At 61.1% G+C, this 45096-nt stretch carries 38 protein-coding genes; 29 read left to right on the top strand and 9 right to left on the bottom strand.

The features are described 5' to 3' along the window. From recA to QM649_RS14840, 3 genes are all read left to right on the top strand, one after another. Positions 1 to 707 (top strand): recombinase RecA (gene recA, locus QM649_RS14850; RefSeq protein WP_415199836.1); only part of this gene is annotated, 707 nt, incomplete at its 5' end. Between the two features lie 107 nt (positions 708 to 814). After that, on the top strand, positions 815 to 1312 hold the full coding sequence (gene coaD / locus QM649_RS14845; RefSeq protein ID WP_415199835.1) for a pantetheine-phosphate adenylyltransferase: 498 nt from the start codon (positions 815 to 817) through the stop codon (positions 1310 to 1312). A 207-nt stretch (positions 1313 to 1519) separates the two neighbouring features. Further along, complete coding sequence (locus QM649_RS14840) at positions 1520 to 2185, top strand: HAD family hydrolase (protein ID WP_415199838.1); 666 nt, start codon at positions 1520 to 1522, stop codon at positions 2183 to 2185. A gap of 67 nt (positions 2186 to 2252) precedes the next feature. Here QM649_RS14840 and QM649_RS14835 read toward each other — a convergent pair whose 3' ends face one another. From QM649_RS14835 to rlmN, 3 genes are all read right to left on the bottom strand, one after another. Next, a complete protein-coding gene (locus tag QM649_RS14835) occupies positions 2253 to 3641 on the bottom strand; it encodes a mannitol dehydrogenase family protein (protein ID WP_415199837.1) in 1389 nt (462 codons plus the stop codon). Positions 3642 to 3922: 281 nt separating this feature from the next. Continuing rightward, positions 3923 to 5320 (bottom strand): sugar porter family MFS transporter, encoded by a 1398-nt coding sequence (locus QM649_RS14830; protein ID WP_415199834.1) that lies wholly within the window; start codon positions 5318 to 5320, stop codon positions 3923 to 3925. A gap of 504 nt (positions 5321 to 5824) precedes the next feature. Then, positions 5825 to 6976, bottom strand: coding sequence for a 23S rRNA (adenine(2503)-C(2))-methyltransferase RlmN (gene rlmN / locus QM649_RS14825; RefSeq protein WP_415199833.1), 1152 nt, complete (start codon positions 6974 to 6976; stop codon positions 5825 to 5827). A gap of 146 nt (positions 6977 to 7122) precedes the next feature. On the opposite strand from rlmN, the gene QM649_RS14820 reads away from it, so the two are divergent. The 17 genes from QM649_RS14820 to dapB all read left to right on the top strand — a co-directional run bounded on the left by QM649_RS14820 (position 7123) and on the right by dapB (position 22923). Continuing rightward, positions 7123 to 8400 carry a M16 family metallopeptidase gene (locus QM649_RS14820; RefSeq protein WP_415199832.1) on the top strand — a complete coding sequence of 426 codons (1278 nt, stop codon included), beginning with the start codon at positions 7123 to 7125 and terminating at the stop codon, positions 8398 to 8400. 298 nt (positions 8401 to 8698) lie between these two features. Then, positions 8699 to 9244, top strand: coding sequence for a type IV pilin protein (locus QM649_RS14815; RefSeq protein ID WP_415199831.1), 546 nt, complete (start codon positions 8699 to 8701; stop codon positions 9242 to 9244). A gap of 168 nt (positions 9245 to 9412) precedes the next feature. Beyond that, positions 9413 to 9994, top strand: a complete 582-nt coding sequence (gene lolA / locus QM649_RS14810; protein WP_415199830.1) for an outer membrane lipoprotein chaperone LolA — start codon at positions 9413 to 9415, stop codon at positions 9992 to 9994. 67 nt (positions 9995 to 10061) lie between these two features. After that, positions 10062 to 10457: an MliC family protein gene (locus QM649_RS14805; protein ID WP_415199829.1), complete on the top strand. Its 396-nt coding sequence runs from the start codon at positions 10062 to 10064 to the stop codon at positions 10455 to 10457. Next, positions 10454 to 11698: a WD40/YVTN/BNR-like repeat-containing protein gene (locus QM649_RS14800; protein ID WP_415199828.1), complete on the top strand. Its 1245-nt coding sequence runs from the start codon at positions 10454 to 10456 to the stop codon at positions 11696 to 11698. The genes QM649_RS14805 and QM649_RS14800 overlap by 4 nt, the downstream gene beginning before the upstream one ends. Before the next feature lie 72 nt (positions 11699 to 11770). Next, entirely contained in the window at positions 11771 to 12064 is a 294-nt protein-coding gene (locus QM649_RS14795) for a hypothetical protein (protein WP_415199827.1), read from the top strand. Beyond that, on the top strand, positions 12061 to 12369 hold the full coding sequence (locus tag QM649_RS14790; RefSeq protein ID WP_415199826.1) for a type II toxin-antitoxin system RelE/ParE family toxin: 309 nt from the start codon (positions 12061 to 12063) through the stop codon (positions 12367 to 12369). Before QM649_RS14795 ends, QM649_RS14790 begins: the two co-directional genes overlap by 4 nt. Before the next feature lie 102 nt (positions 12370 to 12471). Continuing rightward, the gene (locus QM649_RS14785; protein ID WP_415199825.1) at positions 12472 to 13668 is read left to right on the top strand and encodes a type II secretion system F family protein; all 1197 of its coding nucleotides are present in this window, start codon (positions 12472 to 12474) and stop codon (positions 13666 to 13668) included. Positions 13669 to 13794: 126 nt separating this feature from the next. Further along, positions 13795 to 15423: a GspE/PulE family protein gene (locus QM649_RS14780; RefSeq protein WP_415199824.1), complete on the top strand. Its 1629-nt coding sequence runs from the start codon at positions 13795 to 13797 to the stop codon at positions 15421 to 15423. Positions 15424 to 15523: 100 nt separating this feature from the next. Further along, positions 15524 to 16492, top strand: coding sequence for a hypothetical protein (locus QM649_RS14775; RefSeq protein WP_415199823.1), 969 nt, complete (start codon positions 15524 to 15526; stop codon positions 16490 to 16492). Beyond that, positions 16492 to 17235, top strand: a complete 744-nt coding sequence (locus QM649_RS14770; protein ID WP_415199822.1) for a fimbrial assembly protein — start codon at positions 16492 to 16494, stop codon at positions 17233 to 17235. The genes QM649_RS14775 and QM649_RS14770 overlap by 1 nt, the downstream gene beginning before the upstream one ends. Continuing rightward, entirely contained in the window at positions 17232 to 17849 is a 618-nt protein-coding gene (locus QM649_RS14765) for a hypothetical protein (RefSeq protein ID WP_415199821.1), read from the top strand. Before QM649_RS14770 ends, QM649_RS14765 begins: the two co-directional genes overlap by 4 nt. Positions 17850 to 17854: 5 nt before the next feature. Next, on the top strand, positions 17855 to 18475 hold the full coding sequence (locus QM649_RS14760) for a hypothetical protein (protein ID WP_415199820.1): 621 nt from the start codon (positions 17855 to 17857) through the stop codon (positions 18473 to 18475). Between the two features lie 37 nt (positions 18476 to 18512). Further along, complete coding sequence (locus tag QM649_RS14755; protein WP_415199819.1) at positions 18513 to 19511, top strand: hypothetical protein; 999 nt, start codon at positions 18513 to 18515, stop codon at positions 19509 to 19511. A 158-nt stretch (positions 19512 to 19669) separates the two neighbouring features. After that, the gene (gene asd, locus QM649_RS14750) at positions 19670 to 20749 is read left to right on the top strand and encodes an aspartate-semialdehyde dehydrogenase (protein WP_415199818.1); all 1080 of its coding nucleotides are present in this window, start codon (positions 19670 to 19672) and stop codon (positions 20747 to 20749) included. Continuing rightward, entirely contained in the window at positions 20746 to 22236 is a 1491-nt protein-coding gene (lysC, locus tag QM649_RS14745; RefSeq protein WP_415199817.1) for a lysine-sensitive aspartokinase 3, read from the top strand. The genes asd and lysC overlap by 4 nt, the downstream gene beginning before the upstream one ends. 3 nt (positions 22237 to 22239) lie before the next feature. Further along, positions 22240 to 22923 carry a 4-hydroxy-tetrahydrodipicolinate reductase gene (dapB, locus tag QM649_RS14740; protein WP_415199816.1) on the top strand — a complete coding sequence of 228 codons (684 nt, stop codon included), beginning with the start codon at positions 22240 to 22242 and terminating at the stop codon, positions 22921 to 22923. A gap of 68 nt (positions 22924 to 22991) precedes the next feature. On the opposite strand, the gene QM649_RS14735 is transcribed toward dapB, so the two are convergent. The 3 genes from QM649_RS14735 to QM649_RS14725 all read right to left on the bottom strand — a co-directional run bounded on the left by QM649_RS14735 (position 22992) and on the right by QM649_RS14725 (position 27652). Beyond that, the gene (locus QM649_RS14735) at positions 22992 to 25277 is read right to left on the bottom strand and encodes a penicillin acylase family protein (RefSeq protein ID WP_415199815.1); all 2286 of its coding nucleotides are present in this window, start codon (positions 25275 to 25277) and stop codon (positions 22992 to 22994) included. 75 nt (positions 25278 to 25352) lie between these two features. Then, entirely contained in the window at positions 25353 to 26141 is a 789-nt protein-coding gene (otsB, locus tag QM649_RS14730; protein ID WP_415199814.1) for a trehalose-phosphatase, read from the bottom strand. Beyond that, positions 26138 to 27652, bottom strand: a complete 1515-nt coding sequence (locus tag QM649_RS14725; protein WP_415199813.1) for an alpha,alpha-trehalose-phosphate synthase (UDP-forming) — start codon at positions 27650 to 27652, stop codon at positions 26138 to 26140. The genes otsB and QM649_RS14725 overlap by 4 nt, the downstream gene beginning before the upstream one ends. A 295-nt stretch (positions 27653 to 27947) precedes the next feature. Here QM649_RS14725 and QM649_RS14720 point away from each other — a divergent pair, with 295 nt between their 5' ends. The 4 genes from QM649_RS14720 to QM649_RS14705 all read left to right on the top strand — a co-directional run bounded on the left by QM649_RS14720 (position 27948) and on the right by QM649_RS14705 (position 33500). Continuing rightward, complete coding sequence (locus QM649_RS14720; protein WP_415199812.1) at positions 27948 to 28502, top strand: RNA polymerase sigma factor; 555 nt, start codon at positions 27948 to 27950, stop codon at positions 28500 to 28502. After that, positions 28492 to 29145, top strand: a complete 654-nt coding sequence (locus tag QM649_RS14715) for a hypothetical protein (protein ID WP_415199811.1) — start codon at positions 28492 to 28494, stop codon at positions 29143 to 29145. Before QM649_RS14720 ends, QM649_RS14715 begins: the two co-directional genes overlap by 11 nt. Before the next feature lie 12 nt (positions 29146 to 29157). Further along, on the top strand, positions 29158 to 29691 hold the full coding sequence (locus QM649_RS14710) for a hypothetical protein (protein ID WP_415199810.1): 534 nt from the start codon (positions 29158 to 29160) through the stop codon (positions 29689 to 29691). Positions 29692 to 29885: 194 nt separating this feature from the next. Further along, on the top strand, positions 29886 to 33500 hold the full coding sequence (locus tag QM649_RS14705; RefSeq protein ID WP_415199809.1) for a glycosyl hydrolase 2 galactose-binding domain-containing protein: 3615 nt from the start codon (positions 29886 to 29888) through the stop codon (positions 33498 to 33500). Positions 33501 to 33570: 70 nt separating this feature from the next. Here the strand turns inward: QM649_RS14705 and QM649_RS14700 are convergent, their stop codons facing one another. Next, complete coding sequence (locus QM649_RS14700; protein WP_415199808.1) at positions 33571 to 35286, bottom strand: sulfatase-like hydrolase/transferase; 1716 nt, start codon at positions 35284 to 35286, stop codon at positions 33571 to 33573. A 147-nt stretch (positions 35287 to 35433) separates the two neighbouring features. Between QM649_RS14700 and QM649_RS14695 the strand changes: the two genes are divergently transcribed. The 4 genes from QM649_RS14695 (at position 35434) to QM649_RS14680 (ending at position 41483) form a co-directional block, all read left to right on the top strand. After that, the gene (locus tag QM649_RS14695; RefSeq protein ID WP_415199807.1) at positions 35434 to 37716 is read left to right on the top strand and encodes a Tex family protein; all 2283 of its coding nucleotides are present in this window, start codon (positions 35434 to 35436) and stop codon (positions 37714 to 37716) included. Positions 37717 to 37910: 194 nt separating this feature from the next. Next, positions 37911 to 39890: an enterotoxin gene (locus QM649_RS14690; protein ID WP_415199806.1), complete on the top strand. Its 1980-nt coding sequence runs from the start codon at positions 37911 to 37913 to the stop codon at positions 39888 to 39890. A gap of 105 nt (positions 39891 to 39995) precedes the next feature. Next, positions 39996 to 40811, top strand: coding sequence for a transcriptional repressor AgaR (agaR, locus tag QM649_RS14685; RefSeq protein ID WP_415199805.1), 816 nt, complete (start codon positions 39996 to 39998; stop codon positions 40809 to 40811). 63 nt (positions 40812 to 40874) lie between these two features. Next, positions 40875 to 41483, top strand: coding sequence for a DinB family protein (locus QM649_RS14680; RefSeq protein ID WP_415199804.1), 609 nt, complete (start codon positions 40875 to 40877; stop codon positions 41481 to 41483). A 118-nt stretch (positions 41484 to 41601) separates the two neighbouring features. Here QM649_RS14680 and QM649_RS14675 read toward each other — a convergent pair whose 3' ends face one another. Together QM649_RS14675 and QM649_RS14670 are read right to left on the bottom strand one after the other, a co-directional pair. Beyond that, a complete protein-coding gene (locus tag QM649_RS14675; protein WP_415199803.1) occupies positions 41602 to 42735 on the bottom strand; it encodes a citrate synthase in 1134 nt (377 codons plus the stop codon). 245 nt (positions 42736 to 42980) lie between these two features. Continuing rightward, positions 42981 to 44036, bottom strand: a complete 1056-nt coding sequence (locus QM649_RS14670) for an NAD(P)/FAD-dependent oxidoreductase (RefSeq protein ID WP_415199802.1) — start codon at positions 44034 to 44036, stop codon at positions 42981 to 42983. A gap of 162 nt (positions 44037 to 44198) precedes the next feature. Here QM649_RS14670 and QM649_RS14665 point away from each other — a divergent pair, with 162 nt between their 5' ends. Further along, positions 44199 to 45029: a hypothetical protein gene (locus QM649_RS14665; protein ID WP_415199801.1), complete on the top strand. Its 831-nt coding sequence runs from the start codon at positions 44199 to 44201 to the stop codon at positions 45027 to 45029. Positions 45030 to 45096: the final 67 nt, after the last annotated feature.

Genomic DNA, 45096 nt, shown 5'->3' with positions numbered 1-45096 from the left:
TTGAGATCACCGAAGCGCTGGTGCGCTCGGGCGCGATCGACGTGCTGGTCGTCGACTCGGTGGCTGCGCTGGTGCCCAAGGCCGAACTCGACGGCGAGATGGGTGATTCGCACGTCGGCCTGCAGGCCCGCCTTATGTCGCAGGCGCTGCGTAAGCTTACCGGTACGGTGTCGAAGTCGCGCACCTGCCTCATCTTCATCAACCAGATCCGTGAAAAGATCGGCGTCATGTTCGGCAATCCGGAAACCACGACCGGTGGCCGCGCGCTGAAGTTCTACTCCTCGGTCCGCGTCGATATCCGCCGTATTGCAGCGGTGAAGGAAGGCGATACGGTAGTGGGCTCGCGCACCAAGGTCAAGATCGTGAAGAACAAGGTTGCAGCGCCCTTCCGCGAGGCCGAGTTCGACATTCTCTACGGCGAAGGCATCTCGCGCGAAGGCGATGTGCTCGATCTGGCGGTGAACAACAATATCGTCGAGAAGTCGGGCGCCTGGTACAGCTACAGCGGAGAGCGCATCGGCCAGGGTCGCGAAAACGTGCGCAACTTCCTCAAGGAAAACAAGGACACCTTCGGCCGTATCGATGTGCAGCTTCGCCAGAAGCTGGGCATCGTGACGCCGGGCAGCGCACCCGAGGTTCCTGCGGTGCCGGCGAACGGCGCAGCAGCGGCCCAGGAAGCGGTACGGCCCGCGGCGCGGCGCCAGTAGTTCGAGTTTCCATCGCAACCAGCGGCAGGCTTCGGCCTGCCGTTTTCTTTTTCGTCGCGGCCTCCGGTTTGGAGTCCGTTCGGCTTCACGGATACAATCCAACTGGCGTGAATACTGTTAAAGCTATCTATCCGGGCAGCTTCGACCCGGTCACGAACGGGCATGTGGACCTGATTGCGCGGGGATCGAAGATCTTCGATCATCTCGTGGTTGCCATCCTGAGAAATTCGCACAAAAATCCGCTGTTTACCGTGGCGGAGCGCGTGGAAATGCTGACCGAGGCCGTAGCCGGATTCGGCAATGTGTCGATCGCGACCTTCGACGGCCTGCTGGTGGACTTCGCCCGGCAGGAGCAGGCGCATGCGCTGCTGCGCGGCATCCGCGCCATCAGCGACTACGAATACGAGCTGCAGATGGCCCTGATGAACCGGCGTCTCTCGCCGGAACTCGAGACGATCTTCCTGATGCCGGATGCGAAGTACTCCTTTGTGAGTTCGCGGCTGGTAAAAGAGGTCTTCGAACTCGGTGGATCGGTCGAGGGGCTGGTGCCGGAATTCGTCATCGAGCGCCTGAAGCAGCACGGAATCGGCAACGCGGGGAGCTGAGTTTTCGCTCTATCTTTAACAGGTGAAATGGTTTCTTCCTCTTGCGCAGCCCCTGGAAACGCTGTTCTTCCTGCTGTAATCGCGCTGTGCGATAAACTGAAGAGATAGTGCAACCGCGATGTTGAGCATGTAAAACATGCCGCGAGAGCAGACGCGACCGCACATTCCACGTCAGAGGAGAACCCATTGCAAGCGACTAAGAGCGCGGTGCGCCCTGTACATGCTGTCATTTTTGATATGGATGGTCTGCTTTTGGATAGCGAGAGGCTTGCCATCGATGCGCTGGTAAGCGCAGGCAAGACTGTCGGATACGAGATGCCGTATTCCTTCTGCCGGAAGATGGTGGGCGTGGCCGCGGATGGCTGCCGCAAGCTGGTGCGCGAAACGTACGGCCCCGAATTTCCTCTGGAGGAATTCTTTCGTGCGCAGGAAGTGATCCTTCGCGAGCTGGTGGATACCGGCAAGCTCACACTGAAGAAGGGCGTCGAGCCGCTGCTGGATTATCTTGAGCAGAACAGGGTTCCACGCGCCATTGCGACGTCTTCCAGCCGCGTTCGCACGGATCATCACCTGAAAATGATCGGCATCTTCCATCGGTTCGACGCGATCGTGACGCGCGACGATGTCACCAATGGCAAACCGAATCCTGAGCCGTATCTCACGGCTGCGGGCCGTCTGGGTTTCTCTCCGGATGACTGCCTTGCGCTCGAGGATTCGCACAGTGGCGCGCGGGCCGCGCATGCCGCCGGTATTCGCGTCATCGTGATTCCCGACCTGCTGGAGCCGAACGAAGAGATTCGCGAGAAGGCGCTTGAGATTATGGAAGACCTGCACGGTGCGCTCAGCTATATTCAGCGCGCGAACGCCCGCTAAGCGCGAACTTCTGAAAAGAAAAAAGACCGGCACGCCAGCGCATTGGCGTGCCGGTCTTTTTAGTGCCCTAGTGCTGCAGTGCTTCCTGCAGCACCTGCCCCACGGGCTCATGCGAAAGGCGATGCAGCATCTGCGCCACCTCGCGGACGATCCGCTGATGATCGGGCAGAGGTGGCCCGAAGATCTCTGCTTCGCCCAGAAACGCTTCGGCCTGTGCTTCGTAGCTGCCGCGATGGATGCGATAGAGACGATGCAGCATTTCGGCGCGCGGGTCCACAATATGGATGCCGTCGATCTCCTGATCGTGCAGCGCAAACCAGCGAATCCAACTCGCAATCAGCAGTATCGCTCCATGCACATCACGGCCTGCCAGCAGATTCTCGCGCATCGGTTCGAGGATTCGTGCCGACATCTTCGTCGAACCGTTTCGTGCAATGCGGCTTAACATGTGAACGATTCCCGGGTTGCGGAATCGCGCCATAAGCGATGCGGCGTAGCGCTCTTTGAAAGATGCTGAGAGCGGGACCCCGGCGCCCTGCTCGCGCAGCATAAACGCCTCGGCCAGCGAGCCGATGATAGGATCCTCGGCGGCTTCGGAGATCGTCCGCTTGCCGTCCAGGGCGCCTACGTAGGCCAGAAACATATGCACGCCATTCAACATGCGAAGCTTCGAGGCTTCAAATGGACGCACATCGGTTACAAATTCTGCGCCGCCCGCTTCCCATGCCGGGCGATCTCCTTCGAACTCCTCGATGACCCACTGCGTGCTCGGCTCGGTCGGCACGGGAGCACGATCCTCGAAGCCGCCAAGCAGTCTGCAGGCCTCGGCGATATCTTCTGGCTTGGTCATCGGCACAATGCGGTCGACCATTGAATTCGGGAACCGCACATTCCGTGCGATCCATTCACTCAGAGAATGATCCAGCACGGATGCGAAATCGAGAACTGTTTGGCGCAGCGTGTCGCCGTTGTTGGTGAGGTTGTCGCAGCAGAGAATCACCGGCGGCGTGCCGCCGTCCTTTCTCTTCTCTTCGAGTCCCTGTACGAGCAGCCCCACGGCCGTCGTGGGAAGCTGTGGCCGCTTGAGGTCATGCAGGATCGCGGGGTTCTGGAGATCGAGCTGTCCGCTCGCCGGATCGAGATGATAGCCGGTTGCGGTGATCGTTAACGTGACAAGCGATGTCTCAGGATCGGCGATACGGCGATAGACCCCGCGTCCATCTTCTGGCGCGTAGACCGCCTCACGCAGCGCTCCTGCGATCAACGCCGCCGTTCCGTGCGCGCTGCGTTCAAGGACGGTATAGAGGCCGTTCTGGCGATTCAGCGTGTCCGGCAGCTCTCTGCGCCGCATGGAGACCGAAGCAATGCCCCAGCGCAGGCCATCCTTGCCTTGCGTCTCAATCGCGGCCTGCGTGGCGAGAACCTGGTGCGCACGATGAAAGCTGCCGCATCCCAGGTGGAGAATGCCGCTGCGAAGCTGACGTGGATCAAAAGCAGGCTTGCGGACATTCAGCGGCAGCTGAGAGAGTGCGGATAAGCCGAGCTGTCCCTTGCGGGCGGAGTTGCAGTGGTAGGTATTCTTCGCGTGATTCTGGATAAGTCACACTCCTTTCCTGTGGCACGCCACCGGTGACGCGGCGGCATGGCATTCCTGTCGCATGCAGCGCGGAGCGAATCCGCGCGCACTTTTCGTATTGCACGAAGGCTTGACGTCAAGAGATGTCAGCCCATGAAGCTTTATGGTTTGAAGTGGCCGCTGCGGAGCGATTCTTCAATGTCCTCGAGGCTGAGGCCTGCCGTCTCCGGTACGAAGCGCAGCACGAAGAGAAACGCGAGCAGGTTGAGGCCTGCGTAGACCCACATGGTCCCCGAGGTTCCGGCGAGGCTTACGAGCGACAGGCCTGTGGCCGTCACTGCAAGGTCCGCGCCCCAGATCATGCCCGACTGCGCGCTGGCGCCGGCCGCGCGCACGGAGAGCGGATATACTTCCGACCCCATCAGCCATCCGCAAACCTGGATGCCGCCTGCGTTGAAGATCATGTAGACGAGCAGGCATCCGACCAGCACCCATGCGGATGGTCCCGTTGCCATGCCGCGCGCGAACATCGTGCCAAGGATCGCAAGGCTCACGACAGCACCGGGGATCATGACGAGCATGAGTTTGCGGCGTCCCACCTTCTCAACGATCAACAAGCCAAGGCCCGTCATGAGGGCATAGACCACGGCGAGTCCCACGCTGGCGAGCAAGGATGCTGAGGCACCGAAGCCCGCGCCGGAGAGAATTGTCGGCGCGTAGTAAATCATCATCTCGATGCCGCTGAGCTGTGTGAATGCGGCCACGCCGAGCGCAGCGACCGTCGCCGGGCGCACCCACGGTTGCAGCAGGCCTGCCCATCCCCTTGCCTTGTCGTGTTCCTGCTCGGCCGCGCGGCGGATATCGCGCAACTCGCCTTCGATGTCATCGCCTTCGCTGCGCACGCGCTGCAGGCTATGCTTCGCATCGTGCGGACGCCGCATCTCCATCAGCCAGCGTGGGCTCTTGGGGAAGAACGGCATGCTCGCAAGCAAAATCGCAGCTGGGATGACCGCAACGGAGATCATGGAGCGCCACGACCACGCGTTATGGAGAAAGTAGCCGACGAGGCTGGCGACAACGATGCCGAGTCCGATCGCGAGGTTGAAACAGGTGACGAAATTGCCGCGACGCATTGCCGGTGCGATCTCGGAAATATATACGGGCACCGTCTGCGAGGAGCCGCCGACGGCGAAGCCAAGCAGCACACGCGCGGCGATGAGCAGGGCAGGCGTAGGCGCCATGCTGCAGGCGAGTGCGCCCACGATGTAGACGAGCGCAATCAGCGCTACCGTGTTTCTGCGGCCCAGCCGCTCGGAAATCGCACCGCAGCTGAGTCCTCCAATCACAGCGCCAACGAGGATCGCCGAGGCGACCATCTCCTGCATCTGGTGACCGAGATGGAACTCCTTCGCGATGAGCATCAGCGCGCCGGAGATGATGCCGGTGTCATATCCATAGAGAAAACCGGCGATGGAGGTGACCGCGGTGGTGATGAGCAGCGATGTCTGGATACTCGTCCGTGCATGGGCGCGGGGCTTCTCAGCGATAGCTGTATTCATAAATCGAACCTCACAGAAAGTGATCCAGGCCCGCTCGGCAGACAGCGCACGAAGCGGGACAAAAGCAAAATCCAGTCAATACGCAACGGTGCAGCGTATGCCGGAGGGGTCTTCTTGAGTGATTGCTTTCAGGAAAAGAACGGCCGCTTACACCGGCACACAGCATCTCGAAAGAGAAGCGCGCGTTGGATTACACCCTGGAACAGCGATAAGCGGCGTCGATGCGCCCTGAATGGGTCAGGGGCGGAAAAGATGTTTCTCTGAGGCGCCGTGCCATTGCAGAATCCAGGGGTACAAAGTTCCTGACTCGCTGTTGCTCATCCTGAACATGTGTAGTTTCCCCTTTCTCTTGCAATCAGGCTTCTATTTCTTTCGTGCAAAAGCAGCGCCATCTCTAGGGTAAACCCTAAAAGTGCATGTAAGCCTTTCCATCCATTACGCAATTGATTGCAATTTGTGAACACAGCAATCAATTTTCTGAATGGGTGGCAGATCCTGCGCGGATTAGGCTTCGACGGTGCGCTTCAACTGGCCGCACGCGGCGTAGATGTCGCGTCCACGTGGACGGCGCAGGAAGGCTGGGATGCCTGCACCGACGAGTGCCTGCTGGAAGCGTTCCACGTCATTGGGCGAGGGCATCGTGTACGGGATGCCGGGGCCGGGGTTCCACGCGATGAGATTCACCTTTGCCGGAAGACCGCAGCGGCGCACGAGGCGGATGACTTCATTCGCGTGCTCGGGCTGATCGTTCACGTCGCCGAGCAGCACGTATTCGAAGGTCACACGTTCGCGTGTGCGCAGCGGCACCTTGCGGATGGCATCCATCACCGCGGCGATATCCCACTTGCGCGTGATGGGCATGACCTGCTCGCGCACGATGTCATTCGACGCATTGAGTGAGATCGCGAGCTTCGGGCGGACCGGCTCCTCGGCGAAGCGCTCGATGCCCGGAACGATGCCCGAGGTGGAAACGGTCATGCGCGATTCCGCGATGCCGACCTCGTTGACCAGCAGCCGGACGGCATCCATGAAGGCGTCGTAGTTCAGGAAGGGTTCGCCCATGCCCATGAAGACAAGGTTGATGCGATCGCGACCGATGCGCACCTTGTGGCGATCGAGTACGGCGACGACCTGCCCGGCAATCTCGCCCGGCGTGAGGTTGCGGATGATGCCGAGCTTGGCCGTGAGGCAGAACTGGCAGTTCACCGCGCAGCCGATCTGCGAGGAGACGCAGATGGTGGCGTCGTGATGGCCCTGCGCTTCCTCGTCGCCTGCCTGCGAGCCATCGCCCGATTCGCCGTCATCGCCCTCGGGCATCCAGACTGTTTCCACGGTCTGGCCGTCGGCGGTCGCGATCAGGTAGCGTTCGGTGCCGTCCACGGAGCGGAAGGTCTCGGCGATGCGCGGGCGGCCGATATCGTAACCGGCGGCGCGCAGCTGTTCGCGGACAGCCTGGGGCAGCGTGGTGATGGCCTCCAGGGTCCCGGCCCAGTCGCGATAGAGGGCCTGGGTCAGCTGCCGGGCGCGGTAGGGCGGCAGTGAAAACTCTTGCGATAAGAGCGCAAGTTGTTGATTGGAAAAACCAAAAAGCGGACGAATCGCCTGGGGTTCAGGAGCGTCTAAAATGGAGTAGAGATTGTTCCTGCCAGACGTCATCGGTAATTGCGGTTTCGGGGTTTCAGTTCTGCTGTGTCAGCATAGCGCATTCCGCGCGCCCGAGTCGGCGCATTCCCCAGAAAGACACGGCCTCCAATGACAATTCCACATCGATGCTGGCCTCCCAAGAAAGGTCGAAAGACTGAATGAGCAATGAACGCAACATCCGCCGCACCATCCTGCCCAACGGCCTCACGATCCTGACCGAGCAGATGAATCATGTCCGCTCGGTGGCGATGGGCATGTGGATTCGCGCGGGCTCGCGGCACGAGCTGCCCGAGGTGAACGGCATTTCGCACTTTGTGGAACACATGGTCTTCAAGGGGACCAAGTCGCGTTCGGCGCAGCGGATTGCGCGCGAAGTGGACGCGATCGGCGGCAACCTGGATGCTTTTACTGGCAAGGAGACCGTCTGCTTCAACATGAAGGTGCTCGATGAGCACGTGCCCACGGCGCTCGAGGTGCTGAGCGATCTGGTGCTGAATCCGGTCTTCGCGCCCGAGGAGATTAACCGCGAGCGCGGTGTCATCCTCGAAGAGATCAAGATGGACGAGGACAACCCGGATTACCTGGTGCATGAAATCTTCACCCAGAACTTCTGGAAGGACCATCCGCTGGGCAAGCCGATTCTCGGCACCAAGGAGACGGTGAAGAGCTTCGAGCGGGATACGCTCTTCGGCTACTACGATTCACGTTTTCTGGGCGGCAACATGGTGTTCACGGCCGCAGGGAACCTGAACCATGACGAGTTCGTGGAGCGGGTTACACGGAAGTTCGAGGCACTGCCTGCCGGGCAGAGCGTGCATGCGGACGAGCATCCGCCGAAGACGGCGGCGCGCATCAACCTGCGCAACAAGAAGTCGCTCGAACAGGTGCAGCTTTGTCTCGGCGTACCCTCACCGCCGGTAGCCGACGAGCAGCGCTACGTCACGCTGGTGCTGAATACGGTGCTGGGCGGCGGCATGAGCTCACGTCTCTTCCAGACGGTGCGCGAGGAGCGCGGGCTTGCCTACGCGATTTATACGGACCTCAATCCTTATCGCGATACCGGTTCGCTGTGCGTGTACGCGGGCACCTCGTCGTCGAAGGCGATTGAGGTGGTGAAGCTGGTGATGGAGGAGTTCTCCAAGCTGAAGCGCGAGCCCCTGAACGCCGATGAGCTACGCAGGGCAAAGGATCAGCTGAAGGGGAACCTGCTGCTTTCGCTCGAAAGCTCGATGTCGCGGATGTCGAACCTGGCCCGCCAGCAGATGTATTTCAACTACTTCTTCGGCCTGCAGGAGATCCTGGACAAGGTGGAGAATGTCTCCGCCGAGCAGGTGATGGAGATGGCAAATACGCTCTTCCAGCCGGAACGGGTAGCGGCAACGCTGCTGGGACGACTGGACGGACTGAAGCTGACGCGCGACCAGCTGGTCTGCTAAGAGCAGGGTGCAGGGAACGAGGGGGTAGGGTGGAGTTCTTTTGCCTCCCTCTCCGACTGACGGTGGCCCACTCAAGCCCGGTGTTGGCTTGAGTGGGGTACAAAGAGGCCTATCCCTTCCCGCCAGAGCAAAGCTCGGGCATGCCCTGGGTTCGTTGCTGGGCATGGAAGTTATGGAAGGCAGCGGTTTGAGCGGGGAACTGGCCTCAGACGTCTAACATCCAGTAGGATGGCGTTTGGCGGAGCCAGAATTATGCCTGGCGGAGCCCGCTGCGCAGGTTTATCGAAGGATATTGATCATGACACGACTCGTTCTCCTCAGCCTTCTCTCGCGCCGCAAGCGCCGTGATATTTCTCCGGATGCCGAAGCGGGCTTCACCCTGATGGAGCTGCTCATCGTGATCAGCATCATGCTGATCCTGATGCTGATCGCGATTCCGAACTTTGCCGGCATGAAGATGCAGGCCAATGAAACCTCGTGCATCCAGTCGTTGCGCGCGATTTACGAGGCGCAAATCCAGTACCAGACGACCTATCCACAGAACGGCTTTGCCAGCAATTTGCAGGAGCTGGGCGGCGATCCCAAGTCGGGTGCTCCCACGGCCAACGCGGCGCAGCTGCTCCAGGGCGACCTGACCAGCGGCCAGAAGAGTGGCTACACCTTCACCATCGTGAACACCACCAAGACGACGGTGAACAACCAGGATATGTATACCGGCTACGAAGTGACGGCCGTTCCGCAGGCCGTAGGCAAGACCGGCCACTCGGGCTACTGCATCGATCAGCAGGGCGAGGTCCGCAAGGATCCGACCGGTGGCACGAACTGCACCGTCGCTCTCCAGTAATTGCAGCGCGCGGCCAGGGTTTACTCTGGAAGTGTGAGAAATCTTTCCAATCACGGCGGACCGATGCGGTCCGCCGTTTTGCTTTTTGCGCTGGCCGGGCTGGCTGGCGTGCCTGGAATGGCGCAGCCGCCAGCAGCGAAAACTCTTGCCGCACAAGCGGCTGACACGATGACAGCCGAGACCCTTGCCGGGCGGATCGATGCGCATTACAACCGCCTGCACTCGCTCGAGGTGCACTTTCTCCAGACCTACGAGGGCATGGGCATGAACCGGCGCGAAGAGGGAGCACTGCTCCTGAAGAAGCCGGGACGGATGCGCTGGACTTATTCGCAGCCGGATGGAAAGCTCTTCGTGCTCGACGGCAAGGACGGGTATTTCTACTCGCCCGGGCAGAACGAGGCGCAGAAGGTTCCGGCGAAGGACCTGGACGATATGCGTTCGCCGTTGAGCCTGCTGCTCGGCCACACCCAGCTGATGAAACAGCTCTCCGGCATTGCGCTGCGGACGAACGCCGATGGGACCTGGACGCTGACCGGCGTTCCGAAAGGTCTGGAAAAGCGGGTCTCGTCCTTTGCGGTGACGGCGACGGCGGACGGGACGATTCGCGAGTTGCGGGTCGAGGAGACGGACGGCATTGTGAACGGCTTCCGCTTCTCGGGCGAGGCAGCGAATGTGCCGGTCAAGGACTCGGATTTCGCCTTTATCCCTCCGGCAGGGGTGCATATCGTGAGCGGTCTGCCGCCTGTATAGGAGTGGCGATTCCTTCGGATCTCTCGTGACGTATCGTGGTGTCACACGAGGAGTTCGGAGGAAAACCATGCCCGGAAAATGGCTGGTGGCGACAGTGCTGGCATGCGGTGCGCTCTGCGGAAGCACCGCAAAGGCCTCGACCAAGATGCGGATTCGTCTGCAGGGCGATGGTCCGGTAACGCACGAAACAAGGCGCTATGCCTGCGACTCGGCCGGGGCAAAGATGGGACTGCCGGCGGGCGTCTTCACCGTGGAATACCTGAACGGCGCGGGCAACAGCCTGGCGGTGGTCCCGGTGGGTGGCAGGTCGCTGATTTTTGCCAATGTGATCTCCGGATCTGGCGCGCGCTACGCCGCCGGGACATTTATCTGGTGGGAGGCGGGCGACCGCGGATCCTCCTTTTCAACCGATGGGCTTGGGAACAAGGCTACGTCGATGTGCCATGAGGTGAAGAGCAAGTGAAGCTCGGTTGGATTCTGGCAGGCGGTCTGTTGGGGATGTCGGCATTTGGGGCGGCAGCGTGTGCGCAGGATGCGAAATCCGGCCCCTGGGTGATGCAGCAGGGAGGGACGACGGCGAGCCTGCGGGGGATTCACGCGGTAGGTGGCGGCGTGGCCTGGGCCAGCGGTACGGATGGCACCGTGCTCCGGACCGAGGACAGCGGCTACATGTGGCAGACATGCGCCATGCCTCCGGGGGCTGAGAAGCTGGATTTTCGCGGTATCTGGGCCTGGGATGCGAACAACGCCGTAATCATGGCGTCGGGGCCGGGGACGCAGTCGCGGGTCTACAAGACGACCGACGGGTGCTCGCACTGGAAGGTGGTCTTCTCCGATCCGCTGCCGGACGGCTTCTTCGATGCGCTCTATTTTCTCGATGCGGATCACGGCGTGCTGCTGGGCGATCCCGTTAAATTTAATAATAATTCTCACCCGATAGGTTCTATTGAAAGCCTGATTCCACCATTTGAGCGCCGTACTGGAACTTTGCCGATTCGTGTGACAAACGATGGCGGATATAAGTGGATTCCGGTGATGGATGGAGGGCCCCAGCCCCTGACTGCTGGAGGTAAGTCTGGCCCTGTCACCGGCTGGAAGATGAATCCGCCCCCAGGCGAAGGGCTGACACCGCTGCCTGACGAAGCATTCTTTGCCGCCAGTAACTCTTCGATCGCCTCATCCGGGGACACCCTGTGGATCGGGACGAGCAAGGGACGGGTGATCCGGGTAAGCCAGGCGGCATTCGTGCCGGGAGGATTGATTTGCGGGACGCCGGAGCCTATCTCTGGAAGCTGCCCGATCCACTGGCAAATCGTCGACAGCGCGCAGACGCCGATCCGGCATGACAGCCCCGCGGCGGGTATCTTCTCCATTGCCTTTGCGGACTGGCAGCACGGAATAGCCGTGGGTGGTGACTACCAGAAGCCGAACGACCCGACAGGGACGGCGGCGTGGACGGCGGACGGCGGCAAGACCTGGACGGCGGCGGTGAAGCCTCCGCATGGATACCGGTCATCGGTGGCGTGGGATGCGGAGGCGAAGGCGTGGATTGCGGCGGGGACAAACGGCTCCGATATCAGCTATGACGGCGGGAAGACCTGGTCGAAGCTCGATGACGGAAACTGGAATGCGATCAGCCTGCCTTGGATCGTGGGTCCGAAGGGAAGGATTGCCAAGCTGGGGGCTCTACCGGCGAAGCCATAGGCCGGTTACGACAGTGTCTTCCCGGCGGGATTTTCGCCGGAAATGGCGGTAATCCGGGCGTAGACTGGCTGCATGGCGATCCAACTCAGTCCGGAACTGGAAGCTCTCGTGCGCGAGGGGGTAAAGCTGGGCTCATATGCGAGTGTGGAAGAGTATCTCCAGCACGCCATCCTTCGGCAGCAGCAGGAGGATTTGGACACTGAAGGACACGAAGTCCTGTTCGGAGAGAGCCGAGAAGAGTTCCACAGGAAGCTCGAAGAGGCACTGGAGCAGGCCGAGCGCGGTGAGACCTTCACGCCAGAACAGGTGAAGGAAGACTTAAGGTTACGGAAGCAGGCCTGGCTCAAAGCCCGACAGATGGCATGATCCGATATAAGCTTTCTGCCCGGGCCAAGCGAGAAGTGTTTGACATCTGGTTGTACATTGCCCGGGAGAATATCGAAGCTGCAGACCGGGTCGAGGCCGCAATCTACGATGCGTGCGAGTTTGTGGCTGCAAACCCGATGGCCGGCGGTGTCCGCACTGAGCTCACCGGTCTACCCCTCAGGTTTTGGGGTATACCGGGTTTCCCCAGCTACCTGCTTGTCTACTCCCCACACCGCAAGCCGCTCCTGATCCTTCGCGTGCTTCACGGAGCCAGGGACTTACGCCGGGAAGTGAAGCGCCGATAAGTTATTTTGAGGAGATCGACGCGGCTGAACGGGTGGCAGAGGAAGCGCGTCTATTCCGATACCGGGCGACCTACGGGAACTGGTACCCTGAATTAGCTTTCCATGGCAGAATTCGTCATCAAACTGGCCGACGAGCGCGGCCGCGTGCAGGAGCAGGTGCAGTCGGCGGCATCCGCCGAGGAGCTGCGCCAGCGGTTTACGCAGGCCGGCTTTTACGTCTATTCGGTCAAGGCCAAGGGCCTGACGGGCGGACGGAAGAAGGTCAAGCTCGAAACCTTTCTTATCTTTAATCAGCAGTTTCTTACCCTGATCAAGGCTGGCCTGCCCATCCTGGGCTCGCTCGAGATGCTGGCCAAGGGCCAGAAGAACTCGGCTTTTGCCGGGCAGCTGCAGAACGTGACAGCCCGCGTACGTACGGGCGAGTCGATCTCGGCAGCCTTCGAGGCGCAGGGCGGCTTTCCGCTGATGTACACGACGACGCTGCTGGCGGGTGAGCGAAGCGGCAACCTCGAAGAGGTCCTGGGACGCTTTCTGTCCTTCCAGCGGATCTCACTGAGCTTCCGCAAGAAGCTGACGGCCTCTCTGATCTATCCGGCGCTGCTGATCTGCCTGGTTTTCGGACTTTTCGTCTTCCTGATCACCTTCGTCGTGCCCCGTTTTGCAACACTTTACGACCAGCTGGGCACGAACCTGCCATGGCTGACCCTGCTTCTGCTGAAGGTCGGAAACGGCGCGCAGAAGTACGTTCTCTATGCAATCCCGGCGCTGGCGCTGATCGGCTACCTGCTCTTCCGCTGGAGCAAAACGGATAAGGGCGCGGACCGGATCGATGGTTTCCGTATCGGGATGCCGGTCTTTGGAGCGATCTGGATCAAGTACCAGGTGGCGCTGTTTTCGCGAACACTCTCAACGCTGCTGACCGGAGGCCTGCCGCTGATGCCCTCCCTTGAGACAGCGGCGCGCTCGATTGCGAGCAAACGGATCGCCAAGGCCGTCTTTACCTCGGTGGCCAGCATTCGCGAGGGCAAGGGGCTGGCGACCAGTCTCGCGTCGACGAAGGTCTTTCCTGCGCTCTCGATCGAGATGATCGAGGTGGGCGAATCGACCGGCGCGCTGCCGCAGATGCTCAATTCCGTGGCGGAATTCTTCGAGGAAGATGTACAGACGGCGCTGACGGCGGCCATGGCGCTGATTGAGCCGGCGATTCTGATTGTGATGGGAATCGTGGTGGTCGTTATTCTGATTGCGCTGTATCTGCCGATATTCTCCCTGGGGAATGCGGCGAACTTCCAGCACTAGAGTTATTGCAAGCGCGCTGAAAGGCGCAGTACCGCTGGGCGGAAACGCTGTCCTGGCGGGATTTACCAGATGAACGGGCCATCGGCGCAAGCGCCGGTGGCCCGATTGAGAGCAGACGGGGTTTTTATGGCACAGGGACCGGTTTTGACGCTTCCCATCGAGCAGGACGAGACAGCGCGGGCACAGGCGCTGGCGGTGCGCTATCGCTCGGAGTTCGTCGACCTGAAGAACTTCAAGATCCAGCACGAGCTCTTCAAGACCGTGCCGGTGGACATGATGTTCCGCTACAACTTCGTGCCCCTGGAGCAGGAGGGCAACCGGCTGGTGATCGCGGTGAGCGACCCGAGCCGGCTGATGATGCTCGACGAGATCGGCGGCCTGCTGGGACAGCGCATCGTCACCCGCGTGGCCACTCTGACACAGATCACCGACCTGCTGAAGAAGACCGAGCAGTCGCAGCGCGTGCTGGATGAGGCCTCCGAAGGCCTGACGTTCGATGTCGTTTCGACCGAGGAGAACCCGGACGAGAACATCTCGATCGAGAAGCTGACTTCGGAAGAAGACATCAGCCCGATCATCCGTCTGGTGGATACGACGATCTTCACCGCGCTCGAACGGCGAGCCTCCGACATCCATATCGAGACTTACGACGACTCGCTGATCGTGAAGTACCGCATCGACGGCGTGCTGCAGCTGGCCATGGCGCCGATTGCGCGCGAGCACCATGCGACGATCCTCTCGCGTATCAAGGTCATGAGCGAGCTCGACATCGCCGAGCGCCGCGTGCCGCAGGACGGCCGTTTCCGCGTGCGTTACAAGGGCCGCCTGATCGACTTCCGTGTCTCGATCATGCCGACGGTGCATGGCGAAAACGCCGTGCTTCGTGTGCTCGACAAGGAGTCGATGAGCGAGAAGTTCAAAAAGCTGACGCTCGAGGTGGTCGGCTTCCATGAGGACGATCTCCGCCGCTTCCGCCGGTACATCCGCGAGCCCTACGGCATGGTGCTGGTCACCGGACCCACCGGCTCGGGCAAGACGACGACGCTTTACGCAGCGCTGAACGAGATCAAGAGCGACGAAGACAAGATCATCACCATCGAAGACCCGGTCGAGTACCAGATCCGCGGCATCACGCAGATCCCGGTCAACGAAAAGAAGGGCCTTACCTTCGCCCGCGGTCTGCGCTCGATCCTGCGCCATGACCCGGACAAGATCCTCGTCGGTGAGATCCGCGACCAGGAGACGGCGCAGATCGCCATCAACTCAGCGCTGACCGGCCACCTGGTTTTCACCACGGTCCACGCGAACAACGTGATCGACGTGCTGGGACGCTTCCTGAACATGGGCGTCGAGGCTTATAACTTCGTCTCCGCGCTGAACTGCATTCTGGCGCAGCGCCTAGTGCGTACCATCTGCGAATACTGCGTGCACACCGTGCAGTACGACGACGAGATGCTGATCAACAGCGGCCTGAATCCCGAGGAGTGGCGGAACTTCGAATTCCGTGAGGGGGCAGGCTGCATTGAATGCGGCGGCACCGGGTATCGCGGCAGAACGGCGATCCACGAGCTGCTCGACCTGACCGACCCGATCCGCGAGATCATTCTCGAGAAAAAGCCGGCCTCGGAAGTCCGCAGGCTGGCGCAGCAGGAAGGCATGCAGTTCCTGCGCGAGTCGGCGATCGATCGCGTTCGCCGTGGATGGACGACGCTCAAAGAGATCAACAAGGTAACCTTTATCGAGGCGTTTCGTTGATATCGTTTCGGGTGTTGCGCGCAGGGGAAATCAGAACGGCGCCCGGCCGGTCCGGGTGTGTATTTGGGCAGGTGTTTGGCCATACAGGAGCGGCACGTTAGTGGCTTTTTCCTTCAATTTCTTTACGTCCCGGGCGAGTCAGCGACCGCACCTGGCCTGTGAGATTACGCCGGAGGGCGTGATTGCCGGGCGGCATGTGGATGCCGAGCGGGCGGTGACGGCCTTTGTACCGCTGCCGGCCGAGGTGGTGCGTCCGGGCATAGTGGAGGCGAACCTCGCCGACCCGCAGCGTGTGACACAGGCGATTCGCAAGGCCGTGGATGAGGTAGCCGGGCGCGAGAAGCCGCTGACCGTGGTGATCCCCGACGCGGCGGTGCGCGTGCTGCTGATGGATTTCGAGACATTGCCGTCGAAGCCCGCCGATGCGCTGCCGATCGTGCGCTTCCGCTTGAAGAAGCTGGCGCCGTTCGAGGTGGATGACGCAGCGGTGAGCTACCAGGTGCTGCCGAAGGTGCATGGCGGTGGAAAAGGATCGGGCAACGGCCAGCTTCGCGTGCTGGTCACGGTAATGCCGGCAGCGATTCGCGCCGAATACGAGGCCGTGGTGCGTGCCGCGGGCTATACGCCGGGGGCGATTCTGCCGGCGACGTTGGCCGCGGTTGCGAAGGCGCCCGCGCATGGCGCATCGCTGATCTTGACCCGCAACGGGCACACGCTCACAACAGTGATTACGGAGGGCGACGAGCTGCTGCTGCACCGTTCGCTCGAGTTGCCGTTGGGTGAGGATTTTGCGGGAGACAGCGTCGATGCCGGTTCGGAAGAGCTGGCCCGCGCCGTCTCGGTGTCGCTTGCTTACTTTGAAGACACGCTGCAGTACAAGCCGACGGTGCTGCTTTATGCCGGTCCGGGCGGGGCGCAGGCCTTCCGCCGCGCGATCGGGCCCGAGCTGGGCGAGGTTCTGGTGGAGTACGGATTGCAGATCGAAGACCTGGTTGCCGGGCCGCAGGGAGCGCTGACGGCGATTCCTGAGGGCGTGGCCGCTGGAGTGATGGGGGCGCTGGCCAGCTAATGCGCATCACACTCAATCTTGCCAGCCAGCCGTATGTCGACGTCCGGTCGATCCTGAAGCGGCTGCGCGTGGTCATGCTGATCCTGGCGCTGCTGGTGCTGCCGCTATGGTGGCTGCTCCATGCGAAGGAAGGCCAGGCCGCAGCCGCAACGGCGCGGGTGCAGGCCGTCGAAAACAATGTGCAACGTCTGCAGCACGAGCAACAGAGCTACCAGGAGATGATGCAGCAGCCGCAGAATGCCGCTGTGCTCAAGCAAGCGGATTTTCTGAACGGGCTCTTCCGCCGCAAGGCTTTCTCCTGGACAGCGACGATGACCGATCTCGAGACCGTGCTGCCGATGGGCGTGCAGGTGTTGAGCATCGATCCGCAGGTGGCCAAGGACGGCACGGTGACCATCCACATGCGTGTGAGCGGTGGACGCGACCGCGCCATTGAACTGGTTCGCAACCTCGAGAAGTCTCGGCACTTTGTCGGACCGCGCGTGGTGGCCGAGGCGCAGGCGCAGATTCCGGGACAGAACAATCCGAATGCGATGGCGATGCAGCCGGTGAGTGCTTCCACGCTGGTGAACTTCGATGTGCTCGCGGCGTATCGGCCGATCGAAGGTTCGGCGAAGCAGGAGCATGACGCGGAGAAGGATGCGCAGTCCGCGGCGTCTGCTTCGGCGCACACAACGGCGCATGCGGCGGCTCATACCCTGCATGCGACTGCAGCGGCTCATGGAAAGCAGGGTGCGCGATGAAGAACATCCGCCGTTACATTACGCCGCTGAATCTGCATATCGCCGGGGTGATTGTCCTGCTGGGCGTGGTGCTCTTCGTGGGCGCGAAGGCGCTGATCGCGCTGCATGAGTCCGGGGCGACGCAGTCCGAGGAGTTTGCGCAGGAGCAGCTGCACTATGCGCAGCTGAAGGCGCAGATGGGGCATCTTGAAGGACTACCGGCCAAGGTGAAGGAGTCGAACGACGATGCGCGGAAGTTCTATGACAAGCGCATCGCTCCGAATTATTCGACCCTGCTCGAAGAGTTCTTCGCGCCTGCCATCAAGAACCAGGTACACATTTCGCGCACCGGCTACACGCAGACGGCGGCGATCGAAGGCCTGCGCGAGGTGCGCATCGATGCCAGCCTGAGCGGCGAGTATACGGCGCTGGTGCACTTTATCAACGACCTCGAGCGCGACCAGAATCATGTCTTCTTCACCATCACCGGTGTGGCCCTGAGCGGCCAGCAGGGTGGGCTGGTGAACCTGCGCCTGAAGGCGTCGGCCTATCTATCAGCGAACGCGACCGACCAGTTGCCGCAGACCCCGGAAGAGGGCGCGGGCGACAGCGACGCGGGCGGGGAAGGAAACTAGCGCCGATGGCATTGAAGACCGGTTCAGAAGATAAGAAGAAGGTCATATTCGCCGCGTGTCTCGGCCTCGTGGTGCTGGTGCTGGCCGTGCGCATGATCCTCTCGACGTTTGTCGGCGGGTCGCCGGCTCCTGCGCCCGCTCCTGCTCCTGTGCAGAGCGCCAGTACGGCTGGGGCTCGCCCTGTGATTGTGAACAGAGAAAATGCGACGCATGAAGCGACGAAGGTCTCCTCGCCGCTTTCGCAGCTCGATCCCACGCTGCATCCGGAGTGGATGGCTGCCGCGGAGTCGCTCGAGTATGCGGGCAAGGGCCGCAACATCTTCTCGATGAACTCGGTGCCGGCCGTGATCGAAGCGGTGAAGGGGCCGATTCGTCCCACGCAGATTGCGCAGGGGCCGACCGGACCTCCGCCGCCCCCTCCGATCGACCTGAAGTTCTACGGCTTCGAGACAAATAAGGCAGGCAAACGCAAGGCCTTCCTGCTGCATGGCGACGATGTGTTTATCGCATCGGAAGGCGATGTTGTCGACCATCGCTATAAGGTGGTGAGCATTCTGCCTACCTCACTGCGGGTTGAGGACATTCCGTACAACAACACCCAGAGCCTGCCCCTGATGCAGAACTAGCCTTGCATCAGGCGGCGGGACCTACGGCAGAGCAGCGATGAAACACTTCCTCCAACGCGAGCGGCACGAACGCACCGGCGAGACCGGTGAAGACGGGATCGTGCTGCTGTTTGTCATCTTCATGGTGGCAGTGCTGCTGATTGCGCTCGCGATCGCAGCACCGAAGGAGGCCAAGCAGATTCAGCGCGATAAGGAGCTGGAGCTGTGGCATCGCGGCAACCAGTACAAGCGCGCCATCAAGCTCTATTACAAGAAGTACGGCGCGTATCCGACTTCGATCGACCAGCTGGTGAACACCAACGAAATCCGCTATCTGCGCAAGCGCTACAAAGACCCGATGACGGGCAAGGATGACTGGAAGCCGGTCTACTTTGGGCAGGCGCACGTGCAGCCGCTTGGGCTCTTCGGGCAACCGCTCTCGAATGGCGGACTCTCGACGACTTCGGGTTCGAGCGTGATGGGCGGGACGGGCACGGGTGTGATGGGCTCGTCGTCGATCGGGGGCACCTCGACGCTGGGCAGCACGTCGAGCACGGACAGCACGTTCGGCAGTTCGACGGACTCGTCGTCCAGCTTCGGTTCGACAACCTCCGGCTCCAGTACGACTGCAGGCTCGACGACCGGCGCTACCGGATCGACTGGCTCGATGTTTGCTTCTTCTTCGAGTACCGACGGTACCTTCGGTGGCGGCGGCCCGATTGTCGGCGTGGTGATTCAGGACACGCACGCGTCGATCATGATCTACAAGAAGCAGAAGACCTACAACATGTGGGAGTTTGTCTACGATCCGCTGGAAGACCAGCTGACGAATGGCGGCGCAGCCGTCGCCTCGACCTCGGCGTCAGGGCTGACCACCGGCAGCTCGGTGAGCGGAAACTCGGTGTTCGGTTCGTCTTCTTCTTCGAGCTTCGGTTCGTCCTCGTTCGGCAATTCGGGCAGCTCATTCGGTAGCAGCTCCGGCACCGGCTCGACCGGCAGTACCGGAAGCACGGGGAGCACGGGAAGCACCTCGACTACCGATAACCCGCAAATGTAACCCGCATAAGTGCATAAGGAGCCGCTTCGCTGCGGCTGGCGTGCTTCGCCGCGCGGGAAGACGTTACACTAGTTGCTACACGATTCAGCCCCGGCGCTCCAGCTCTCACAGGCCGGGCAGTGTAACTCTTGACGAGTCAGGCAGGCAGATCGAAAGACATGCGGCAGAAGATTGGAATTCTCGGCGCGACCGGAATGGTCGGCCAGCGGTTTATCCAGCTCCTCGAAAATCATCCCTGGTTTGAAGTAGCGTGGCTGGCGGCGAGCGATCGCTCGAGTGGCAAGAAGTACGGCGAAGCAGTGAGATGGAAGCTGGATACGGCGCTGCCCGAGCACATTGCCAACATGACCGTCTCCCCTGCGGTTCCCGATGGCGCGCCGAAGATTATCTTCGCCGCTCTCGATACGGACATTGCACGCGAGATGGAGCCTGCTTTCTCAGCCGCTGGCTGCGCGGTGATTTCGAATTCGAGCGCTTTCCGCATGCACGAAGATGTGCCGCTGGTGATTCCCGAGGTGAATGCCGACCATCTGCCGATCCTCGAGAACCAGGAATGGCGTAAGCAGTCGGGCGGCTACATCGTGACCAATCCGAACTGTTCGGCGATTGGCCTGGTACTGGTGTTGAAGCCGCTGGTGGAGCGCTTCGGCATCGATGCGATCTTTGTGAGCACGATGCAGGCGATCAGCGGTGCGGGCTATCCCGGCGTTGCTTCGATGGACATCCTCGGCAACGTGGTGCCGTACATCAAGAACGAAGAAGAGAAGATGCAGGCCGAGACGCTGCGCCTGCTGGGCTCGCGTGACGGCAAGCTGGTGAAGCCTCTTGACGCCAGGATGACTGCGCATTGCAATCGCGTGGCGGTGGAAGATGGGCACACGGAGTCTGTCAGCGTGAAGTTCTCACGCAAGGCTACGAAGGAAGAGATTCTCGCGGCGTGGCGTGAGTTCCAGCCGCTGGCCGGCCGCGACCTGCCGACTGCGCCTGCGCAGCCAATCGAGTTCGTCGGACTCGAAGATCGTCCGCAGCCTCGCCTGGACAAGATGCGTGGCAATGGCATGGCCGCGACGGTGGGACGGCTGCGCGAGTGCACGCTGCTCGACTGGAAGTTCACCGTGCTCTCGCACAACACCATCCGCGGCGCTGCCGGCGCTGCGCTGCTGAACGCGGAGCTGCTGGTTTCGCTCGGTAAGCTGGATCCGGTGAAGAATTCCGACCAGGCGGCCGTGACAGCATGAACAAACTGGTCGTGATGAAGTTCGGCGGCACGTCCGTCGAGGATGCTGTTGCCATCAACCGCACCGCGGGCATCGTTCGCGGACGCATCGAAAAAGGTCTGACGCCGATCGTCGTTGTTTCGGCGATGGCGAAGGTGACCGACCAGCTTCTGGCTGCAGCTGCAGCGGCAGGCCGTGGCGATCGCAGCGGCGCGCTGGCGATTACGGCGCGGCTGCGCAGCCGCCACAAGGAAACGGCGACGGTTCTGCTGGTCTCGGAAGAAGTGAAGCAGCAGACGCAGACGGTGGTCGATCATACGCAGATCGCTCCGCCGGAACTGGCGACCCTGCTCATCTCGATCGATGCCGAGTTCGATGGTCTCGATGAAGTGCTGCGCGGGCTTGCTGCTGTGGGCGAGCTGACGCCGCGCATCAGCGACATGATCGTCTCGATGGGCGAGCGCCTTTCGAGCCGCATGATCGCCGAGGCCTTCTCGCAGCGCGGTCTCAATGGCGTGCATGTCGACGCGCGCAAGTGCATCATCACGGACAACCAGCACGGCAAGGCGATTCCGGATGACGCGATGATCGAAGCGCGGCTGAAGGAGCACGTCCTGCCTCATGCGAGCGAAGGCCGCACCGTGGTCATGGGTGGCTTTATCGGCTCGTATGTTGCGCCGAATGCGGTTGCCGATGACAAGATCATCACGACAACGCTGGGCCGCGGTGGTTCGGATTTTACGGCTGCTCTCGTCGGCGGCGGTATCGACGCCGGTGCGATCGAAATCTGGACCGACGTGAACGGCATCATGACGACCGATCCGCGCATCGTTCCTGAGGCGCTGCGTGTGAAGACAATCAGCTTCGAAGAAGCGGCTGAGCTCGCGTATTTCGGCGCGAAGGTGCTGCATCCGGCCACGATTCTTCCGGCGGTGAAGAAGAACATCCCGGTGCTGGTGCTGAACTCGCGCAACCCCGAGAACGAAGGCACACGGATCATCTCGCTGGCGCCGCACTGCCAGAGCCCCTTCAAGTCGATTGCGGCGAAGCGCAAGCTGACCATCATCGACGTGGTGGCGAGCCGCATGCTGATGTCGCATGGCTATCTGAAGGCGATCTTCGATGTCTTCGACAAGCACAAGTGCGCGGTGGACATGGTCTCGACCTCGGAGGTTTCGGTGTCGCTGACGGTGGACTCGAACGAGAAGCTGCCGGATATCGCTGCCGACCTGAGCAAGCTGGCCGACGTGAAATACGAAGGCCGCAAGGCGCTGATCTGCCTGGTGGGCGAAAATATTCGCGGACAGAACGGGATCTCTGCCCGCGTGTTCAACGCCATCAAGCATGTGAATGTGCGCATGATTTCGCAGGGCGCTTCCGAGATCAATATGAGCTTCATGATCGAGGAAGACGACGTGGAAGAGGCGATCCGCTCACTGCATGCGGAGTTCTTCGCCAGCCCCGATCCTGAAATCTTTGACGTGGAAGCAGTGAAGGCGGCGAGATAGACAATGCGGTTGCTGGTTTTAGGACGTGGCAAGACGGGCCGCATTGTGGCCGACATCGCGCATGAGCGCGGACATAGTGTGCGCGTGCTGGCATCGGATGAGAATCGCGACGCCAGCGCGCTCACTGCGCCGTTTCTTGCGCAGTTCGACGCGGTGATCGATTTCACCTCGCCGGAGGCGGTGGTCGGCAACATGCGCGCATGCCTGGCGAATGGCGCGCACATGGTGGTGGGCACGACCGGCTGGTACGGTCAGCTCGAAGACATGCGTGCGCTGGCTGCGCGCAAGGGCGCGGGCTTCCTCTATGGAACAAACTACTCGGTGGGTGTGCAGGCGACGCTGAAGCTGGCGAAGGAATTGGCGAAAGCTATTCCACACTACCGCTTTTCCATCAGCGAGACGCATCACGTGAGCAAGAAGGACGCGCCCTCGGGCACGGCTCTTACGCTCAAGCAGGCGCTGCAGACCGCTGTGCCGGGGCTCGAAGTCGAGATCACCTCGCATCGCGAAGGCGATGCTTCCGGGCTGCACGTGATCGAGGCGCGATCGGAGAACGATGTGATCGAGCTGAAGCATGAGGCTTTCTCGCGACGCGGCTTTGCCGAAGGCGCGGTGCGCGCGGCCGAGTGGATTCACGACAAGACCGGAGTATGGGACTTCAGCGAAATCTCCTCGCAACTCAGCTAAACTGTTTGCGATGTGAATCAAAAGAAAAGGCAGCGTCCTGCGACGCTGCCTTTTCTTTTGGGTGAAGACTACTGGCCCGGATGGTACACGCGCTCGGTGTGGCCCTTGAGCTGGTCGGGATAGAAGTAGACCTCGCGCAGGTTGCCGCTGATGTAGCGTTGTGCCTCGTCGTCGAAATGCGGTGAGGAGGGATGGCCGCTCTCACCTCCCGCTGTGACAGCGCGGGCACGTATGCGCGGACCGAATTCGACTATTGCGACGAAGCTGTTGCCCACGGTGCCGTACCACTTCTTGGTGTTGGGATAGGCGTGCGCGCCGAAGGCGGCGAGCGATCCCCACACGGATGAGGTGAAGCCTACGGGAAGGCTCGGAGCTGCGTCATTGAAGGGCTGCTGGATGTCTCCGGTAATTCGCTGGAAGCGGTTGATCTGCCCCCACGGCGTCTTCCATGTGCCGAAGCTCGTGGTGAGCTTTGCCGAGGCTGCAGCGAGTGTCCCGAGCAACTCGTCGGGCGTAGCCTGCTTTGCCGCGTATTCCTGCACCGCGAGACCAGCGATGCGTGCGTCCGGTGCAATCTTTGGGGTGAGCGTGCTGCGCAACTCGGTACCCCAGAAGATGGCAAGCGATGTGGCGACGGAGTCGGCGCTCCAGCGCTGGTCCCAGTCGCGCAGGGTGCTCACCTCTGCGACAAGCTGCGCCTTGCGCGGATCATTCTGCGGCAGGTTGTCCCAGGCCTTCACCAGTGCGGGGATGGGCTTATCGAACCATGGCAGGTAGCTGTCGAAGGCGAGCGTGAGCAGCGAATCGAGGGTGAAATCAGGATGATTCGTGAGCAGCCGGATGGCGTGCTGGCCGCGCGCCGTTTCGCCGCCCATTTCCACATAGGCAGGGAAGTCACTGGCCTTGAGGCTGCTCTCTCCAGAGCCAGCCCACGGCCAGTTGTTCACGTTGAAGATATAGCCGCTTTTCGGGTTGAGCAGATGCGGTGTCTCTTCGACGCTGAGCAGACCGTGCCAGTCCGTCGCGGGATCGCTGCCGTCGACGGGACGTGTGAAGTCGAAGTGCGGATCGCGGCGTGGGATGAAATTGCCGTGGAAGTAGGCGATGTCCCCGTCGGCATCGGCGAAGAGCGTGTTGTTGGAAGAGTTCGCCTGCAGCTCCATGGTCTTCCAGTACTCGCTGTAGGTGCGGGCCTTGGTGCGCAGGTACGACTGTTCGAGCGCCGCGATGGGGATATTCATGAGCCGCATGGTGACCCAGCGGCTGCCGTCCGCGCTGATGACGGGTCCATGCGAGGTGTAATAGACGGTGAAGGTGCGCGTGGCGATGCCCGAGGGCGTGGAGTAGCGTAGCGTGACTTTGCGCTCGGTGACAGGACGCCACTCGCCGCCGTATTTGTAGAGCCAATTTCCGTTGCGTGTGGTTACCGTCTCGACATACTCGTCGACGGCATCGACGCCGCTGGAGGTATGCATCCAGCCTGCACGGTCATTGAAGCCCTGATAGATGAAGAACTGTCCCCATGTGACTGCGCCGTAGGCGTTGAGGCCTTCGTCGCTGGACATTTGTAACTCGGAACGGAAGAAAAACGATGTGTGCGGATTGATGAGCAGCAGTGCGTGATGATCGACGGTGTGCGGGGCGGCGATGACGATGCCGTTCGAGCCCTGTGGCTCAGTATCGAGCGTGTCGGGATCGAAGCGGTCCGGGTTTGCGAGCATGGCCAGTTCGCGCGGCGTGGGCGGAAGCTCTGGTTGAACGGAGGCTGTGCCCGCTTCGTGCGGCTGCGTGTAGAAGGCTGAGAGCGCCTTGAGATTCACGCGCTCGATATCGCCGCCGATGCTGCCTTCGGTGAAGGAAAGCGCCATCCACGGCTCGAAGTGATGGAGGACGGCAGGATGCACATCCGGATGCGTGGCGAGGTAATAGTTGAGGCCATCTGCCCAGGCATGCATCAGCGCCTGCAGCCATGCAGGGCTTTGCGTATAGAGCCGCTGGAGCTCGACCGGATCGATGAAGAGTTGTTGGCGCAGATCCTCCCAGAGAGCGCTCTCGCCTTCGGCTTCTGACAGGCGGCCCAAGGCGACGAGGTAATTGCGCTCGATGCGGGGGTAGTCGTCCTCGGCCTGCGCATAGATCATGCCGAAGACCGCGTCGGCATCGGTCTTGCCGTTGACGTGAGCGATGCCCCAGTCATCGCGCGTAATGGTGACCTGCGCAGCTTCGTGCTGCAGGCGTGCAAGCTCGGTGCTGGATTGCGCGTTGGCGTTGCTGGTAGCGGGGAGCAGGGTTGCGATTGCGGCGAGGAGCAGGGCGCGGGTCGAGATTCGGCCGAGGAATTGGCTGCAGGGCAATCGGGCCTCCATGTGCGGTATCAGAGCGGATGATGGCACATGGAGGGCGTCAACACAATACGGCAATTCCTGCGATCAGGATGCGGGGGAAGGCGTGACGATGCCGCGGATCATTTCGAGGACGGTGCAAACTTCCGCAGGATCCTTGGCGCGGAACCCTGCGGCGGTTGGGCCCTCTCCAACTTTGATGGAGATGGTCACAGGCGGGGTGAGAAAGATGTCTTCGTCGGTGCGGTCATCGCCCATGGCAATGGAAAGCGGACTGGGCGCGGGAAAGCGGGAGAGAATCCATTCCGAGGCCTTGCCCTTGTTCCAATCCACACGCGGGCGAACTTCGATGACCATCTTGCCTTCATGCAGCGCTACCAGGTCGAGAAAGACCCCGGTGACGGACTGTGTGATGTGCAGCACGCGCGAGACAAGCGCCGGATCGACATTGCGATAGTGCACGCTGAGGCTCGATTGCTTGTCTTCCACCTGCGCGCCGGGGACGGCCTGAAGTTTTTCAGAGAGCTGCACGCTGATAGTGCGGATGGCTTCGCCGGCGCGGGTGAGGTCGACACCGTCAAACGCAAGACCGGGACCTTCGATTTCGAGCCCGTGATTTCCGGCGTAGATGGCATCGAGGCCGACGCGGGAGCGAAGATCGTCGAGCGCGCGCCCGCTGATGAAGGCGAGCGTCACGCGCGGCGAGGCGTGGAGTGCAGTCAGCGCAGCGCGTGTGGCTTCAGGGAGCTCGGCGATTTCGGGCCGCTGTACCAGTGGGGCAAGCGTTCCGTCGAAGTCAAGCAGCAGGACGATGTGCGATGCGGAGGTGACAGCCTCACGCAGCAGGGGGAGATGGTCAACGAGCGGAGCCGTCACTGTGCCTCCTCTTCCTCTTCGGCCTGCGCTGAGGAAATCTCGAAGCGAAGCAGCTGCGAGAGGATATTTGCTGCCCAGTCGTAAATATTATTCTCCTCCACGTCCCGCCGCATACGCCGCATGCGCTTGCGCCGCTCCTCCTGCTTCATGCTGACGGCTTGGGCAATGGCTTCGGCGATTTCTCCGATGGCGAAGGGATTTACCAGCAATGCGTCGCCGAGCTCGCGCGCGGCTCCCGTAAAACGGCTGAGGATGAGGACGCCGTCTTCATCGAAGCGGCTGGCGACGTATTCTTTCGCGACGAGATTCATGCCGTCATGCAGGGATGTGACGACGCAGAAATTCGCCAGACGGTGGAGCGCGATGAGCTGGCGCGGGGTAAAGTATTGCCTGAGAAAGATGACCGGCTTCCATGAGCCGCTGGCCCACTTCTGGTTCATGGCGTCGACCATCTTCTCGACTTCTTCGCTGACGGCCTGGTATTGCTGGATTTCCATGCGGCTGGGCACGCCGATCTGCACAAACTGCACGCGGCCGCGGTATTCAGGGTGTTGCTCGAGGAAGTAGTCGAAGCCCTGCAGCCGGTCAGGGATGCCCTTGGTGTAATCGATGCGGTCAATGCCGATGCCGAGAAACTCGATGCCGGAAGTATCCAGCGAAAGACGCTTCCGCCACTCTTCCATATCCGCCTGCACTTCAGAGCTGAAGGCCGTGCGCACATGCGCGTCGAAGTCGATGCTGATGGGAAAGGGCCGCACCAGCGTCTCATGTCCGCCGCGCATCACGTTGGATTGCTCGGTGTTGACGATGGACTCGATGTTGCGGTCGACCGTCTCCAGGAAGTTGGTGCAGTGATAGCGCAGCTGGAAGCCGAGCAGATCGTTGCCGAGTAGCCCGTCGAGGATCTCCTCTTTCCAGGGAAACGCGCGGAAAGCCTCGGCGTTAGGCCACGGGATGTGCCAGAACTGCGCGACGATGAGTTTTGGATTGCGCTGCTTGAGCATGCGCGGCAACAGCGCGAAGTGATAGTCCTGGATGAAGACGAATGCGGCTTCCTCGCCGGCTTCTTCGAGGATGGCGTCGGCGAAGACCTGGTTGGCGCGACGATAGCTCTCCCAGTCTCGCGGACGGAAGGTGGGCCGCACGAAAGAGATGTGGCAGAGCGGCCAGAGGCCTTCGTTGGCCATGCCGTTGTAGAATTCGCGCTGCAGCTGTTCGTCGATCCAGACGCGGCGCAGGGTGTAGCTGGGATTTTCCGGTGGCACCGCGACGTGATCGTGCTCGTCGACCGTTTCACGATCGGCATCGCCGGTGCCCTGCGCGATCCACACGCCATTGGAGGCCTGCATGACCGGATCGAGTGCGAGGGCCAAACCTCCGGCTGGCCGGCTGACCACTATCTCATCGTCCTTCCGGCTATGAACATACGGCTCACGGTTGGAGACGACAAGGAACTTGACTTCCTGCAGCTCTTTGCGGATCAGCTTTTGCAGCGTCTTACGATTCGACATGCTCTCTTTCTTTCCGGGCGCCCGGGAGGAGAATGCTCCTGTGAGCTCGTCCGTGGCAGCTTCCTGTCTAAGGTTTATCTGGATTCATGGGTGCGGCACCGCTGCAGTGCCGTGTGCTTTGCGATGGATAAATCCTAGTTATTAGATGACAAGGGATATGGATTGGCTGTCTGCGGAGGCTGCTGGCCTTGGCCATCATTCCTGGCAAAAGAAAAATGAACACTGCTTCCCTTTGTCTCGTCCTGGAGAGTGAACGGCAGAATGGTTGTGCGGACCGGAAGGGGAGCGGACGGGCTTGAGCGCGGACGAGGCGGAGTTTGAGGCGCTGGTGGAGCGGCATTCCCGCTTCGTCTTTCGCGTCGCCTATGCCTTGTTGCGCCATCGCGAGGATGCTGAGGACGCTGCGCAGGAGACGTTTCTGAAGCTGTATCGCAATGACAGCTGGAAGGGGATGGAGGACGAACGCGCGTTCCTTGCGCGGGCGGCATGGCGCGTGGCTGTGGACAGAATGCGCGGGCAGCGCAATGTGGCGGAGCGCAGACACGCAAGTCTCGACGAAGAGGACTGCGGCATTGCGGAGCCGGTTTCGGACGATCTGTCTCCGGAGCAGCTGGTGATGGATGCGGACTCGTTGAAGGCCGTGCAGGCAATGATCGACGCGCTGCCGGAAGAGCTACGGCAGGTGCTGGCGCTCTCGGCGGTGGAGGAAATGAACTCGCGGGAGATATCGGAAGTGCTATCCGTACCGGAAGGAACCATACGCACGCGGCTGATGCGGGCACGACAGCTATTGAAAGAGAAGATGGCCGCGAAGCTGGAGCGGCGAAAGGAGGGACGCTATGCGCGATGATGCTTTCGATCGGAAGGACGAGGAGCTGGAAGCTTTGCTGGATGCTGCTCTGATGAACTACGCGCAGGCTGAGCGGGAAGATGAGGCTGTCGCAGGTGTGGCATCGCGCACCTTAACTGCGGTGCGCGCGAAGGCCGCATCCGGGATCGCATCCAGGACGAAGCCCAGGCGAGGTTCTGTATGGATGTTCTGCGCACTGCCAATAGCGGCTGCGCTGGTGATGGCCGTGGTGCTGCCGTTGCGCCATCGCGCGAGCCCGACGACTGCTGTCCAGGTTGCGCACGGTGGAGACATGATTTCTCATGGCACGTCGCCTGCGATGGCAGGAGGCAAGTCTCTGCAGGCGCACGAGAATGTTCCTCATGTCTCCCAGTCGATGACTGCGATGCATGCGAGCGTGCATGTGCAGAGAAAGGCCCCGGCCGCGGAATTGTTACCGAAGAGGGAAGTTTTTCCTACGCCAACGCCTTTGTCCCCCGAGGAGCAGACCCTGATGGCCATGGTGCGGCGTGATCCGCGACAGGCGCAGCAGGCGATGTCGATGCCGGAACAGAAGCCGATAGAGCCATTGGAAATTAAGCCGGTGATGATCGCGGCGATTGAGGTTGCACCATTGAATCCGCCTGATAAGGGCAAGAACTAAGAGGAGGATGTGATGAAGAAGTGGGGATGGCTGGGAGCGCTGCTGCTGGCGATGGCCGGGCTCAGCATGTGTGCAAAGGCGTATGCCGAAGATACGCCGAAAGAAACGCACTACTATCGTCTGGACTTTGTGGTGAAGGAGATCGGTCCTGATGGAAAAGTAGTCAATGCCAGAAACTATAAAACCGCAATATCGACCGGTTCGGGATTATCCCCCGTCGCCGTAAGAACAGGGACAAAGCTTCCGGTTCAGACAGCCGATAAAGACAGCGTGATTCAGATTCAATATATCGATGTCGGTGTGAATATCGATTGCCGTGATGCAAAGGAGACGCCGGATGGCCTGGCTCTCAAAGTCAGTGCGGAAATCAGCAGCCTTGCAGGAAGCGGAAGCCCCGGCGTTGGCGGGAGTCCTATCATCCGGCAGAACAAGTGGGAGACAGCGACCGTGGTCGCGCCGGGAAAACCGACGACGATCCTTTCCTCTGACGATCTGGACAGCAAAGGGAAGATGGAAGTTGAGCTGACGGCAACACAGATCCACTGAACGTATTTGCTTTTATCCGAGAAGGCCACGGCCCGCGTAAATGTTACGCGGGCTGTGGCCTTTTGCTTCCGACTTGATGGCGCATGAGGTTCGGCGATAGTGTGTACCCTGTGCCCGGTTATGCGATTTACTCGCGGTGATGAGAGGGCACGGCCATACGAAAGGGTTCGATGTCCACCTCACGACGCGTTTTTTTGAAGAGCACCCTGATTGCGGGCGCAGGCATGGCTATGCCCGCCGCCCATGCCTCTGCTGAAACTTCTGCCACGGCCCTGGACGAACCTGCCGGCGTTGCCGAGAACACAACCGCCGCCGCTGCGGAATTTACGCGCGGGATTGGCCTGTATCCGGGGGCGGCGGAGGAGAACTTTGCGCCGGAGCTGGTGATTGATGCGACGACCTATCGCAATCTGGCGCTCCGGCGGCCCGCCTTCCATTCGAGTGCGTATGACTACAACCTGACGGCGCAGCTGGTGACTGACGGCGTGAAGGATACGCGGATGCCGAGCTGGGTCGCGGTCTCCATGAACCGGCAGGGCGAGCTGCCTAAGCCGGATCGCGAAACGCTCTTGAACCACTACGAGGCAAGCCCGCAGGAGCTCAAGGGTTCCTCGCCCTCGGTGCAGGTGATGATGCTGGGCGGTGACGAGCTGCCGGAGATCGATAAGCTGAAGGTCTTTCTTGTGATGCCGAAGCACATACCGGCATCGGCGATCCGTTTGACGATATCTGTCTCCGATGACGGGCGCACGTGGACAGAGGTCGCGAGCCTTGAAGGCCCGGAGACGACCTCACCCGCGCCGTATCCGCCGGATATTTCGCATGGAGCGAACCTCTTCTATCCCGAGATTTCGCTGAAGCAGGCGTATCGCAGCCGCTACTACGAGGTGAGGTGCTCGCTTCAAGGCGATGAAGAGGGCGCACAGTGGCAGATGGGGCAGATCGAATTCTGGCGTGGCAGCGAGCGTGTGCAGGTGGGCGGTCCGTACAGCTTCACCAGCGCATGGATGAGCGCGGGCAGCGGCGAAGAGTGGGTCTATGTGGACCTGGGTGCACGCTGCGAGTTCGACCGCATCGCTCTTTATTGGATTGCGCGCGCGGCCGAAGGGAAGATCCAGCTTTCGGATGACGCCGAGTCGTGGCGCGATCTTCAGGCGCTTGCAGCAAACAATGGCCAGGTCGATGACCTGCACCTCCCCTCGTCGCAACGTGCGCGCTATGTGCGCGTGTTGATGACGCGGCCCACCTCGGCGCAGGGCTACCTGCTGAGTGAAATTGAGGTGTATGGCCGCGGCGGCCCGGTGGCGAAGCCGAAGGCCGCGCAGCAACCTGCCGCAGACGGCAGTCTGAATATCGCAGGTGGGGACTGGCGCGTGGAGCGCATTACCGCGTTGAGCTCTGCGACGGGCGAGGCGCTCGCGACTGCCGGCTATAAAGACGACAGCTGGGTGGTGGCGACGGTACCGGGCACGGTGCTGACGTCCTACCTGAATGCGGGAGCCATCCCGGATCCGAATTTTGGTCAGAATCAGTTACATATTTCAGATTCATACTTCTATTCGGACTTCTGGTATCGCACGGAGTTCACCGCTCCCGCTGTTGGGCACGGGCAGACGACGTGGTTGAACTTCGACGGCATCAACTGGAAGGCCGATGTTTACCTGAATGGCGAAAAGCTGGGTCGGATCGAAGGTGGATTTATGCGCGGGCGCTTCGATGTCTCCGGCAAGCTCAAGCCGGGGCAGGTGAATGCGCTGGCGGTGAAGGTCGAAAAGAATGTGACGCCGGGAGCCTGCAAACAGAAGACGTGGGAGAATCCGAGCCGCAACGGTGGTGCTCTGGGGCGCGACAATCCGACGTATCATGCGTCGATTGGGTGGGATTGGATTCCTACGATCCGAGGGCGTAACAGCGGCATCTGGGGCGATGTATATCTATCTGTAACCGGAGCGGTAACAGTTGAGAACCCGCTGGTGGTATCGACACTTCCGCTGCCCGATACCTCGCGCGCCGATCTGAAGATCGAAGTCGAGCTTTGGAATCACACCTCGAAGCCGGTGATCGGCACGCTCACGGGCAGGTTCGGATCGGTAAAGTTCGCGCAGCATGTCGATCTGGAAGCTGCGGAGAAGAAGACGATTCGCCTGGATACGGTGACGCATCCTGAATTGCGGATCGACAAGCCCGAGTTGTGGTGGCCGACGGGCTATGGAGAGCCGCATCTCTATGACGTCGAGCTGAGCTTCGAAGGGCGGGACCATAAGATCACCGACACGAAGAAGTTCAAGGCCGGCATCCGGCAGATGACGTTCAGCGAAGAGGGCGGCAAGCTCAAGCTCTTTATCAACGGGCGCAGGTTTGTGGCGCGCGGCGGCAACTGGGGCTTCGGCGAATCGATGCTGCGTTATCGTGCGCGCGAGTATGACGCGGCGCTGCGTTATCACCGCGAGATGAACTTCACGATGGTGCGCAACTGGGTGGGGCAGATCGGCGACGAGGCTTTCTGGGAGGCCTGCGACCGGCACGGCATCGTGGTGTGGCAAGACTTCTGGCTGGCGAATCCGTGGGATGGTCCGATCCCGGATGACAACGCGCTCTTTCTCAAGAATGCGCGCGACTACATTCTGCGCATCCGCCGTCATGCCTCGATCGGACTCTACTGCGGCCGCAATGAAGGCTATCCGCCGCCGGTGCTCGACGCAGGCATTCGCAAGCTGCTTGCGGAACTGCATCCGGATATTCACTACATCGGCAGCTCGGCTGACGACGTGGTGAGCGGCCACGGCCCGTACAACGCGCTGCCCACGGCGGTGTACTTCGATATGGCCGACAGCCGCATGCACAGCGAGATCGGCATGCCGAACATTCCGCCGATCGAGAGCGTGCGTGCGATGATGCCGGAGAAGGCGATCTGGCCGCAGGGGCTCGACTGGGGGCTGCATGACTTCTCGCAGACCGGCGCGCAGGGCGGCAGTTCGTTCCTCGGCATCATCAACGACAGCTACGGTGGCGCACAGTCGGGCGAGCAGTGGGTGGAACTCGCGCAGTTCGTAAACTACGAAGGTCACCGCGCGATGTTCGAGGCGCAGAGTAAGTACCGCATGGGCGTGCTGCTGTGGATGAGTCATCCCTGCTGGCCGTCGTTTGTGTGGCAGACCTACGACTACTACTTTGAGCCGACAGCAGCGTACTTCGGCGCGAAGAAGGGGTCGGAGCCGCTGCACATCCAGTGGAACCGTACGACGGGGAAGATCGAAGTGGTGAACTACAGCGGTGGCATTCAGAGCGGGTTGACGGCTCAGGCTGAGATCGTGAACCTCGATGGCGAAAAGAAGTGGTCGAAGTCTGCTTCGCTTGATAGCAGGGAAGACAGCACGGAGACGCCAATCGAGATCCCGTCGATGGACGGATTGACATCGGTACACTTCCTGAGGCTTTCGCTCACACAGGGTGAGAAGGAGCTTTCGAGCAACTTCTATCTGCGGGCGATCAGGGAAGGCGACTATCGTGCCATCCGGCAATTGGCGAAAGCGCAGGTGCGCGCGACAACGAAGGCAGCACAGCAGGGAGACCAGTGGCTTCTGACGACGGAGCTCGAGAATACGTCACAGACACCGGCACTCATGACACGGTTGAAGGCTGTGCGCGAGCGCAGCGGCGACCGCATTCTGCCGGCGATCTACAGCGATAACTATATTGCGCTGATGCCGGGTGAAAAACGCACCATTGTCATCGAGCTGAAGCATGCGGATACGCGTGGAGAGGCGGCGAAGGTGGTGGTGAGCGGGTTCAACGTGACTGCTTCATAATCTTGTTCTGAATATGCGAAAAGCCCGGATCTTGAGATCCGGGCTTTTTTATCGTTGCAGCAGTTACGAATTACGCCGGTTTGGTGAAAAGCTGCATGTCCCCACCTGCTGTGGGCAGATCCTTGAAGCGGGCGATGCGAAACTCGGCCCAGAATCCGATCCAGCGTGGATCCGCTTCGAGCGCGGCACCCAGGCGCTGAATCATATGGCGGCGTACTTCTGCATATTTCGGGTTGTCGATGAGGTTTACCGCATCGTCGCTTTCGAGGTCGTAGAGTTCATCTTTCGGTGAGCTGGCGTTGTAGGAGTAGAGATAGCGGCGCCCGTCGTCGTAACGATGTTGCGTGCCGCAGGCAAAATTCACGCCGACATGCCATCCTCCGAAGAAGAAGAGCGTGCGGTCCTCGTCTCCGGCGCCGCTACGCAGATGCGGCAGGAGCGAGATGCCGTCGAAGTGGGCCTCAGCTTTGATGCCTCCGGCATCGAGGAAGGTCTGCGAGATATCCATGAGCGAGACCGGTGTCTCAACCCGTTTGTGCTCACGCGGTGCGGTGCGCGGCGGCTTCAGGATCATGGGCACGCGTAGCACATCGGGATAGATGTAGACACCCTTGTCAACCATGGCGCGGCGGCCGTTCATCTCGCCGTGGTCGGAAATGAAGGCGATGAGTGTGTTGTCGTAGAGGCCGAGCTCCTTGTACTTCGCGAGCACCTGGCCGATGACCTCATCGACGATTTCCATCTGGAGAACGTTCGCAACGCGGTAGTCGATGAGCTGGTGCGGATCGTAGATGCCCCAGTATTTCCTGTACAGGTCTACGATCTCCGGCTCGTTGCCCGCTGGTTCGAAGTCGCGCTGCTGTGCGGCGTGGTAGCTCTCGGGCAGTGTCATGATGGCACGCAGTTCGCGCTCGCGATCTTCATATCCTGCGGGGATCGAGAAGGGCTGGTGCGGATCGAAGATATCGAGCTGGAGATAGCTGGGGTGTCGCGCGAGTGAGCCGTCGGCGATGAGACCTTCGAGCGTGCCGATGATCTTCTGCCCGAGGTAGTAGCTGTATTGCGCCTCTTTCGGAAAGGGCTTGCCGTCCTCCTGGACGATCCATCCGCCTGCGGAGTTACCGGGTGTCTTGCGGTCCTGCTGCTTGAAGACGATCTCGCGTGCGTACTGTTGCGGCTTTACCTCGAGGCGGCGTTGATAGGCGAGGAAGTCGTCGTCATCGAAGACAGGCGGCGACCAGCGGTCCCATGGCTGATCGTTTTCGCCGAAGGCATCGAGGAATTTCTTCGTGCCGACGTGGCATTTGCCTACCTGACGGGTGAGGTAGCCGGCTGCCTTGAGGTATTCCGGAAAGATGGTGTCGTCGGAACGCAGCTCGGTTTGCAGGCCCTGGGGCGCTCGCTCGCCATTGCCCTGGATGTAGCTGTAGCGGCCGGTAAGGTACGAGGCTCGCGATGGAGCGCAGAGCGGCACGGTGCAGAAGGCGTTCTCGAAAAAAGTGCCGTCTTCCATCAGCGAGCGGATGTTGGGGATGCGGACTTGCTGCGAGAGCGGCCGCGCGGGGTGATACATGTCCGGGCCGACCATGTCCGCCGAGATAAGCAGCAGGTGCGGCGGCTTGCCGCCGGCGTCGAGATGAAACGGGCTGGATGCAGCGCGGGTGAAGCGCAGCGGCGTGGAGCCTGGCTGGCCTGCGGATTGTTGCGCATCCGCGGAGGATGGCGGCAGCAGGCCGCTGCCGGCGAGTGCGCCGGACATGAGGCCGCAGAAGGTGCGTCGGTTCATCCGGAAGGAGACCTCGAGCTGGAATAGGGACGGAGCCGTTCTGATGGAAGGATACGACGGGATAAGAAGGTAGGTACGGCCAGGTACCCATAAAGGGCCGCCGGTACATTTCCTCACTGTGGACATTTAGCATGAATACAGACGTTCATGAGCGACCCGAAGAATCTCTCCCCTGAAGTTCTTGCGCACATTGCGAACCTTCTCGAGCTGCCGCTGCGCAGCGTTGTTTCCGTCATCGAACTGCTGGATGCGGGCGGCACAGTGCCGTTTATCGCGCGTTATCGCAAGGAGCAGACCGGCAATCTCGACGAAGTACAGATCCGCAACATCGAGGAAAAGCTGGCCTACTTCCGCGAACTGGAAGACCGCCGCGAGACCGTGCTTGCCTCCATCGCGGAGCAGGGCAAACTGACCGACGAGCTGAAGGCGCGCATCGAAAAGGTGCTCGAGAAGAGCGAACTCGAAGACCTGTACCTGCCCTACAAGCCGAAGCGGCGCACGAAGGCGACCGTTGCGCGCGAAAAGGGCCTGGAGCCGCTGGCGCAGTACCTGTGGGCGCAGGAAGCGGGTGCGCAGTCGCTGGACGAGCAGCTGCCTGCGTACATCAACGCCGAGCTGGGCGTGACGAATGCGGACGAGGCGCTCGAAGGCGCTCGGCACATTGTGGCTGAGTGGATCACGGAAGTGGCCGAGCTGCGCAAGGCGCTGCGGCAGCTGATGTTCGACGAGGGCGTGGTGGTGAGCCGGAAGGCTCCGGATGCCAAGGACGAGCAGGAAAAGTTCAAGATGTATTACGAGTATCGCGAGGCGGCGAAGCTGATTCCGTCGCACCGCATGCTCGCGATCCGGCGCGGAGAGAGCGAGAATGTGCTGTACTTCCTCATCGAGCTCGAAGCGGAGCGGCCTCTGGGGCTGATGCGTGCGCACGTGTTGCGGGCGCAGCAGGGCGACTGGACGCGGCAGCTGGAGCTGGCGATTGAAGATGCGTGGACGCGCCTGCTGAACTCTTCGATCCAGGCGGAGATTCGCCTTGAACTGAAGCAGCGTTCAGACGCGGAGGCAATCGGCGTCTTTCGCGACAACCTCTTCAACCTGCTGCTCTCACCTCCGGCCGGCCCGATCGCAGTGCTGGGCATCGACCCTGGCTTGCGCACTGGCTGCAAGATCGCAGTCGTGGATGAGACGGGTAAGATGCTCGCGCACGATGTGATCTATCCGCACACCTCGAAGCACGGCATTGCTGAGGCAGGCGAGAAGCTCACGCGGCTGATGCAACAGCATCCGGTGCGCGCGATTGCTATCGGCAATGGCACGGCTTCGCGTGAGACGGACTCCTTTGTGCGTAGCTTCCTGCGCGAGAAGCAGATCGAGGACATCTTCTCGGTGACCGTAAGCGAGTCGGGCGCAAGCGTCTACTCGGCATCGGACATCGCGCGGCAGGAGTTTCCGGATCTTGACCTGACGGTGCGCGGAGCGATTTCGATTGCACGACGCCTGCAGGATCCTCTATCCGAGCTGGTGAAGGTCGATCCGAAGTCGATCGGTGTGGGCCAGTATCAGCATGATGTGGACCAGCGGCAGCTGAACGATTCGCTCGAGAAGGTGGTCGAGAGCTGCGTGAACCGCGTGGGCGTCGATCTCAACACCGCATCGTGGACGCTGCTGCGTTATGTGGCGGGCGTCACCGAGCGTACGGCCATCAACATCGTGCAGTATCGCGATCTCAACGGACGTTTCCGTTCGCGCGCGCAGCTGAAGGATGTGACCGGCGTCGGCCCGAAAACCTTCGAGCAGGCCGCGGGCTTCCTTCGCATCCGCGGTGGCGAGCAGCCGCTGGACATGACGGCGGTGCATCCGGAGTCATACCCTGTGGTGGAGCAGATCTCGACGATGCTCGGAACTTCCGTTGAGGAAATCATCAAGAAGCCGGAACTACTGGAGAAGGTAGACCGCAGCCAGCTGACGGCGGGTGTCTTCACGCTGAATGACATCCTCGAAGAACTGCGCAAGCCGGGCCGCGATCCCCGCGACAAGTTCGTCGCGCCGAGCTTCCATGACGAAGTGCACGAGATCAGCGATCTGCGCGATGGCATGGTGCTCGAGGGCATTGTGACCAACGTGACGAAGTTCGGCGCGTTCGTGGACATCGGCGTGCACCAGGATGGCCTCGTCCACATTAGCGAGCTCTCGAACAAATTCATCAAGGATCCGTCCGAGGCGGTGAAGGCCGGGCAGATCGTGAAGGTGAAGGTGCTGAGCGCGGATGCGAAGACGAAGCGCATTTCGCTCTCCATGAAGGCGCTGATGGCTCCCTCGGCACCGCCTCCGAAGAAGGGCGGCGGCAAGCCGGCTGCAAAGGCCGAGCCGGCAAAGCCGATGAGCATGAACGACAAGCTGGCCGCGCTTTCGAACAAGTGGAAGGTGCGCTAGAACCGTCCGGCAGAGGCAAAAGAGAAGAGCCCGGAATCGCCGATATGGCGGTTTCGGGCTTTTGCTTTTGTGCGGAAGCCGGGAGCTTGGGGTCGTTTCTTTTTATTTCGATTGATTACGTTATCGCATTCGTTGTAAAACCATCGTGTTCCGCAAAAAAACAGGTACAGGCAGGGTTTTCAGTGAAGCGTGGAGTGTCTTTTGCTTTGGCGATGGCGGGTGTGCTGGCGGGTGCGGGCGTAGCGCAGGCTCAGGCAGGCAAGGCGGAAGCGATTCGTCACGGTGACAGTTACACACTCGGCGACGATGCTATCGCGGCACGCTGGTCGATTGCAGATCATCATCTTTCCGCGCTGACAGTCGAAGACCGGCTACACCATACGAGCATTACGCTGCCTGCGCCCTTCGCGCTACGCTTCAAGACCGGTGAGGTCGAGAGTGCCGATAGCCTTTCCATCACCGATGCGGGGTTTCACGCGCTGGAGGCGAAGACGGATGTCTCGCGCGCGTCGGATGGCATCCCGGGGCAGGAGTTCGATGCGACCTTTGCCGCGCCCGAGTCCGGCGTGACGGTGAAGTGGAGTGTGGTGCTGCGCGATGGATCGCAGTATGTGCGGCAGTTCGTGACGCTGATGGCATCGGGTAAAGATGCCCCGGTGGAGCAGGTACGTTTGATCGACGCGGCGCTGCCGGGTGCGCAGGTCGTGGGCTCGGTGAAGGGATCGCCGGTGGTGGATGGTGACTTCTTCCTGGGCTTCGAGCATCCACTCTCTGACAGCAAGGTGACCGTGGGCCGCGTGACGGCGGCGATCGACCGGGATTTGCCGCTGAAGGCAGGGCAGTCCGTGACGTATTCCTCGGTGGTGGGCGTGGCGCACACCGGGCAGATGCGCCGCGACTTCCTTGCGTATATCGAGCGTGAACGGGCGCATCCTTACCGCACGTTTCTGCACTACAACTCGTGGTACGACATCGGCTATTTCACTCCTTATGGAGAGAAGGATGCGCTGGACCGCGTGAATGCCTTCGGACGCGAGCTGCATGACAAGCGTGACGTGACGCTGGATTCGTATCTCTTTGACGATGGATGGGACGACCACACGACGCTGTGGAGCTTCAACAAGGATTTTCCCAGCGGCTTTACGCCGATCCGCGAGGCTGCGGCCAAGTATGGCGCGGCTCCGGGCGTGTGGATGTCTCCCTGGGGCGGCTATGACAAGCCGAAGGCGGAGCGCGTCGCGTACGGCAAAAAGCAGGGCTACGAGATTGTGGACGATGGCTTCGCGCTCTCCGGGCCGAAGTACTACGACCGTTTCCGTGATGTGTGCCTGGAGATGATCCGCAAGTACGGTGTGAACCAGTTCAAGTTCGATGGAACGGGAAATGCAAACAGCGTCTTCCCGGGCAGCCGCTTCGACAGTGATTTCGGCGCGGCGATTCACTTGATTGGCGAACTGCGCGAGGTGAAGCCGGACATATACATCAACCTGACTACCGGCACTTATCCGTCGCCGTTCTGGCTACTGTATGCGGATTCGATCTGGCGCGGCGGCGAGGATGACAGCGTGGCCGGCGTGGGACCGTATCGCGAGCGCTGGATCACCTATCGTGACGCGGACACATACGACGAGGTGGTGAAGGCGGGACCGCTCTATCCGCTGAATTCATTGATGCTGCACGGCATGATCTATGCGGCGAAGCACCGGCATCTGGATGCTGATCCTGGCAATGATTTCCCGAACGAGATTCATTCGTACTTTGGCACGGGCACGCAGCTGCAGGAGATGTACATCACACCGTCGCTGCTGACGCAGCAGAACTGGGACGACTTGGCCGAGGCGGCGAAGTGGTCGCGCACGAATGCGGATGTGCTGAAGGACACGCATTGGGTGGGCGGCGATCCGGCGTGGCTGGAAGCGTATGGGTGGGCGTCCTGGTCGCCGCGCCGCGGCATCCTGGTGCTGCGCAACCCCAGCGACAAGCCGCAGAGCATCGGCATCGATATCCAGAAGGCTTTCGAGCTGCCGAAGGGCGCGGCACAGCGCTACTCGGCGAAGAGCCCGTGGAAAGCCGATGCGGCGCAGCCGGCACTGGAGCTGCGGTCGGGCGAGGCGCATACCTTTGTGCTCAAGCCCTTCGAGGTGCTGACGCTCGATCTCGACCCACTCTCGTAATGTGCGTTCGAGCAACAGGGAAGGGTGTTCCGGCTTGAATCCTTCCATCGGTGACAAGTAGCATAGCCTTCATTCCTACTGCGATATCTGATGAGAGCAAGGCCCATGAAACAAGTGACCCAACCGCAACGACGTGCCGCTTCCGCCGAGGTCGATTCGCTGATGGCCGAGGAGCGGCGGCAACAGATTCTGGCGATGCTGCAGGCCGAGGGCCGCGTGATCGTTGGAGACCTCTCGCAGCATTTCGGCGTCTCGCAGATCACCATCCGCAAGGATCTCGATGCGTTGCAGGAGCGCGGCCTGTTGCAGCGCAGCCACGGCGGCGCGCTGCCAGCGTCTTCCAGCGCGCTCTTCGATCCATCGCTCCAAGAAAAGCAGGAGCAGCGTGCCGCGGAGAAGCAGCGCATCGCCGCTGCGGCGGTAAAGCTGGTGACCGACGGCAGCTGCGTGATGCTCGATTCGGGTACGACGACGGCGGCCATCGCGCAGGGGCTGCGGCGCTTCTCGTCGCTGACGATCATCACCAACGCGATCAATATTGCGGCTGACCTGGGCAATACGAACTTCGAGATCATCCTGACAGGCGGCACGCTGCGGCGGAATTCCTTCTCTATGGTCGGGCCGATTGCCGAGGATGTACTCAAGGAGATGCACGCCGACATCCTGTTCCTGGGCGTGGATGCATTCGACGTGGAGTCCGGATTGTTTACGCCGAACCTGCTCGAGGCGCGGGTGAATCGCGCGATGATCGCGGCCTCGACGCGAGTGGTGGCGGTATGCGATTCGACGAAATTCTCGCGGCGCAGCCTCTCGCGCATCGCGCCGGTCTCGTCGCTGCATCACGTCATTACGGATCGGGAGCTGCCGGAGACGGCGGCGGAGAGCATCCGGGCGCTGAACGTGGAGTTGACGCTGGTCTGACGCGCATTTGACGCTTCCCGCATAGCTTTCTGGTAGGCTGGCTGCGCAGTTGAGGAGGCGGGAATGACGAAAATGCGATGTCTTATGACGGCGGCATGTTGCGCAGTGCTGACGCTGCCGGTGATGAGTATGGCCCAGGATATGGCTTCGGCGAAGCCTATGCCGAAAATGGCGGTGGAAGGAACTCCGCTGACCCCGGCGGCCAGCCTGAACGCGGCGCTCTCTGTATTTGAGGAAGAAGTGGTGGGCGCGGCCGAAGCAATGCCTGCCGAGAAATATGACTTCGCACCCTCGGTTCCGGGCGGTGAATTCAAAGGCGTGCGCACCTTTGGTGAACAGGTGAAGCACCTGGCAGGGTCGAGCTCCGAGTTCTTTCATGGCTTTGGCGTGACGGGCGGAGTCGATCCGAAGATGCTGGACAATTTGAAGACGAAGGACGAGCTGGTGAAGGCGCTCAAGGACAGCTTTGCCTATGCGCATACGGCCATCAGCTCGATTACGCCGGAGAATGCGTTTCTTGCCCTGAAGGGGCCGGAAAACTTCAAGTCAACGCGTGTCTCGATGGCGTCGTTTTACATGGCGCATTCCATGGATCACTACGGGCAGATGGTGGAGTATCTGCGCATGAATGGCATCGTGCCGCCTGCGAGCCGGCCTGGCGCTTCGATGTGATGTTCCCCACTCAAGCCAACTTCGGGCTTGAATGGGCCACCGTCAGAGTTGGCGCAAAACAGAAAGGGCGTCCGCGAGGACGCCCTTTCTGTTTTGCTTGCGATGTGAAGCTTCGCGCTTAGCGGTTTTCGATGGCGATGTACTTGGCCGGATATTCGGGGCCGATGTACTCGGCGCGCGGACGGATCAGGCGGTTGTCGTCAAGCTGCTCGATGACGTGCGCGGCCCAGCCGGAGATGCGGCTGATGGCGAAAATGGGCGTGAAAAGGTCGAGGTCAATGCCCAGCGTGGTGTAGGTGGAGGCCGAGTAGAAATCGACGTTCGCATTGAGCTTCTTCTCTTCCTTCACGAAGAGCTCGATCTTGCGGGACATCTCGTACCACTTGGGGTTGCCGTCGGCCTTGCCCAGAGCCTCGGACATGCGGCGGAGGTGCGTCGCGCGCGGGTCTTCGGTGTGGTAAACGCGGTGGCCGAAGCCGGAGATCTTCTTCTTGGCGGCGAGCAGCTCGCGCACGTACTCGACCGGGTCCGCACCCTTCTTGTCGATCTCGAAGAGCAGGCGCATCACGGCTTCATTCGCGCCGCCGTGCAGGGGGCCCTTGAGGGCGCCGATGGCGCCGGTGATGGCCGAATGCACGTCGGAGAGGGTCGCGGCGATAACGCGCGCGGCGAAGGTCGAGGCGTTCAGCTCGTGGTCGGCGTGCAGGATCAGCGCGACATCGAAGGTCTTAGTCGCGGTCTCGGAGGGCGTCTCGCCGGTGAGCTGCTGCAGGAAGTGCGCGGCATGCGAGAGCGACTTGTCCGCGGGGACGACTTCCTTGCCCTTGCGGATGCGGTCGAAGGCCGCAACGATCATGGGGATCTGCGCGGTCAGCGCGAACGACTTGCGAACGTTCGAGTCATGGTCGACGGCCTTTTCGTCGGCGTCGTAGGTGCTCAGTGCGGAGACGGCGGTGCGCAGCACTTCCATTGGCGTCGCGGTCTTCGGCAATGCCCGGATGAGGTCGAGGATGGCGGGGGGCAGTTCGCGCGCGTCGGCCAGCTTCTTGCTGAACTCGTCCAGCTCGGCCTTAGTGGGCAGCTTGCCGTTCCAGAGGAGATAGGTGATCTCTTCAAAGGTCGACTTTTCTGCCAGTTCGTGAATGTCGATTCCGCGGTAGGCCAGCACGCCCGCATCGCCGTCAATCCAGCAGATGCCGGAGTTTGCTGCCACAATCCCTTCAAGACCCTTCGCTGCTACCGCAGTCGCCATACGATTTGCTCCTTACTGAATGTTTACGGATGAAATCCTTATCGGTTTCGCGCCGTTGCTCCTGTTATCGGATGCCGGAATGCCCGAGATCGAACCATCGGCTATGCGGAAGCTTCCTGCGGGCGAAAGAGAGCTAAAGAACGTTTATAACGCAGTGCGTATTCGATTGTCATGCGGCCGGGGCCAGGTCCTGGCTACGTGGAAGGCCTCCGCGCCGGCCCTTCAGCCGCGCGGAGCGCCATAGGTTATTGGACGGATGAGAGGGCGAAGCGGTCGCAGCGGAAAGGCGTCGGATCGACGCTCAGTTGTTGTCCTTCAATGAATTCCCGCATCAGGCGGGCAGTGCCGGGCGCCTGCAGGATGCCGTTGCGATAGTGAGCGACGGCAGCCCAGGTGCGTCCTTTGCCCTGATCGTCCAGTGGGCCGAGTATCGGCAGGTGATCGGGCGATACCGGGCGCAATCCTGCCCAGGTAGAGACGATGGTGGCGTTGCCGATCGGAGGCCAGAGTGCGGCGGCGCGGGCCAGCAGAGCCTGGATGTCGTCGTCGTGGACCTGCTTGTCGAAGCCTGCGTCCTCGACCGTGGCGCCGATGACGAAATAACCGCCGCCGCGAGGCACGATGTAGACGTCCGGGGAGCGGAGCACGCAATCGAGCGGGTGGTCGAGCGAGGCGTAGATCATCTGGCCCTTGCGCGGCGCGGCGGGCAGGCCCGGCAACTGCGCGGCCCATGCGCCGGTGGTGTAGACCACCTGCCCGGCCAGCCAGCTGCCATTTGAAGTCACGATTTCGATGCCATCGGCGCGGTCATGCACGGCTTCCACGGATGTCTGCTCGAGCAGCGAAATCCCGGCAGCGCGTACGGCGACCGGCAGCGCGGCGGAGAGTTCAGGCGGGCAGATGCTTTCCTCTTCAAGGAAGAAAGCGCTTTTCCCGCTGGTATTGAGGCCGGGAGCGACGGAGGCGATCTCCTCGGGCGTGGCCTCGGTGAAGCCTTCCGGCAGATGATGGGCGACCTGGATGGAGCGCCGGGTGTGAACCGGAACGGCCATGCCGGAGAGGCGCTCGACCTGCTGGCGGAAATCCGTCCAGAGGCTGCGGCTGAGGCTCGAAAGCTGCTTGAGCTCGGCGGGATTTTCGGGGTCCTGATCGGCAAGCATGCCGGCTGCGGCTACTGAGGCTTCCGAGGCAGCAGTGCCACGCTCAAAAACCGTAACCTGGCGGCCAGCTGCGACGAGCTCGAGTGCGAGGGACAGACCGATGATTCCGCCACCGACGATGGCAATTTCTGTAGAGTCCACGCACTTTATTGTAGTCCCTGGAATGAAGCCTCTGGATGCGGGGCTGCCACGCAGGCCGGGCTGGAGCCGTCTTTGCCCTATGGCGGAGTGCCGGTAACCGGCTATGCTCTTGAGAGCCGGACGCCGGACGCAGTTCGTGAGCAAGAGAAAGGAAGCAACGCAATGAGTGATGGATCGTTGAGCGGAGAAGAGCGGAGCTATTCGGGACTGTTTCTTGTGTTGCTGGTCGTGGCCGTGCTGGCCGCGGTCGGCGGACTGGGCTGGAGCTATTACCTGTCCGGGCGTCTGACCAATGCGGAAGCGAAGCTCTCGCAGGCGCAGCATCAGAATGACAGGCTGTCCACGGCGCTGGACGAGACGAACGCGCGGCTGAAGGTGACCAGCGATACGCTGGGCAAGTCGCTGGGCCTGACCCAGAAGCAGCTGGAGATGCGCGCCGAAGACCTCATGCGTCGCCAGCAGGCGGACTCGCAGCGCCTGGAGACGGAGCAGAAAGAAACGCAGCGGGCGGTCAACTCTGTCTCGAGCGACGTTTCAAGCGTGAAGACGGACGTGGGCGGCGTGAAGAGCGATCTCGGCAACACGCAGACTCAGCTGAAGTCCGACGAAGCGCAGCTGCAGAGCATGAAGGGCGACATGGGCGTGCAGAGCGGCCTGATCGCGACCAACCATGACGAGCTTGAAATCCTGAAGCACAAGGGCGATCGCAACTACTTCGAGTTCACTCTCGACAAGGGGCAGCGGAAGCCTGTCTCGACGGTGAGCCTGGAGCTGAAGAAGGCGGATGCGAAGCACAGCCGCTACACGCTCGAGGTTTATGCGGATGATAAGAAGATCGAGAAGAAGGACCGCGGCCTCAATGAGCCGGTGCAGTTCTATACGGGCAAGGACAACAACCTGTACGAGCTGGTGGTGAACAGCATCGACAAGAACCAGGTGCGGGGATATATCTCTACTCCGAAGTCGGCGCCGATGCCGGTAACTACGAACTAGGGTTTAGAAAAGCGAGGGGCGGGGGCCAAAGAATGGCCGCCCCCCCCATTAATTTGCCGGGGTGTTT

Source organism: Silvibacterium sp. (assembly GCF_047605705.1).
Classification (GTDB): domain Bacteria; phylum Acidobacteriota; class Terriglobia; order Terriglobales; family Acidobacteriaceae; genus Silvibacterium.
This window is presented reverse-complemented; position numbering and strand designations above follow the sequence as displayed.

Bases quoted from the DNA above. Each gene is read 5' to 3' on its own strand.
- QM649_RS14830 (WP_415199834.1), bottom strand. From the start codon at position 5,320: ATGAATACAGCTATCGCTGAGAAGCCCCGCGCCCATGCACGGACGAGT.
- rlmN (WP_415199833.1), bottom strand. From the start codon at position 6,976: ATGACGTCTGGCAGGAACAATCTCTACTCCATTTTAGACGCTCCTGAA.
- QM649_RS14820 (WP_415199832.1), top strand. From the start codon at position 7,123: ATGAGCAATGAACGCAACATCCGCCGCACCATCCTGCCCAACGGCCTC.
- QM649_RS14815 (WP_415199831.1), top strand. From the start codon at position 8,699: ATGACACGACTCGTTCTCCTCAGCCTTCTCTCGCGCCGCAAGCGCCGT.
- lolA (WP_415199830.1), top strand. From the start codon at position 9,413: ATGACAGCCGAGACCCTTGCCGGGCGGATCGATGCGCATTACAACCGC.
- QM649_RS14805 (WP_415199829.1), top strand. From the start codon at position 10,062: ATGCCCGGAAAATGGCTGGTGGCGACAGTGCTGGCATGCGGTGCGCTC.
- QM649_RS14795 (WP_415199827.1), top strand. From the start codon at position 11,771: ATGGCGATCCAACTCAGTCCGGAACTGGAAGCTCTCGTGCGCGAGGGG.
- QM649_RS14790 (WP_415199826.1), top strand. From the start codon at position 12,061: ATGATCCGATATAAGCTTTCTGCCCGGGCCAAGCGAGAAGTGTTTGAC.
- QM649_RS14785 (WP_415199825.1), top strand. From the start codon at position 12,472: ATGGCAGAATTCGTCATCAAACTGGCCGACGAGCGCGGCCGCGTGCAG.
- QM649_RS14780 (WP_415199824.1), top strand. From the start codon at position 13,795: ATGGCACAGGGACCGGTTTTGACGCTTCCCATCGAGCAGGACGAGACA.
- QM649_RS14770 (WP_415199822.1), top strand. From the start codon at position 16,492: ATGCGCATCACACTCAATCTTGCCAGCCAGCCGTATGTCGACGTCCGG.
- QM649_RS14765 (WP_415199821.1), top strand. From the start codon at position 17,232: ATGAAGAACATCCGCCGTTACATTACGCCGCTGAATCTGCATATCGCC.
- QM649_RS14760 (WP_415199820.1), top strand. From the start codon at position 17,855: ATGGCATTGAAGACCGGTTCAGAAGATAAGAAGAAGGTCATATTCGCC.
- QM649_RS14755 (WP_415199819.1), top strand. From the start codon at position 18,513: ATGAAACACTTCCTCCAACGCGAGCGGCACGAACGCACCGGCGAGACC.
- asd (WP_415199818.1), top strand. From the start codon at position 19,670: ATGCGGCAGAAGATTGGAATTCTCGGCGCGACCGGAATGGTCGGCCAG.
- lysC (WP_415199817.1), top strand. From the start codon at position 20,746: ATGAACAAACTGGTCGTGATGAAGTTCGGCGGCACGTCCGTCGAGGAT.
- dapB (WP_415199816.1), top strand. From the start codon at position 22,240: ATGCGGTTGCTGGTTTTAGGACGTGGCAAGACGGGCCGCATTGTGGCC.
- QM649_RS14725 (WP_415199813.1), bottom strand. From the start codon at position 27,652: ATGTCGAATCGTAAGACGCTGCAAAAGCTGATCCGCAAAGAGCTGCAG.
- QM649_RS14715 (WP_415199811.1), top strand. From the start codon at position 28,492: ATGCGCGATGATGCTTTCGATCGGAAGGACGAGGAGCTGGAAGCTTTG.
- QM649_RS14710 (WP_415199810.1), top strand. From the start codon at position 29,158: ATGAAGAAGTGGGGATGGCTGGGAGCGCTGCTGCTGGCGATGGCCGGG.
- QM649_RS14700 (WP_415199808.1), bottom strand. From the start codon at position 35,286: ATGAACCGACGCACCTTCTGCGGCCTCATGTCCGGCGCACTCGCCGGC.
- QM649_RS14695 (WP_415199807.1), top strand. From the start codon at position 35,434: ATGAGCGACCCGAAGAATCTCTCCCCTGAAGTTCTTGCGCACATTGCG.
- agaR (WP_415199805.1), top strand. From the start codon at position 39,996: ATGAAACAAGTGACCCAACCGCAACGACGTGCCGCTTCCGCCGAGGTC.
- QM649_RS14680 (WP_415199804.1), top strand. From the start codon at position 40,875: ATGACGAAAATGCGATGTCTTATGACGGCGGCATGTTGCGCAGTGCTG.
- QM649_RS14675 (WP_415199803.1), bottom strand. From the start codon at position 42,735: ATGGCGACTGCGGTAGCAGCGAAGGGTCTTGAAGGGATTGTGGCAGCA.
- QM649_RS14665 (WP_415199801.1), top strand. From the start codon at position 44,199: ATGAGTGATGGATCGTTGAGCGGAGAAGAGCGGAGCTATTCGGGACTG.